This window comes from Clostridium peptidivorans (assembly GCF_900205925.1).
Taxonomy (GTDB): domain Bacteria; phylum Bacillota; class Clostridia; order Clostridiales; family Clostridiaceae; genus Clostridium_AK; species Clostridium_AK peptidivorans.
The window spans coordinates 1-57671 of sequence record NZ_OAOD01000012.1; the positions used below are offsets into that span (position 1 = coordinate 1).

The window sequence follows — 57671 nt, forward strand, 5'->3', positions numbered from 1 at the left end:
AGAAGCTCTTTATTTCTGACTTTAAAACACCGTAAAGAATTTTCTACTGTCTGAGCGACAGCGAGTTTAGAAAATTTAGGTGGCTTAAAGTCAGAAATATTAGAGCTTCTTTGTGCAGTAAACCGCTTTCCTAAATGCAAATCTCATACGGTAGCTTCCACATTAAAAATATCATCTACACATGCTAAAGTAAGAAATTCAGAGAACTGAATTTCTATAATCATTTTAAGAATTAGTACATAAAATCTTTTAGGGCGGCAGCCCTGGAGGTTACAAGAACTTACAAGAAATGGATATAAAAGTTTAGCTTGGTATGCTGAAAGGCTCTTGATAAAAATTTGAATGAATAACATTTCACAACCTGTCGGTCTGCGGGCTTATCAGCCCTTTGATAAGTATCAATTTAAAGGGAACTTTCCCCAAAGCGAAATTCCTTCCTTCAGTCAGTAAATGTAAATTCCATACAGTAGGTTCAACATTAAAAATGTTCCAATTTCCTTTGAGTTTGAAATGATTGTAACACATTTTTAAAGTTTTTCTGAATATATTAGTTGTAGTAATAATTTTTAAAGGAAAAATTATGAGAAATACTAATATTTCAGAAGTTCCATATCAAAGGCCAAATCCCACCGATGAAGAAAGACATACCCAACTTAGGTACACTCTTAATGCTGGAGGAAGACCTGAAGACTATAAAAACATAATTGAACTTTTAAGTCCCCCAAAGGATATAACAACTATAGCTCTTAAAAACAGTGGTAAAGGTGTTAAAGTTGCAGTTATAGGGGCTGGAGAAGCTGGCCTTGCTGCTGCATTTGAACTTAAAAAAATAGGATGTGATATTACTATTTTTGAAGCCTCCAACCGTATTGGGGGAAGAGTATATACTCATTACTTCGATTGTGAAGGGAAATATCCAGTTGAGCTTGGTGCTATGAGAATTCCAGCTTCTCATGAAACTACATGGCATTATATTAACTTGTTTAAACTTAACACAGATATATTTGTCACTAGAAATGTAAATGGACTTTTTTATATTAGAAAGAGATGGGCGAGAAATGACCCTGAAGGCCTTAGTGTTATGCAAAATATATATCCAGCCTTTAACTTAACTCCTGAAGAAAGAAGAACTCCTTGGCAAGAGTTAGTAGGAAGAATATATAAAAAATATGTATTATCACTGCCACCTGAAATTAGAAGAGAAATTATTGAAGTTAAGCAAAATTATTCTGATGCAATTAAAAGAATGGATTGGCTAAGTTATGAAATGGCATATGAAAATTCTGGATTAAGCGAAGATGCTATTGCTATGTTAAGTTATTTATCAACTTTTGATGTATCATTTTTTAATATTGGATTAATAGAGGTAATGCAAGAAGCATATACTGCCGATTTTTCATTTACTTATAGAATTCATGGAGGTATGCAAAATCTTACGGCAGCCTTTTGTAAAGCATTAATGAATAAGAAAAATAGTGCCTATGCAGGAATTAGTTCAACTGAACTGGGAAATGTTAATTTTAAAATGAATACTGTAGTTGATGGAATATATAAGAATCCTGATAAGGAAGGAATACTTTTGGAATGTAGAAAAACTCAAGATGATAGTGTGAAATATGAAAACTTTGATTATATAGTATGTGCTATACCATTTACAAGTCTTAGAAGAGTAAATATTACTCCTTTATTTAGTGTAGACAAAATGCAGGCCATTGCTTCTTTAAATTATGAAGCTGGACAAAAGACATACTTTTTACTTAAAGAGAGATTTTGGGAAAAGGGAAACAAAAATCAAAGAATTGTTGGCGGAAGTACTGGCAGTGATTTGCAAACAATAGCTACTTTTTACCCATCAGATCACTCCATAGCTGTTCCTGGAAAGCTTAATGTTTGGGACTTAAAGCCAGGAGCATCACCCAATGAACCAGGAGCACTACAGGTGTCCTACAATTGGGCAAGAGATGCTGAAAGAGCTGGTAATAAAAAGATAGACCTTCGTATTATGGATTTTATAAAACAAACTGAAGCCATTCATGGACTGCCAAGTGGATATATAGATGAAAATATGATAGATTATGCTTCTATATATTGGCCTAATGTTCAATATATATGGTCTGGAAGCTGTCTTACAAAGCCTAAGGATAAGATTTTATTTTCATATGTTGTAACTCAGCCTGAAATGAATAATAGAGTTTTCTTTGCAGGGGAACATATATCTCAAAAGCATGCTTGGATGCAAGGAGCTCTTCAAACAGGAATGCTTGCTGCCAATGGAATCGCAGAACAGATAAAAAAACGAAAAATTTAATGTTGAATTTTCAGTATGGGGTTTGCATTTAGGAAAGCGTTCACTACGCGAAAAAGCTCTAATATTTCTTAGTTTTAAAGCACCTAAGCCTTCTAAACTCGCTCTGCTCAGACAGTAGAAGGCTTTTAACGGTGTTTTAAACCGAAGAAATAAAGAGCTTTTAGTGCTTGTTCAATGCTTTCTACAATGCAAATCCCATACACATATTCAACATTAAATTTTCTTCATTAAATGCTAACTATTCAGTAGTAACTAAAATATAAACTAAGTTCTTAATAAAAATAACCCCTAAACACTGTCAATAGTGATTAGGGGTTAGAAGTTAGCGATTAGCAACTTTGGTTTCTCTCACAAGGTTCTTGCTCACTGGTAGTACGTGTGGGTTTCCTGTTATAGGATTTTTTATAAGGCACATATCCATATTATATACTTCCTGTAAGTTTCTTTCTGTAAACACATCTTCGACAGATCCATAAGCTTTGATATGTCCATTCTTTAATAATATTAAAGAATCACTATACTCTGCTGCTAGGTTAAGGTCGTGAAGTATAGTTATAACAGTAATGTCTTTGCTTAAGAACTTTACAGTGTCTAGTATTTCAATTTGATGCTGAATATCCAAATTTGATATGGGCTCATCTAGAAGAAGAATATCTGTATCTTGAGCAAGGGCTCTAGCAATTATAACTCTTTGTCTTTCCCCGCCACTTAGTTCATTTATATTTTTATATTTAAGCTCCCAAGTATTTGTCATTTTCATGGAGTCTTCAACTATTTTAAAATCTCTTTCTTGTTCATTTTGAAATCTCTTAAGGTAAGGAGCACGGCCCATCATAACTATATCTAGTGCAGTAAAGTCAAAATCAATATTTGTATTTTGTGGAACAGAAGCTAAATTTTGAGCTAATTCCTTACTAGAAAGTGAATTAATATCATTGTCATCTATATATACTTTTTTATTATCCACAGGAACGGCCCTGGATATATTTTTTAAAAGCGTTGTTTTCCCAGAACCATTTGGTCCTAAGATAGTATAAAATTTTCCTTTAGTAAATTGTAAATTTATATTATTAAGTATATTCTTACTTCCATATCCATAATTCAAGTCTTTTACAATAAGGGAAAAACAATCTTCAGCAGACATTAACTCACCTTCTTTTTATTTGTTATTAATAAATATATAAAGTAAGGAGCTCCAAATACAGAAGTTATAGCTCCCACTGGAATTTCAGCAGGTGGTACCAAAGTTCTAGCTAAAGTATCAGCTATTATCATAAATATAGCACCGCCTATAGTTGAAAATGGAAGAAGGGTTCTATGATCTGGCCCTACAAGCAATCTTATCATATGAGGAATAATAAGACCTACAAAGCCTATTATTCCACTTACAGAAACACAAGCAGCTACAATTATAGAGGATATTACAAGTAATATTTTTTTTACTTTATCAACGTCAACACCAAGGCTTGAAGCTGTTTCATCACCTGTAAGCATTATATTTAAATCACGAGCATATATAATCATTAGTGTGCATCCTAGTACTATAAAAGGCAATAAGGATAATACTTGTTGCCAGTTTGCTGAAGCTATACTTCCCATAGTCCAAAATACTATTTGTTCTACCTGCTCTCTATTAAATATCATTATGAGTGAAATTAGAGAGGATAATAGAAAACTTACAGATACTCCAGCCAGTAGAAGTACATTGGTTGGAATCTTTGTACCTGTTTTAGCTATACTGTATACTATTATAGTAGTGAGTATAGCCCCGAAAAATGCAAATACAGTTACAAGGTTCACTCCTAAAAATGTAAATTGAAGACCCATAACTATTGCAATGGAGGCTCCCAAAGCTGCTCCTGATGAAATTCCAAGGACATATGGATCTGCCATAGGATTTTTAAATATAGCCTGAAATGAAGCTCCTACCACAGATAGTCCTGCACCTATAAGTGCAGCCATAAATATTCTTGGAAGTCTTATGTTTGTTATAATAAGAACTTGAGTATTTGATACATTACTTAAATCTATAAAGGCACCAATGAAGGGGATTTTAGATAAAAGTATTTTCATAGTTTGAATAAATGTTATATTAGCAACACCTAAAGTGCTAGATAGTATTATTAGCACAAATAAAATAGCTATAGTTATTAAAAGTAATGTTCTATAGTAAATTCTTTTTCTGTCAAAAGACATTAAAATCCCCCCATTAGATAATTAAAAACTATTTAAATGCTTCAGGGTGAAGAATTTTCGCCATAGCTTCAAGTCCATCAGCAAGTCTTGGTCCCTGTCTATCAAGCATATTGTTATCTATTTCAAATAGGTTTCCTTTTTTAATAGCATCTAAATCTTTATAGCCTTTAGCTTCTTGAAGTCTTTTCTTGTAATCAAAATATACAGGACATATAACTATATCTGGATTTTTTTCTAATACTTTTTCTACACTGTATTTCCAGTTAACAGCATCTTTAGCTACGTTTTTACCGCCAGCCATAGTTATAATTTTATCTATAAATGTATCCGCTCCAGCAGTAAAATCTCCATATGAACCAAAATCTATAACGTAGTAAACTGATGGAGTTCCTTTTCCTGCAACCTTTTGCTTAACATATTCAACTTTTTTCTTCATATTGCTTATTACTTCAAAGGCTTTATCATTTGCGTTTAAAACTTCACCTAATTTTTCAATAGTATTATAAGCACCTTCGAAATTTTCTTCTCCATAAAGAACTACTACTTTTACTCCTAAAGATTGAAGTTTTTCTAATGTTTCCTTTGGAAAATGAGTTGAACCTATAACTAAATCGGGTTTTAAGTCCACAATTTTTTCTATGTTAGGCTGCTCTAGCGTACCTATGGATTGTATATTCTTTACTTCTTTAGGGAAATCACAAAAATCTGTTCTTCCTATTAATTTATCCATTTTTCCTAGATAGTATATTGTTTCTGTAATGTTTGGTCCTACAGATATTATCCTTTGTGGTTCTTTATCTATAGTTACGTTTCTACCAGATGAATCTTTAATAGTTAAAGGATATTTTGTTTTGTCTTTTTTTTCTACAGTAGCATTTTCTTTATTATCTTTGGTGGCATTTTTGTTATTACCACAGCCAACAAAGGAAAATGCTAAAACAAAAGTTAAAATTATTGCAGATAATTTTTTGAACTTATTGTGCATTTAGAAGTTCCTCCTTATGGTATATATATGTATAAATAAAAAACCATTATCTTATTAAGATAATGGAGTTCTTTTACAGGACTACCATTAGCTTATCCACGTAAGCTAAATGAGCTGTATTTACAGGCAGGTATCCTGGCTTAGATTCATCGCATATTAACGCCTTCCCCCATTGAGTGGCATAATGCTAATATACTCATCTTCACAGTGGCGGGACCGCAGAAGTATTTAACTTCTTTCCCATTTAATCCATTTGGAACCTATAAATTTTATATATTAAATTATATCATAATATTTGACTAAAAGTTATATAAAACTTAAATTTATGACTTTATTATATGTAGTATTTCCATATAATTTTAATTTTATTATAACCAGAGTTGAGTTTAACATTTATAATATTATATGTCAAGATAACAGGATTAAATACATGAATATGTTTTCATAGAAAGTTTTTTGCTAATTATTACTTTAAATTTAAATGTGTACTTGCATTTATTTTTTTACGTTGATAAAATTAACATTAATTAAAAACTCGTGTTTTAAAATTCTGGTAACTTAAAATTGATGACTAATAAAAGGAGTATATATTATGGAAGCAACAACTCTTTATCCAGGTAGTATTGGAGAAATAGTTCAAGGAAAATATAATGGAATAGATGTATTATGTTCATGTCCCATAAATCTTTTTACTGAAGTAAAAGTATGGGAAAGTAAATTTCCACATGTTAAAAATAGGTATAGTAAATCCTCAAAGTTTTTAAGAAATATACTTACAGAATGGGGAGAGAAGCAATATATAGATACTTTGGATATATTTATTAAATCCTCTATAACAAGAGGAAAGGGATTTGCTAGTAGTACAGCTGATTTATGTGCACTTTATCACTCCTTAATTAAATTATTTAATAGACCTTTTAGTAAGCAAGAGCTTGTGAGAAATTGTATAGCCATAGAACCTACAGATAGCATAATATTTAAGGAACTTTGTGTATTTGATTATAAAAACGGAATGTATACTGAAGAGTTAGGTAAGTATTTAGAGTTTGACATATTAGTATTTGAAGGAAACAAAACAATAAATACCATTGAATTTAATAATAAAAAATTACCACCTCTTAGCAATATTGATGATTTAATTCCCATTTTAAAAGATGGAATTAAAACTCAAGATATAAAAAAGATTGCTCATTGTTCTACTGAAAGTATTATAAGAAATGAGAAAAGGCTTTCTTATGAGATACTTCCTACTATATGTAATATATGTGAAGAATTAGAGGGGTATGGCATAATTGGAGCCCATAGTGGAGATGCCCTAGGAATAATATACGAAAAGGACGTAAATTTAAGTATTTTATCAAAATATAAGGATGAGCTTAAAAATTATAAAACATATTCACTTAAAACTATTAAATTATAAAACAAATTTCATTTTTAAGCATTTAAATACATATAAAATTATTGAATGTAAAAGATTACATAGATAAATGAGAATTGTGTAGAAAAAAGAAGAAAAAAGAAGTAAGTTTCACATAAGTAAAGATAAGTTCCTTTTAAGTAAGGTTCTATGTTTGCTTAATAAGTGCTTTTTCTATAAAATAATATAAATTTAGACGGTATAAATTTCATACAAAAAAGTATTGATGGAAATAAGTACCATGGAACGTAAATATACCTTTCGTACATTGTTTGGATGAGAGGTTTTTTTATTTCAAAACAGGGGGGCATTTTATGAGTATTAAAAAGGATAATAAAAATATAATTATCACAGGGTTTGCACTTTTTTCTATGTTTTTTGGAGCAGGTAATTTAATATTTCCACCAACACTTGGTTTTATATCAGGGGACAAATGGATATTTACTATGATAGGTTTTTTGCTTACCTGCATAAGTTTGCCGCTTCTTGGGGTAGTAGCAGTAGCTTTATGTGGAGGAAGTACAGAAAAATTAACGAGTAAAGTAGGAAATAAATTTGGTAAGTTTCTTTGCTCAATAATAATGCTTTCTATAGGACCATTATTTTGTATTCCAAGAACAGGAGCCTCAACCTTTGAATTGGGAGTTCAACCAATGTTCCCAAATGCTAATCCTGTAATAGTATCAGTAATTTATTTTGCGATAACACTAATCTTTGTATTAAATGAAAGTAATGTAGTAGACAGGGTAGGGGCAGTACTTACGCCATTTTTACTTATATCGCTTTTGGTAATAATAGTAAAAGGGATTTTCTTTCCTATGGGTGAAGCAATAAGTACTGATATAGCACTGCCTTTTTCAAGAGGATTTACTGAAGGATATCAAACTATGGATGCCTTAGGATCTATAATAATGGCGCAAATGGTGGTAGGAGATTTAATAGCCAAAGGATATAAAAATAAAAAAGAACAAATTTCTATTACAATAAAATCAGGCATAGTTTCAGCAGTATGTTTAACAATTGTATATGGTGGACTTTTATATATAGGAGCTACTGCAAGTGGTATGTTTGGCAAAGATGTTTCAAGAACAGCTCTTCTTATAGGGATAACATCTAACATACTTGGACCTTCAAGTAAGTTGATTTTTGGAGCGGCAATTTCAATTGCATGCTTAACTACTGCAATAGGACTTACTGCAACAGCTGGAAATTACTTTAGCAATCTTACTCACGGCAAATTAAGTTATAAATTAGTAGTTACTTTAATATGTATATTTAGTGCTGTTATTTCAAATTACGGAGTAGAAACTATAATTAATTTTGCTGTGCCAGTACTAGTTGCTGCATATCCTGTGGTAATAGTTCTAATAGTTATGAACTTACTTAATAAATATATTGAAGATGCATACATTTACAAAGGTGCAGTTTATACAACTTTAGTTATAAGTCTTGTAAATTCACTTAGTACTTTAAATATAAATATACCTTATGTTACCTATTATATAAATAAATTACCGATGTCTGCTCAAGGATTTGGATGGATAATACCATGTATATTAGGAGCTTTACTAGGAAGTTTATATAGTAGAAGTAGAAAAACACCTTCTGTGCTAGAAGAAATCAATCAGAAATCTTGATTTTAGATTTAAATTAAAACCCACGGTAATATCCCGCGGGTTTTAATTTTTAATAATGTTTAAGTAAATTATTATATTCCACCTGCATATTATGTATTAATAAGTAATGGGAGGAATGCTTTTTGAAAAAAACTTATGTGTTGGACACCAATGTAATATTGTATTCTCCTGGAGCAATATTTTCCTTTGGCGAGAATGACGTAGTTATACCAGAAGTGGTGCTTGAAGAGTTAGATGCGTTTAAAAAAGATAAAAATGATTTAGGTGCAAATGCTCGTCATGCTTCTAGAATTTTAGATAAACTTAGAATAGAAGGAAATTTAAATAAAGGAGTAACGCTTCCTGGAGGAGGAACCCTTAGGGTAGAAATGAATCACCAAGATGCTACAATTCCTCCATCTTGGGATAAAGCTAAGCCAGACAATAGAATATTACAGGTATGTAAGGGCTTACAGGAAGCTGGAGAAAATGTATGCTTAATTACAAAAGATATATTTGAAAGAATAAAGGCAGATTCTGCAAATATAGATGTTGAAGATTTCCATGAAAAGGTAGTTCCAGAAAATGATAATCAATACACAGGAAGAATAGAGTTATATGCATCCTCATTGAAAATAGACGATTTTTATGTAAAAAGAATCTTAGATATAAAGGACGTTTTTTATTACGAAAAGGAAACAAATGAGTATGTTGAGCCTTTTCTTTACAATAATCAGTTTATACTCATACATTCACTAGAAAACCCAAGGCAATCTGCTGTGGGGAGATTTAATGGAAAATCTATAGTGCCATTATATTATAAGGATAAAACTCCACTTGGAATAGTTCCAAGAAATTTAGGGCAAAGATTCATGTTAGAAGCACTATATACAGATGCAGATAAGGCTCCACTAGTTATAGTAAAGGGACCTGCAGGTACAGCAAAAACACTATTTTCTTTAGCTGTAGGACTTGATAAGGTAATTGAGGAACAAACAAAGCAATATAGGAGAGTACTGATTTGCAGGCCAAATGTTACCATGGATGAAGAGATCGGCTTCTTACCAGGAACAGAACAGGAAAAGATATCGCCTTTTATGAGACCTATATTTGATAATTTAGAGATATTAGTGGATTCAAATGAAAAAGAAAGATATAAAAATGAAAGTGAGCTTACAGACAAAATAAGAGAATTATTTGATAGAAGAATAATTACAACAGAAGCTGTTGCATATCTGAGAGGTAGATCTATAGTTAAGAATTGGATGATTATTGATGAGGCACAAAACCTAACCCCTAAACAGGTGAAATCTATTATAACTCGTGTGGGGGAAGGAACAAAGCTTATATTAATAGGAGATCCAGAACAAATAGATCAACCATTCTTAGACTCAAGATCTAATGGATTATGTTATGCCTCAGAAAATATGAAGGGAAGCGAACTTTGTTATCAAGTTACTTTAAAACATGATGAGTGCGAAAGATCTCCATTAGCATATGAGGCAGCTAAGAGGCTTTAGCTATAACTAACATCCGATTTATGCTGATTAAAAAGGCTGTAAATTGCAGCCTTTTTAAAATTATATAATTTATATGCCCTATTTAAGTAGCTTGAAGATCACTTTTACCATTAAATAATGAATAAATGCATTAATTTCTATTTAAAAATATCAAAATTTATTGTACAATAAAGAATGTATGTATTTATTAAGAAAGGAACGATAAGCGTATGGGAAAAAAGAAAAAGGTGAGGAAGAAAAAAAAGTTTTCATTTAAAATATTTTTCTTGTTCTTACTTTTTGAATTTGTATTTTCAGCAGCAACAGGACCTTTGATAGTATTTTATGGACCATTTGATAATGTAAGAAAGACTATAGTAGGGGCAGCTATGAGCACTTTAAGTCACCAATATATAGCTACCACTTTTTTATCAGATCAAAAAATTAAGGATATATTAAAAGGTGATGTAATAGAAGAAATAAATCAAAATGAAAATCTACAAGACTTAGAATTTGACAATAAACATGACCCAAATATAGAAAGATATGATGTAGAAGGTAAGAAATTTAAAGGATCTATGCTTGTGATTCACGATCCTACTAGAGTAAAGGTTGGATATAGTAGTAAAATTCCTAAATCAGGGGAGCTGACAAGCCAAATAGCAAAGGCTAACAATGCAGTTGCAGCTGTAAATGGCGGAGGCTTTGTGGATCAAAGTAATGATGGAAATTGGACAGGAACTGGCGGACAACCTGTAGGACTTTTAATGAGCAATGGAAAAGTGATTCGTAATGATATTACGAATCGTGACGCGAAAAATGACACTGTAGCCCTTACTTCTAAGGGAGTGCTATTAGTTGGTAAGTATACTTTAAATGAATTAGAACAATTAAAAGTAACAGAGGCAATGACCTTTGGACCAGCGCTAGTAGTGAATGGACAACCTACTATTAAAAATGGTGATGGAGGATGGGGGATTGCTCCAAGAACAGCAATTGGCCAAAGAAAAGAAGATGGAGCAATACTGCTTTTGGTAATTGATGGAAGACAAGTTTCTAGTATGGGAGCTACTTTGAAAGATGTACAAGATATTATGCTAGAATATGGAGCTTATAATGCCACCAACTTAGATGGAGGTTCTTCTTCTACTATGTATTATGATGAAGAAGTAATAAATAATCCTTGTGACCCACTAGGAGAAAGATCCGTTCCTTCTATCATATATGTTACACCTTAGAAAGGAAGATGTTATGAGCGCTTTAAAGAGAATAATAGGTTGGATGATGATTTCACTCATAATTCAATTTGCAGGATTATATTATATAGATAATGTTTACTTAGCTAACAATACACCTGTAAGAGTAAAAAAGATAGAGGATAAATCAAATAATAAGAAGAAGGATGTAGAGGTAGCTATACCGGAAAATGCCCAAAATATTAATGTGTCCTTCGATGGTAAATACTTAGCTTATTATGATGAAGATATTTTAAAAGTTGTAAGTAATAAAACCGGTGAAAAAAAGGATGTATGTTTCGAAGAAGGAGTTAAGATATCTTATTATAAGTGGCTTTCTGATAGAAACAGAATGCTTATAGCAGAAAAACATTCTACTCAAAATGGAATGGCACTTAGGCTTTCCTACTATGATATAGGTAAGGATACTAAAGAAGAAATAAAAGATCTTACCTGGGCAGATACAGAGTCAGAGGTAGAATCTATTGAAGCATCTACTCTTACTAATGTCATACACATTAAAGTATCAAGGGGTAATGGCAAGAGTAGTATTTACTGGATAAATATAATGAAAGATATGAAGAAATTATATACAAATGACAACTTTATAGGAGAAATACGTACATTAAATCATCAAGATAAGCTTCTATATGAAGGAAAAACATATAATAGTATATATTCTACAAATAAAAATAATTCTATTAAAATTGATGGAGTAAAGGTACCTAAGCTTCTAGGAGTGGATGAAGAAGATAATGTATATATAGGCTCAGAAGAAAATGAAAAGATAACTAAAGTGTATTATGGAAGCATAGAAAAACCTACATCTGAATGGAAAGTTATCGAACTTAATGAACCAATAGATAAAAATGATATATATATTTCTAAAAAAGGACAAATATTTTTAAATGATAATTTAAAGGGTATAATAAAAGAGGCATCCACTGGAAAGCAGACAGCCTATAAAGGTACATTTCTTCAAATATATGATGATGGAGTTGCATCAATCAGTGAAGGTAAGCTTCAAAAAGCTGAGTTGAAATAAAATTTTTACTAGTCATTAATCAATAGCGATTGTCTAACAAATAAATTCCGGAAAGGTCCGGAATTTATTTGTTTATTCACACAGAATTTCTTTATGATATAATATAAAATTAAGAAAATAAATATATAAATTTAATTCAGTTGTGATAATCTATAAGGAGATTATAGATTTTTATAAATTATACAGGAAAGGATGAGGAGTTTGAGAAGAGAGTTAATGGATACAATATTAATGATACCAGCTATACTTATAGCATTTACATTTCATGAATACGCTCATGCATATGTAGCAGATAAACTAGGGGATAAAACTCCTAAGTTTCAAGGAAGACTTACTTTAAATCCAATGGCACATATAGATCCTATAGGATTTATAGCAATACTTATAGCAGGTATTGGTTGGGCAAAACCTGTAGAAGTAAATCCAAGAGCCTTTAAGAATTATTATAAGGATGATTTAAAGGTTTCTATAGCAGGACCTTTAGCAAATATTTTAGCAGCAGTTGTATCTGCAGCTGCAATGTTTTTGATTTATAAGATTGGTAATGTATTTCCCATAAGCAATAGAGATGTACTGTATATATTAATTAGAATATTTAATACATCTGTATATGTAAATTGCATATTGGCAATATTTAATTTAATACCAATACCAGGATTGGATGGCTTCCATGTAGTAAGGGATATTTGGCCATCAGTATTTTACAAGTATTCAGATGTATTATATAGATATCAATTTGTAATATTTTTACTATTTATAATGACACCTATCTCAAGTGTAATAGTTAGAACACCAGCAAATATGATATATGGAACTATAATGAGAATATTTAGCTTGTAAAATATGCTATTAACTATTGACTGATAAAGTTTGGAGGTAACAACATGAGACTTAGAAAGAAGTGGTGGGCACGCCCGGAAATGGAAGCATCATCATTAGTAATAACAAATCCACGTGAATATAAAGGAAAGTGGAATGAAGAATTTAAAAATGATAATCCTGTGCATTTGGAATTAGGCTGCGGTAGAGGTGGATTTATTGCTCAAAAGGCAGTACAAAATCCAGATATAAATTATGTTGCTGTAGATTTAAAAGATGAAGTGCTTATATATGTATTAAAAAAAATCGAAGAACTGGAAATTACAAATGTGAGAGTAGTTCCTTTAAATATAGCGTTTATAAGTGAAATATTTGATAAGGATGAAATTGAAAAGATATATATAAATTTTTGTAATCCATGGCCTAAAGATAGACATAATAAAAGAAGACTTACTCATAGTAGATTTTTAGCTGAATATAAGAAGTTCATTAAAGAAGGAAGTGAAGTTTGGTTTAAAACTGATGATACAGATCTTTTTAATGCTTCACAGGAATATTTTAAGGAAAGTGGATTTACAATAACATACTTAACATATGATTTGCACCAATCTGACTTTGATAAAAATGTAATGACTGAATATGAAAAGAAATTTACTCAGCTTGGCATGAAAACTATGTTTTTAATTGGAAGACTATAGATTTATAATAACAATTAATAAAATGGTAACCCCAGGGCATTGGCCCTGGGGTTTACTTTATACTGTGTATGATAAAAGTTCCTTAAATAAAGCACTAACTACTTTATTCCAATTTTGATTTTCAGCGTACTTTTTATTTATCCAGTAAAAAGCATCTGTGTTTGCTGGCTTATTTTTACATAGGTTTAAAACTGTTCTTGCAGCAATTCTTGAACTATCTTTTATGTCAGTATTATAATGCTGCCAGCTATAAAATACATTGTATGGATTGTTAGCTATTTTATATGCTTGCGTATTACTTTTTGGTACAAAGGATTGCTCTACACCTGTTATGGAAAACAGTATTAATGGATTTAAATTAAATTCTTTTGCAGTAGATATTATGGTAGAAAAATAAGGCTCTTCTGCAAGCAGAGAGTTTCTATCTACTAAGAACTTACGTAGTCTAGCTGTATTTACATCATAATACTCAAAGTATGTAGGAACTCCTGAAGCTTGGTTTTGTTCATTAATATATGAACTTATGGATTGATTTCCTCTTGAAAGTCTTTTTAATGAAGCTTTTTTTGCATTATCCTTTGTTGGAGTTACTACATAATTATAGTCATCAGAAACTCTTTTGTAGGCTCCTAATGATAGCGATGTGGCATTTTCTTCTTTAATATTTAATGATAATTTACTTTTAGTAAAGTATTCATTTAGATTCTCTAAGTTAAGACCTGATGCAAAGAAAATAGATACAATAAGCGCTGAAATAATATAAGCCTTTAAAATGCTCTTAATGTACTTACTCGGTTTACATTTCATATAATCACCTATACCTTATAATAATTTATTTGTATGATTTATAGGAATTTATAACTTTAATGATTTGTAAAAGTATCCTATTTTCATACAAATCACTACACCTCAGTTTATTTGAGGCATTTCCTTATAAATCAACACTAATTAATTTACTTTTAATGGATACAACTAAGATTATATCCACTTTTTATTTTTATAAACATAAAACTTAAAAAAATCCATGGGATTCTGGAAATGCTAGCATTTAAACTATATTTTTAAATAATTTTGAGTAAACAGGAAATACTATAAAAAGGGAGGTGGCAAATTATGAGTAAGGATAATAATTCAGCTAATAGTATAGTAGCAATAGGAAAAGATAGTGATAATGAAATTGTAAGTTATAAGTTAGACAATGGAGAAATTCTTTCAAGAGATCAAGCCATATCACTGGCAAAAGACGGTGGATTGAAAGGAGTGTCTGTTTCAAAGTCAAGAAAGGGAGAAGAATATTTGAGAAGTCTTCCAGATGACGATGAAAGTAACAATCTAAAGAATTTGCCAAATATAGAAGAGTAGTTAATAGATAGTTTAATGGTGAATGTTCCGTACGGGATTTATATAATTAACGAAACATCTCAGCAAACTGAGATGTGCTGATTTATAACGAAATCAGAGATTTCTATAAATCATGCAACCGTTCGTTTCGCTAAAAACGGCTAATATTTATAAATCCCGTACTGCATTCACCATTAAAAATGTCTTTATTTCAAGTTTGCCAAATAAAAATCTTTTAAGGCGGCAGCCTGACAAGTTATAAGGGCTTATAATCAATAAGTAGGAAGTTAGATGGATAATATTTTAAGTGGACTTGCTAGTTCTTTAACAAATATATTTAAAAGGAACTTTCGCCAAAGCGAAATTCCTTCCTTCAGTCAGTAAGTGTGAGTAATATTTTTAATGTTGAACATAAGTATGAGATTTGCATTGTAGAAAGCATTGAACAAGCAACTAGAAGCTCTGTATTTCTGATTTTAAAACACCGTTAAGAATTTTCTACTGTTTGAGCAACAGCGAGTTTAGAAAATTTAGGTGGTTTGAAGTCAGAAATATTAGAGCTTCTTTGCGCAGTGAACGACTTTCCTAAATGCAAATCTCATACGACCGGTTCAACATTAAAAATGTCGTACTATTTTGCGTTCTTAGCAGCTTCTAATACCTTATCGTAATTTGGCTGCTCAGTGATTTCTTCAACATATTCAACATAAACTACTTTGTTATTACTATCGATAACAAAGGCAGCTCTTGTAAGAAGTCCTAATTCTGCAACATAAGTTCCATAATTTTCTCCAACCAATCTATCTTTGTAGTCAGATAATGTAATTACATTTTTTACTCCGTGAGCTGCACACCATCTAGATTGAGCAAAAGGTAAATCCATAGAAACTGTGTATATAGTTACATTAGGAATAGAAGTTGCTTTGTTATTAAATGTTCTTGTTTCAAGGTCACAAGTAGGAGTGTCTATAGATGGTACTGTAAGAACTATTCTTACTCCTTTTGTATCCTTTAATGACACAGGATTTAAGTTATTATCAATGGCTGTAAAATCAGGAGCAGAATCACCAACTTTTACTTCGGCTCCTTTAAGAGTAACTGGTTTATTTTGAAATTTAATATTCATTTAAATACCTCCTGGTTTAATATATATTAAGTAATAATTATTATCTATAAATACATAATAGCATTATAGATAAAATAATTCAAATGTTTATTGATAAATGTCTTAATACATTTGTAAATATAACGTTAATAGTTTATCGCTTTTTTATGAAAGTATTCTCTTAATAAAGGTAACTTATATTAGTTTGACTTTAAAATTGAACTTTCATACTTTATAATAAAAATAAGAAATACATTTTTTTATAATATATAATAAATAGATAATAATTAAGTTTACTGAATTTATTGTTTAAGAAAATCGCATTAAATGAGGTTAATTATTATTTCAAAAGGATTGGTGAACAGGTTGGATTTAAATTTAAGTGGAAAAGTAGTTTTAATTACTGGAGGAACAAGAGGAATTGGGAAGGGAATAGCTTTAGAATTTGCTAAGGCGGGAGCAATTCTTGCTTTGAATTATAGAAGTAATCATAAAGAGGCTGAAGCTACATTAGAAGAAATAAAGGCTTTAGGATGCTATGTAAAGATATTTAATTGGGATGTAGGCTCTTATAAGGATAGTGAAGAAAATATAAATAAAATAATAAATGAATTTGGGAAAATTGATGTACTTATAAACAATGCAGGTATTTCCAAGGTTAATTTATTTATAGATAGCAGTGAAAATGATTGGGATAACATAATGAATACCAATTTAAAGGGAATATTTAATTGTTGCCGCCAAGTAGTGCCTCATATGATTAAAAATCAAACAGGCTCTATTATCAATATATCTTCCATGTGGGGCAATGTAGGAGCATCCTGTGAGGTTATATATTCTGCATCAAAAGGGGGAATTAATGCATTCACAAAAGCACTTGCAAAGGAGCTAGGGCCAAGCGGTGTAAGAGTAAATGCTATATCTCCTGGGGTGATAAATACCTGTATGAATAATTGGCTTTCAGATGAAGAAAAAGAAAGCCTTGTAGAAGAAATACCGCTCTGTAAGTTTGGAGAATGCGAAGACATTGGAAATACCGCTGTATTTTTAGCAAGTGATGCTTCAAAATATATGACAGGACAAATAATTACTGTAGATGGAGGTATGCTGTAACAGCATGTCACATTTATAGATGTGAGTTTTTATTTCAAAAAAAATGTAGTAAAATAAAGGGAAAGTAAAATTGATATATTTAAAGTGTAGGAGTGGTTATATGGATAATATGTGGCTTAACGTAAAAAATGGCACAGACATTAGAGGAGTAGTAATTAAAAATGATGATAGAGCTGTAAATCTTACAGAAGAAATGGCTATGAGCATTGCAAAAGCATTTGCAGTTTTGATATCTAGAAAGAAAAATAAGAATTTAAAAGAATTAAAAATATCCATAGGAATGGACTCTAGAATAACTAGTAAAAAATTAAAAGAAATTTTAATAAAAGAAATTAAAGCTTTAGGATGCTCTGTATATGACTTAGGAATATGTTCAACTCCTGCAATGTTTATGAGTACAGTACTTGAAGGATACAGCTTTGATGGTGCTATAGAAATAACAGCAAGTCATCTTCCATATTATTATAATGGATTTAAGTTCTTCACAGATAAGGGGGGATTTGAAAGCAGCGATGTTACAGAATTACTCGAAATAGCAGATAAGGGTGATTTTGAAGAAGCTTGCTTTAGTGGTGAAACAATTCAGCTTGATTTTATGGATGTTTATAGTGATTTCTTAATGAATAAAATAATTAATGGTATAAATGATACTAGAAATAAATTTAAACCACTTGAAGGTTTTAAAATAGTAGTTGATGCAGGTAATGGGGTAGGAGGATTCTTTGCAGAAAGAATTTTAAAAAAGCTGGGTGCGGACACTTCAGGTAGTCAATTCCTTGAACCTGATGGAACTTTTCCAAATCATATACCAAACCCTGAAAACAAGAAAGCAATGGAAGCGATTAGAGAGGCTACATTAAAAAATGGTGCGGATATTGGAATTATTTTTGATACAGATGTGGATAGAGCGGCCATAGTTGATCATAAGGGTAATGAAATAAATAGAAACTTAATCATCGCTTTATCATCTGCAATTGTGCTTGAAGAACATCCAGGTTCTATAATAGTTACAGATTCTGTTACAAGTAATGGACTTAAAAAATTCATAGAAAGCCATGGTGGAATTCATCATAGATTTAAAAGAGGATATAAAAATGTTATTAATGAGGCTATAAGATTTAATAAAGAAGGCAAAGAGTCTCATCTTGCCATTGAAACCTCTGGGCATGCTGCTTTAAAAGAAAATTACTTCTTAGATGATGGAGCATATTTAGTGGCTAAAATACTTATAAAAATGGCTAAGCTAAGAAATGAAGGCGGGAAAACATTATCAGATTTAATCTATGACCTTGAGGTGCCTTATGAAAGTGTAGAAAATAGAATTAAAATTAACTCTGAGGACTTTAAAAATTATGGTTTATCTATTCTGGAGGATCTAAAGAAACATGCTGAAAATATTTCTGGATGGAATATTGAGCCTAAAAACTTCGAAGGTGTAAGGGTAAATTGTGATAAAGAAAACGGTAATGGATGGTTCTTATTAAGATTATCTCTTCATGAGCCTGTTATGGCATTAAATATAGAGTCAGATGAAGAAGGCGGCGTAGAGTTAATAATGTCAAAGCTTGCTGAGTTTTTAAAGAAATACGACAAACTAAGTTTATAGTATCGAAAGTGCCACCCAAGTGGCAAGTAAGAGTTTAGGCGGTTGATGCATTAAAAAATGACTACCTCAGAATAAAAATTTGAGGTAGTCATTTTTTTAATAAAATTTCCCACTTGTCATGTGGGTGGCACTTTTCTGCTTTTCTGTTATTTTGCTAAGTTAAATATGTTTACTATGTCTTCCTTGTGAAGTTTTACAAAGTTTCCTAGTGGGCCATTTTCTGTTCCCTTTGAGGCCATTTCTTCAAATCTGTCTGAAGGAACATTAGCTTCAGTTAAAGAAACAGGCATTCCTATTTTCTTAAAGTAAGCTTTGGTTCTTTCTATGCCTTCTAAAGCAGTTGCCTCAAGGTTATTAACATCAATTTCTACATCCCATACCCTGTTTGCAAATTGAGCAAATCTATTTACATCTTGTTTATATACATATTTCATCCAAGCAGGGAATAGTATTGCAAGACCTGCACCATGAGTAATGTCATAAATTCCGCTTATTTCATGTTCCATATCATGAGTTCCCCAGTCTTCAACTCTTCCAGTTCCAAGTATTCCGTTGTGTGCTATAGTACCTGCCCACATGATTTCAGCACGAGCTTCATAGTTTTGAGGCCCTTCTAATACCATAGGAACATTCTTAATTATGGTTCTAAGAGTAGATTCACTTAATCTGTCAGTTAAATCTACATTTGGTTCATTTGTAAAGTATCTTTCAAATATGTGTGCCATCATATCAGCAGCACCAGCAGCGGTTTGGTATGGTGGAAGGGTATACGTAAGCTCAGGATTCATTATTGCAAATACTGGTCTCATAAGATCACTTCCAGTTGCTCTTTTATACCAACCACCTTCATTTGTTATAACAGAACCTGTACTAGATTCACTTCCAGCTGCAGGTATGGTTAAAATTACTCCTACAGGAAGAGTAGTATTTACTACAGCTTTTCCTGTATAAAAGTCCCATACATCTCCCTCGTAAGATGCGCCTATTCCAATAGCTTTGGCAGAATCAATTACACTTCCTCCTCCTACAGCTAAAATTAAGTCTATATTATTTTTATGACAAAGCTCTATTCCCTCACGAACTAAGCTTAATCTAGGATTTGGTTTAACTCCGCCAAGCTCAAATATTTCTACTCCAGCATCCTTTAAAGATTTAATTACTCTAGTATAAAGACCAGATTTTTTTATACTTCCACCACCATAGTGAAGTAAAATTCTGATGCCATATTTTTTTGATTCATTACCAACTTCATTTTCTGTATCTTTTCCAAAAATAATTTTCGTAGCATTTTGATAACTAAAATTGATCATATTATGCCTCCTTAGCCATATTTTTTCATACATAATTATTATATGAAAGTGCCACCTAAGTGGCAAGTAAGAGTTTAGGCGGTTGATGCATTAAAAAATGACTACCTCAGAATAAAAATTTGAAGTAATCATTTTTTTAATAAAACTTGCCACTTGCCATGTGGGTGGCACTATATTATAATATTAATATATATAAGTGCATATGTTTTAAGAGTTTTATAGGGTTCCGTAGTTTTAAAGTAAAACTGGCCTGGTCCGAGATAAAACGTACAGTTTAACTGTATACACGGAAGGATAAAAGCCTGGGAGGTATTTCAAATATCTACGTTGGCTTTTTTTGTTTTTCTGATTTTTAAGGTAGCTGACAATGAATTTGAAAATAAAAAGTTTATAAGACATAAGCAAAATATTAAATTACATTTAAGTACTCAATAGTAGAAAGGAGTGAAAGTTATGCAATGGGTTTTTTTATTGGTAGCAGGAGTTTTTGAAGTATGGTGGGCTATAGGTTTAAAGTATTCGCAGGGATTTACAAAGTTGGTACCAAGTTTATTTACGGCAGTTGGAATGGCAGCAAGTTTATATTTTCTGGCATTAGCATTGAAAAACCTTCCATTAGGTACTGCATATGCAATTTGGACTGGAATTGGTACCGTTGGAACCGTAATCTTAGGAGTAATATTATTTAAAGAACCAATGGACATCACTCGATTAGTTTGTATTGGATTTATAGTAGTTGGGATTGTTGGACTAAAATTGGTATCACCTCATTAATTAAAATTTTTAGAAAGCTTTTTTCATTTCCAGAACTATAGTGTTACAACAAAATATAAGACAATAAAGTTTATAATTATGATATACTTTTAAAGTAGTATAAAAGTTTACATGTGTAGGAGTGAAAAAAGTGAAATTTAATAAAAAATATTTTTTAGTTTTAATTGTGGTAATTTTATTTTTTAATGGTTGTAGCAAATTCTCTAATACTACTTTAAAGAAAGAAGTAGCTATGGATACTAAGCTTCAAGAAAGTTTAGATACATTTTTCACTTATTTTTCTGAAGCAGACATAAAGGATTTTAAGGAAAATGAATTAACAGAAGAGGAAATGATAAATTTTTCAGTATATCATAACTTTATACATGACTTTGATAAATTTACTATTTTTAAGGAAAGATGCTGTGCACTTATCGAATCAAAGTATGTCAAAGAAAGTGAAGAATACTTCTTTGGTAAACAAGCCTCAAAGCATGAATCTACAGGTAAGTACGAGCTTTTAGATAATAAGTACAAGGTGTTTTTGGCAAATAAAGGAGAGCTAACTATTTCAAAGACAGACAAGTTATATGATTTAGGTAATGGAGAATATTTAGCTGAGTTAAGTATTTATAATGTTAATGGGTTTGAGGAAGATTTAAAGGGTATTTTTGAAGAACTTAAAAAGGGTAATAGTAAATTTATAAAACTTAAAGTTAAAAAGACAGCTAAGATAAAAAAAGTAAACCAAAATGGAAATGAAAGATTTATTTTATTAGCTTATGAAACACAACAGGAGAAATAAGCAATATAATAAGAAAAACAAAGGAGCATCCTAAATTTTTTTAGGATGCTCCTTTATTTTTAAGAAACTGTTAAGATTTAATATGCTTCAATAAAAAGATTTTTGTGTTAAGCTATAATTTGAGTATAATACTATATTAAATAAAATAAATGTATTAAAATATATATGTTAAATTATTGAGGGAGAGATTAAATATGGAAAAGGAAGTTGTTTTGATAGTAGATGATGATATAGAAATAGCAAATCTCATAGCTATATACCTGCAAAATGAAGGATATGAGGTCATTAAAGCGGAAAATGGATTAAGGGCATTAGAAGTATTAAATAGTACCAATGTTGATCTTATATTGTTGGATATAATGATGCCTAAAATGGATGGAATACAAGCTTGCATGAAAATAAGAGAAGAAAAGAATATGCCAATAATTATGCTATCTGCAAAAACTGAGGATATGGATAAGATATTGGGACTTACTGCAGGAGCAGATGATTATATAGGAAAACCATTTAATCCATTAGAACTTATAGCTAGAGTAAAATCTCAGCTTAGAAGATATAAGAAGTTTAATGGTTCTAATTCTAGTGCAGTTAGTGAAAGCATTATAGAAGTAGATGAACTCAGTATAAATACAGATACACATCAGGTCAAGGTTGGAGAAAGAGAAGTAAAGCTTACTCCAAGAGAATTTGGCATACTAGAGCTTTTAGCAAGAAATAAAGGAATAATTTTTAGTAATGAAAAAATATATGAAAGGGTATGGAAGGAAGAATTTTTTAAATCCGATAACACTGTTATGGTTCATATAAGAAAGCTTAGAGAAAAATTAGAAGATGATTCTAGAAATCCTAAATATATAAAAACTGTATGGGGTGTAGGATATAAAGTAGAAAATATATAGTTTAGAGGTGAGATATGAAACGATTATTTTATGGTTTAGTAAAGTTTTTTACTGCACCCATTAGATTGATGCTGAGACCTTTAAAAAAGCCTTATAAAAAAGTTGAAAGAAGAGTAAATCAAAATTTAAGATGGCAACTTATAGTGGTATTTGCTATATGTCTTTTTTCTTCTGTAATGATGTTTTTCCTGGGGAATTCGTTTTTTCAAAAGAGAAGCTATTATACAGATGTTGATTACTCAAAAAGTATACATGATATGCAAAATCAATCTTATTATATTGTGAGTGAGATTTATAATAAACAGACAAGCTCTAAGGATAAAGAGAATATAGAAAATATAATAAATAAACATAATAGCAGCAATACAAAAATACTTATATCTGACCTACAAGGTAAAATTCTCTATAAATCTTCTAATGCGGAAGAAAGCTATATAGACATATCTATGGCCTTAAAAAATTCTATTAAATTTAATCAATCTATGAATACTGAAGGTTATGAAAATTACAAAGGGGAGTTTATAGCTTTTTATCCACTGCAGTTTAAAGATGGAGAAGTATCTTATGTAATATTAAAGGGTGTACCTATTGGGGATATAACCCGTAAAGAAATAAATAGAGAAAATTCATTTATAGCCCTGCTTTGGGCAGTTATATTCTTTATTGGATTATTTTTTGTAATTACAGGAAAAAAAGTCCAATATCTACAAAGTATAGCCACAACTATAATGAATATGTCTAAAGGAGACTTAAAGCAAAGAGTACCTTTAATAGGAGAAGATGAATTAACAGTACTCGCACAAAATATAAATTTTATGGCTGAGGAACTAAATAATAAGATTGAAGTAGAAAGAGAATTAGAGAAAACTAAAAGCGAACTTATTACTAATGTTTCTCATGATTTAAGAACACCTTTAACATCTATACTTGGATATTTAAATTTAATAAAAGATAAGAAATTTAGTGATGAAAATCAGCTTATGGAGTATTCAGGCATTGCATATAATAAATCTGTAAAATTAAAAAAGTTAATAGATGAACTATTTGAATATACTAAGCTATCTGGAGAAGGGGTAAAGCTAAATATATCTCTGATATCACTAAATGAATTATTGGAGCAGCTCTTAGAAGAATTTGTTCCAGTATTTGAAGAAAATAATTTAGTGATAATAAAGGATATAAAAAAAGATAATATTATGCTCTACGCAGATGGAGAAAAGATAGCGAGAGTTTTTGAAAATTTATTAGGAAATGCTATAAGATATAGCTATAAACCAGGAGAAATAAAAGTAGGTTTGTATCAAGAAGATGAAAAATCAATTTTTTATATAAGTAATAGAGCAAACAATATTCCTAAAGATGAACTTAATAAGGTTTTTGATAGATTTTATAGAGTAGAGAAGTCAAGATCAGAATCCACTGGAGGAAGTGGACTAGGACTCGCCATATGTAAAAATATTATAAAGCTTCATAAAGGATCTATGTGTGCTAGTTCTGAAGGAGATAGTATTACTTTTAAAGTATATCTAAATAATAAAGCTGAATAGTGTATCATAATAGTTAGAAATTAAAGAGATAAACGCATAATTTTGAAAATAAGGCTAAATGTCCTTATTTTTTTTGTAATAAGAATGCACAAAATTGTAAATATTTGATATAATTCTATTTAAGTACATTTCTAAGGGGGACAGGGGAGATATGAAGGACTATTTTGGGGAAAGTGATTTAGAAAGTAAAGATATAGATAAAGTAGATGAGATAAAAAAACAATTAATAGATAAGGAAATTGAAATTCAGCATTTAAGGGAAAAGCTAAAACAAGAGATAGAAAAAAGAGAGCAGACTGAAAAAAAAATAAAAGAAATTAAGAATGCATGGAAGATAATATTAAGTTCCATTCCAGATGGAATAGGATATGTAGATGGTTCAGGAAAATGGATATATGCTAATGATACTATAGTAAAAAATTTAGAGTTAGGTCAAGATTATAGTGGAAAGACAAATCAAGAACTTGGCAACGCAAATGACTTTTTTAAAGAAACTTATAATTATTTTGATGATTGCAATAATCGAGCCTGGGAAAGCAGAAAGATTCTGAGAGAGGAAGACAGTTTACCTCAAAGAGATGGTAGTGTTAAAATATTTGATACAATAAAAGTACCTTTTTTTAATGAAGATAAAAGCAAAAATGGAATATTAATAGTTGCTAGAGATATAACAACTATTAAGGAATCTCAGTTAAAGTTAAAGCAAAGTGAAGAAAGATACAAAAAGCTTATAAATGCTATGCCTGAAGCAGTATATGTATTGGATGTAAATGGGAAATGCATATTTTCTAATAAGGCTGGTGCAAGACTTGCAGGAATAGATAATCCAAAACAACTCAGGGGCATGGATTACAGGAGATTTTTATCTAAGGATTATCATAAAATATCACAAGAAAAATTAAATAAACTTATTAGTAATAAAATAAATAAAACCGTATTGCTTGAAAGAAAATTTGTAACAATAAATGGTGAACTAATAGATGTGGAGTGTAATTCTATTAAGTATAAATTTCAAGATAAAGATGCTGTTTTGATTCTAGTAAGAGATGTAACGGAAAAAAAGAAAAACGAGGAACTTAAAATAAGAGTAGAAGAAAAGACTAAGCAATTAAATGAAATAGTAGAATATGATAAGGCTAAGACGGAGTTTTTCGCTAATATATCCCATGAATTAAAAACTCCTGTAAATGTTATATTTAGTGCTGTTCAGATTGGTGAGATGATTTTAAAGGAGCATAAATGCAAAAGTAAATGTTCTATTGAGAAATATATTTATACTATGAAACAAAATTGTTATAGATTAACAAGGCTAATTAATAATATATTGGATATCAGTAAAATAGATTCTGGATACTGTAAATTAAGTATACAAAATGTTGATATAATAAATGTCATCGAAAGTATAACATTATCTGTAGTTGAATATGCAAAGTCTAAAGAAATTTCAATAATATTTGATACTGATATTGAAGAAAAAATAATGGCAGTGGATGTGGATAAAATTGAAAGAATAATTCTTAATTTACTTTCAAATGCAATTAAGTTTACGGGCAAAGAAGGGAATATATTAGTAAGTATAAAAAATCAGGATAATGATATTGTGATTTCTATAAAGGATGATGGAATAGGCATATCAGAGGAGAAACAAAAAAGCATATTTGAAAGGTTTATTCAAGTTGATAAATCACTTTCAAGAAATAATGAAGGAAGTGGCATAGGGTTATCACTTGTAAAATCTTTAGTAGAAATGCACGGCGGAAATATTAAAGTTAAAAGCAGCTTAGGAAAAGGCAGCGAATTTATTGTTAAAATTCCTGTAGTTAATGTAGATAAAGAAGAACTAGAAGTGAAATATAATGATATTAATATTGAAAAAATAGGTATAGAGTTTTCAGATATATATTTTAATTAAGAAGTTACATTTTTATTAATAAGAGTTTACATTTCTACTAAACTACACATGATATATTATATAGTATAGAGTTTACAATAGAAGGGAGAGCGTTTGTATGAGAATTTTAATAATAGGTGCAGTAGCAGGTGGAACCACCGCAGCAACTCAAGCTATAAGAAATGACAGTAAAGCAGAAATTGTTATATATGAAAAAGATAAAGATATATCTTACTCTGGATGTAGTTTACCTTATTATATAGGTGGGTTAGTAAAAGAAAGAAAGCATATTGCTCCTAGAGATAGTGAACATTTTAAGAAAAAATATAATGTAGATGTGAAGGTAAGGCATGAAGTAATAGATATAGACGTTGAAAATAAAAATATAACAGTAAAAAATTTAGAAACTGGTGAAGAGTTTAAAGATAATTATGATGAGCTTGTTATAGCCACAGGGGCTAGTCCTTTTGTTCCAGTAAAGGAGTGGCTTCATAAAGAAAATGTATTTACTTTAAGAAACGTGATAAGTGCCGATGAAATTAAAGAGTACATTTTAAAAAATAATCCTAAAAAAGCACTGCTTGTTGGAGCTGGAGCTATAAATTTAGAGCTCTGTGAAAACCTGCAGGAATATGGAATAGAAGTAACAGTACTAGAAGCTCAAAATCAAGTTATGGGGCCATTAGATGAGGATATGGCTTTAAAACTTGAGGAATATTTAAAAGAAAAAGGCGTTATTGTATATACAGGAGAAAAGCTTTCAAGTATGGAAGGAGAAAAAACAGCTGCTAAAGTAATAACAGAAAAAAGAGAAATTGACACTGATATGATTATACTAGGCATGGGAGTTAGACCAAATACGGATTTAGCACAAAAGGCTGGAGTAGAACTTGGAAAAACTAGAGCAATTCATGTAAATGATAGAATGCAAACTAATGTACCGCATATATATGCAGCGGGGGATTGTATAGAAGTATATTCACTTCCTCATGAGGATTATGTGTATAGATCCTTAGGTTCTCTTGCAAATAAAACAGGAAGAATAGCAGGAAAAAATGCTACAGGAGAGGATATAACCTTTAAAGGTATATTATCTACAGGCATATTTAAAGTATTTGACATGACTGTTGCTTTAGTAGGAATGAATGAAAGAGAAGCTAAGGGATTAAATGAAAAATGTAAGTCACATATGTTTAAAATGGCAAGTAAGCCTTCCTTTATGCCAGGAGCAGGAGAAATGGTTATAAAAATGATAATAGATGAAGAAACAGATAAGATACTAGGAGTTCAAATCATTGGAGATGATGGAGTAGATAAAATCATAGATATATTTGCTACCTGCATGATGTTTGGTGCAAAGTATAATAAAGATCTATCTGGGCTGGATTTAGCTTATGCACCTCCATACTCTCCGTCTTTAAGCCCTGTTATCCAAGCAGGAATAATAGTAGAAGGAAGCCTTGGGAAATAAGGTAAAGAAGAAAGTAAAAATGATTGAGCTTGGTAAAAGCTTTATAAAAGAAGAAAAAGATAAATAATAAATAACAAATAAAAGTTATGCTAAGTCGTTAAATTAGCATAACTTTTTTGCTAAGATTTTTAAATAAAATAGCTCAAAAATGCATCTTTATTTTCTATTATAAAACTAAGAAATATGCCTAGTAAAACTCCTTTTATATACAAGGGTTTTTCATATATTTTTGTAGTGTAATTAGGATTTGAAAAAGATATTATGCCATCTATCACAAGCAGCAGGAAAAATATTAAAGATTCACTTTTGCTTATTAAACATAATACTAAAGTAAGTACTGTTATACTAATAAAATAAATTTTCTTAAGATGTACTTTTAAAAAGGAATCTTCATTCATAGATATCACCTTCATTTCATAAACAACTGTTTAAATTTTAATCATCATTTCTTAAGTATCATAATTAATATATTCCGTAAGAATGGTAAATATCCTTTTTTATAAAACTAAATGATAGATATGAAGATAAAGCTGCATAAAAAATTCTTAATATTGATAGAAATAAATATCGAATCCAAGAAATTATGGAACGTTTGTAAAAATATTGGAAATTAAACTATAACTCATATATAATAATATGGGGATGTGCTTTGCTTAGAATTATCAACAAAGTCGCAAATGCTTTATCCGATCGCTACCATTGCTAACGCCCCCATCTTCTTCAAAGTGGGGGATAAGCAGTGATACGCGCCTGGATAAGTTCTTCTAAGGTTCAGATGGAGAAAAGGTATTCCTTATAAGCAAACTCCACCTGAACCTAAGAATCACTTGATATAAAATGGGGAGGAAATATTTAATGGATTTATATTTTTGGATTATTTGGAATATAATAGGAAGCTGTGGCTTATTACTTAGTTTATATGAAAGAATTTATGCAGGTAAGTTTATCCTTAAAACAAAACGAAAAAAGATTTCACTTATATATACTATACCAGCAGTGTTATGGGGTTATGCAACAGTAAGGCGTTTTTTTGATTATTTTGGTGGCAGGGAAGTTGATATTTATGCAATTTTTCAGGGTCTTCTTTGGATACAGCTATGTATTTTACTTCTCTTAGGAAGATTATCATTAGGAATAGCGGAAGGCGGTATATATTCTGAAAATCTTAATTTTTCTTGTTTTACTAAATGGGGCAAAGTTAAAAGCTATACATGGATATCTGATAATATAATTCAATTTGAAACCCTCACAAGAAAAGGCAGAATTTCTAATACAGAATTAGAAGTAAGTTTAGAGCAAAAGGAAGAAGTAGATAAATTATTAAAGGACAACCTAAATAAAACAGATAGAGAAGTCAATAAAAAAATAAATTTTAAGCTAAAGGTGTTAATTGCTTTAATTACTGTTGTGCTGGTTATAGGAAATGTAAGTTTGATTAAAATAAGTAAGCCATATATGACGGAAAAAATAAAATTAAAAGAAGATGAAGCTGTAGCCATACTTAAAAAAACATGGAAGCCTTTAGCGGAGCTTAATAAAGAAAATATAAGGTCTAGAGAAGAGTTTGACAAGCTGTTTCAAGAAACTATGACTAAACCAATAATAGATGATTTATATGAAATACTTGTAGATACAAATAAATCTATAGGTGGAGAAATTAGATTTAAAGAAAAGGTACGTATACCAACTATATATGATACAAAGATGTCCATAGAAAAGTCGTATATAAAATCTCCAAAATATAAAGAGGAAAATAAGCGGAGTAATGAAGAAGAACTTATAATTGAAGAATTGGTCAGCTTGGATAAAGATGGTCAAATATCTAGCTTCATAAGAGAAAGTACTTTTATAAGGAATGATAATGGTAATTGGATATTGCACCGTATAACTGGTTTACAAAGTATTGGATCACCATAATGAAGAAAAAAATAAATAATAAATAAAAGTTATACTAAGTTGTTAAATGGGAGGAAGTATTTAGTGATGTTATATATTTACATTATTTTAAATATATTAATTAGTTATTTTTTACTATGTAGATTGTTATATGAAAGAATTTATGCAGGTAAATTTATTATTAAAACAAAGCGAAAGAAGATTCCAAATTTATACACTATATTGGCAGTGCTATGGGGTTATATGGCATTAATACATTTTTTGCATTATTTAAAAGGCGAAGCCGTTGATATTTATGCAATTTTTCAGGGAGTCTTTTGGGTACAGTTGTGTATTTCGCAATTTTTAGAAAGATTATCATTAGGAATAGCTAAAGGTGGTATATATTCCGGTGATTCTACGGTTTCTTATTTCACTAAGTGGAGCAAAGTCAAAAATTATACATGGATATCTGATGATGTAATCCAATTTGAAACCCTTACAAGAAAAGGCAAAATTTTTAATACAGAATTAGAAGTAGATTCAGAACAAAAGGAAGAAGTAGATAAATTATTAAAGGACAACTTAAATAAAACAGATAGAGAAGTCAATGAAAATAATAGTTTTAAGTTTAAGATGTCCATTGCTTTAATGGCTGCTGTGATGATTGTAGTAAATGTAAACTTGATTAAAATAAGTAAACCATACATGACAAAGAAAATAAAATTAAAAGAAGATGAAACTATATTAATACTTAAAAAAACATGGAAGCCTTTAGCGGAGCTTAATAAAGAAAATATAAGGTCTAGAGAAGAGTTTGACAAGCTGTTTCAAGAAACTATGACTAAACCAATGATAGATAATTTATATGGAATACTTGTAGATACAAATAAATCTGCGGATGAGAATATTAGGTTTAAAGAAAAGGTACATATCCCAACCATATATGATACAAAGATGTCCATAGAAAAATCATATATAAAAGTTCCAAAATATAAAGAGGGAAATAAGCAAGTTATTACAGAAGAACTTATAATTAAAGAATTAGGTAGAGGTGAGGACAATGAACCATTAGATCATTTTAGCAGGAAAAGTACTTTTATAAGGAATGATAATGGTAATTGGGTTCTAGATAGTATAACTGGTTTACAAAGTATTGGATCACCATAATGAAGAAAAAAATAAATAATAAATAAAAGTTATACTAAGTTGTTAAATGGGAGGAAGTATTTAATGGGGTTATATTTTTGGATTACTTTAAATTTAATAGCGAGTTATTGTTTAGTATATAGTTTATATGAAAGAATTTATGCAGGTAAAATTACCTTTAAAACAAAACAGAAAAAAATTCCGATAATATACACTATAATGCTAGTATTATGCAGTTGTACAGTAGTGATAGATTTATTATATTATTTTAAAGGTAAGGAAGTTTATATTTCTTTGATGATGCAGGGAGTCTTTTGGATACAGATGGCGATTTCAAATTTATTAGGAAGATTATCATTAGGAATAGCTAAGGGTGGTATATATTCCGGGGATCTTAAATCTTCTTATTTCACTAAGTGGAGCAGAATTAAAAATTATACATGGATATCTGATAATGTAATTGAATTTGAAACCCTTACAAGAAAAGGCAATATTTTTACTACAGAATTAGAAGTAGTTTCAGAGCAAAAGGAAGAAGCAGATAAATTACTAAAGGACAACCTAAATAAAACAGATAGAGAAGTTAATGAAAATAATAGTTTTAAGCTTAAGATGTTTATTGCTTTAATGGCTGCTGTGATGATTGTAGTAAATGTAAGTTTGATTAAAATAAGTAAACCATACATGACAAAGAAAATAAAATTACAAGAAGATGAAGCTATATTAATACTTAAAAAAGCATGGAAACCTTTAGCGGAGCTTAACAAAGAAAATATAAAGTCTAGAGAAGAGTTTGACAAGCTGTTTCAAGAAACTATGACTGAACCAATGATTGATAATTTATATGGAATTCTTGTAGATACTGCTAAATCTAAAGATGAGAATATTAAGTTTAAAGAAAAGGTACATATCTCAACTATATATGATACAAAGATGTCAATAGAAAAGTCATATATAAAAACTTCAAAATATAAAGAACAAAGCAAGCGGGGTAATGCAGAAGAACTTATAATCGAAGAACTAGAAAGATCCGAGGACAATAAACCATTGGATCATTTTAAAAGAAAAAGTACTTTTATAAAGAATGATAACGGTAATTGGGTGCTAGATAGTATAACTGGTTTAGAAAGTACTGTATCACAATAAGGTAATAATATTCTTATATTGTTCATTAATAATTTAATAATTCAAGATAAATAAAGGTGTGCTAAAATAAAATTAGCACACCTTGTTTTAATGATGGCATCCAGAGCACCCAGAATTCTTCGAACTGCATCCTGAACATCCAGAACCACAGCCAGATTTTCCAGAGCAACCTGTGCCTTCTTTCAAAGGTATGGATTTAATCATAAAACCATTATTTCTATAAACTAATTGAACTTCTTTTACCTTTTCTATTAAGGCTTTAGGGTATATTATATTTAAATCCTCTACAGCATCTTTCATATCTTCATTAGATGTTTTATTTAGCGCATCTAAATATATACCTACCTTAGGGTTACAGCAGCTAGATTCCATAGAAAACTTTACACAGTCAAATTCATTATCATTTTTTAATATATTTAAAATTTTATTATAAGCCTGTTCTGATATTTTAATCTTTAATTTATCCATAAAAATCACTCCTTACTTATTAACATTAAAAATATCATTTATTTAGTAATCAGTATTAACTAAGAAAATATTAGTTATTCTTAATAACAGCAACAAATACTAGAGATTAGTTATTAAATATAATACTATTGCAACCTTTATCAGTTGTCAATTGGAAGTGGATGAAAAAACCAGCATTTGGGTGTTATTCATAGAAAATACAGGAATATTTAAAAAATAGACCTGAAAACAATTGGAAATGTTTTTGCACAAATAATTAAATTTGGATATACTGAAGTTAGTTACATGAGTAACTAACTAACTAAGTATTGTTTTTAAAATTTATAAGAAGTATTAAAAATTAAATAAGTTTTAGGAGGAAAGTCTTATGTATAAAGAGGTTTGGAACAAGTATAAAGAAGGTTTCAAATTTTTACTGCCATTTATTTTAGTACAGGTACTGTTTAAAAGTACTAGTTTTAATTTAGAATTTACCAAGTATGATTTTTTTGGAAGAGGAGGAAATTTAACAAAAAATCTTTCACTCTTAAAGGAAATAGTAATAAATGAGTCAATACCGATTTTATTTTATATATTTATAGCATCATTATTTCAATCATTTTTAATGGTAGTTATAAAAGCATTAATAGATAAAAATCATATAAATTACAAGGAAAATTTTAAAGAAAGTCTAGGCCTTTATTTAAGGTATTTAGGATTAAGTATAATTATTTATGCTATGGCAGTAGGGCTAATAGTTTTAGGATTTTGGGGAATATTGATACCATTTATGGTTATTTTATCATTACTTCTTAGCGTGTTAATAATTCCATGTGATGCATATTTAATATACTATAATACAAGTGTAGGAGAAGCTTTGAAAAAAGGAATAGCACTAGGCAAAAAGCATTTTGGAGAAATATTATTATTAAGCATTACGGTATGTATTATGCTAGCTATCATAGGAGGAGTAATGGCATTAGTAAATATAAATCCAAAAACTAATTCCATAGGCTATGCATTTATTAATTTTATAGCATCAAGTGTAGGAATTTATTTATCTATGTTTATCATGACTATTTGTAAAAAAGCAGAAAAAACAGAAGAGAAAATAATAGAATGTTAATTTATTAAAACTATGGGATGGGTAGTGAAGATTTGTAATTTCTATTATAAATTTTATTATCCGTCCCATTAAATATATATAGCAGTAGTTTGTTAGTAGATTATTGGGGGTAACGAAAATTATGAATAAGCTAATATATATGTTTAAAAAGGATTTAGGTATATATGCCGTTATTGTTTTTACATTTATTAAAGATTATTTGCCAATATCAAATATGTTTATACTTGTACCGGCAGTAATACTAATGGTAATACTAATAGTAACTATATTTTCAAGGACATATAGTGAATTTAATATATTATTGGTATTTCAAATCTCTAGAAAAGATTACTATGTAAGCACTGTAATATATAATTTTTTATTCTCAGCTATAATATCATTGATATTGATTTTAATAAAAATAAATGTTAGTGATGTACCTCAAAATGACCATAAAATGTTCTTATTTTACTTCACATTAGCTTTAGTGTTTTTAAGTACTAAATTATTTGATGAACTTTTTAAACAAAGTGATTATACAGCAATAAGGTATATAGTTATTTTTATATATTACTTTATATTTGTTAATAAATACTCTCCTGTTTTTTTTAATGATGATTTAAATGCTTATGAAAATTTTAAATTAAGTCAGTATTATATCATTTCTAGCATAATTATAGGATTTAACTATATAACAAGCTATTTAGTTCATAAAAGTGTTGAACTTAAAATTGTTGGAGAGGCGGAATAGTAAACTATGCAATTAGTTGATAAAGGGATTTCTGCTGAAGAAATAATAATGTGGCTTAATGAGCAGGAGGGCAAGTTTTGATAAATAATTTAATATACATGTTTAAAAAGGACAGAAGATTTTATATTATTTTATTTGTGATATATTTATTAGAAATTTTTGGAGGAAATTTAATATATCAAATGCGAGGATTTTTTGTAGGTACGATAACAGAAATAATGATAGTTATTCCTGTATTGATGAAAGTAGGAAGATTGGACGATTTTTTATTATTAGGAATTACTAGAAAACAGTATTATATACTAATTGTAATATATGATTTTTTATTGTCAGCTTTTTCAGCAGTGGCAATAGGCGTAGCAAAAATACAAGTTGATAGTATACCTAAAAATTACTTTAATTATATATTCTTATTTTATCTTATAGTCACTTTAGTGGTTTTTAGTACCTTTTCATTTAATCAAATCTTTAGGCATAGTGATTATTGGGCAGTAAGGTTTGGAGTTTTATTTTTATATGTATTGATATTTTTTACAAGATATACCATGGGATTTTCTGCTGAAAATTTTACAAACTTTAATGATAATTTAGTGAGTTATGAGGATTTTAAGTTAAAAGAATACTATATAATGTTTCTTATAATTATAGGATTTAACTATATAACAAGCTATTTAGTTCATAAAAGTGTTGAAATTAAAATTGTTGGAGAGGCGGAATAGTAAACTATGCAATTAGTTGATAAAGGCATTTCTGTTGAAGAAATAATAATGTGGCTAAATAAGCAGGAGGGCATAGAGTAAGGAGGGAGAGCTTTGATAAATAAGTTAATATATATATTTAAAAGGGACTTAATACTGTATGTTATTGTTTTTATTATGTTAAGTTCAAATGCATTAATACCAGGATTAATGGGAGGATTAATAGGAGCTTTAATAGGAGGATTATTGGGGAAAAGGTATGGTAAATTTAATATATTTTTATCATTTCAGACCTCTAGAAAAGAGTACTATGTAATTGCAGTAATATATAATCTTTTATCCTCAGCTATAATATCATTGGTATTAGCTCTAGTAAAGGTAAATTCTAATAACATACCTAAAAATTATTTCAAATATGTATTTTTATTTTACTTTACACTAGTTTTAGTATTTTTAAGCGCTAAATTATTTAATGAATTTTTTAAACATAGTGATTATGCAGCAGTAAGGTTTGGAGTCATAGTTATGTATTTAGCACTGTTTGTTGCTAGGTATGGTTTTCTTCTTTTCAATGATAATTTTATAAATTTTAATGAAAATTTATTTAGTTATCAAGAATTTAAGCTAATGGATTATTATATAATGTCATTTTTAATTATAGGATTTAACTATGTAACAAGTTATTTAGTTAATAGAAGTACTGAAATTCAAATTAATGGGGAAGCAGAGTAGTAAGTTATAGAATTTAAGTAACTAATTAACGAGGTGGTGAAAGTATTTGATTATTAATTCTAATGATATAAAGCCTATATATATACAAATTGCAGAAGGAATAGAGGAAGATATTTTAAAAGGAATCACAGAGGAAGAAACACAGGTAATGTCTACAACGGAGTTTTCTCAAGTCTACGGTATAAATCCAGCCACCACAAGAAAGGCGATGAATATATTAGTTGATAAAGGCATTTTATATAAAAGAAGGGGACTTGGGATGTTTGTAACCATTGGAGCTAGAAATAAAATTAAAGTATGGAAAAGGCAGGAATTTTTAAATAATAAGTTGAAAAGTATTATAGAGGAAGGAAAAAGCATAGGGATTTCTATTGAAGAAATAATAATGTGGCTAAATAAGTCTAGGGCATAGAGTAAGGAGGGAGAGCTATAAATAAGTTAATATATATGTTTAAAAGAAGCAGTAGGTTTTATATTGCTTTATTTATAATATCTATATTAGAAATAGATGGATTGATAGGATTTATAATAGGTATATCAGGATGGGTTATTCTCTATAAATTGATATCAAATAGAAATAGAGGATTAAATGTTTTTTTAGGCTTTGGTGGAACTAGAACAGAATTCTATACACTGACTGTAATATATGACTTTTTAATGTCAACTTTCATATCAATAGTAATAGCTTTAGCAAGAGTGAAAATTGAAAACATGGATATAAGTAATTTTATATATTTTTTTTCATTTTATCTTGTGATTCTTTTGGTATTTTTTAGTACTCTAGCATTTAGACAAATTTTTAGCCATACGGATTATTTGATGGTAAAGCTTGGAGTATTGTTTTTCTATATATTTCTGTTTATTACATGGTATTCTTCAAGTATTCTTGCTGACAATTTTATAAGTTTAAACCAGAAAGTGGGTTCTTATTGCAATTTTACATTAAAAGAATTTTATATAATGTTTCCTATAATTATAGGATTTAATTATATAACAAGTTATTTAGTTCATAGAAGTACTGAAATTCAAATTAAGGGGGAAGCAGAGTAGTGAGTTATGCAATTGAAATAACTAATTTAAATAAGAAATTTTGGAACAAAGGAGTTTTTAAGGATTTAAATTTAAATATAGAGGAAAATAAAATATATTGTTTGGCAGGAAGAAATGGTGCTGGGAAAACCACTTTATTAAGATGTATTGCATCACAATATGTAAAAACAGGAGGAAGTATAAAGGCCTTTGGTGAAGAGGTATTTGAAAACAAAAATGCTTTAAGTAAAATATACCTTTGTCAGGAAAATGGATTTTCAGCAGCTATGACAGGCAGGGAAATATTTAACACAGCTAAGGTATTTTTAAAATATTGGGATGAAGAATTTAAAGAAAGACTTATAAAAAAATTTAATGTGGAGCTTGGCAAGAAGTATGGAGATCTTTCTAAAGGAACAAAGTCTTGCTTAAACATAATAGTAGCATTAGCGAGCAGAGCACCTATAACCATATATGATGAAGCATATGCAGGGCTAGACCCATTAAATAGAGAGATGTTTTATGAGGAGCTTTTAAAGGATTATGAAGAAAATCCACGAACAATAATTTTTTCAACTCATCATATAGAAGAAATAGAAGGCTTAGTTGAAGAAATTATATTTATGGACAATGGAAAGATTTTATTAAATGAAAACAAAGATACAATTGATGAAAAAGCTTTTTATATAACTGGAAAAGAAGAAGAATTGTATGATATTTCAAAAAATTTAAGGGTGATATCTAAAGAGAAAGTAGGCGCTCTTATGAGGATAGGGATATGTGACAATGTAAGTTATGAAGAAAAGATAAAGCTTCAAGATAAAGGATTTACCTTAGAAAAAATGACCCTTCAAAAATTGTTTGTAAATATGCTAAGGGAAGGTGGCAGAGTTGAGTGATTTTAAGGAAAGGTTAAAGCTTATTATGGATACGGAAATAATGCTTACTATAATAGTAGGTGTGGCGCTGTCATTCCCTATTATGGCTATTAGCATAAAAATTAAAGAAATATCCATAAGCCCCTACTCTTATATTTATATACCATTAATAGTGTTTCATTTATACTACAATAGATATTCGCACATGATGAACTTCTCAGTAACAAGGGATGAGTACTTTAAAATTGGTCAAGGTTTAAATTTAATTTTATCATTATTAATGTGGCTTATGTATTTATTAGCAGCTTTTGTAATCAATAAAAACATCCAGGTTTCAACTATGATTTTAGTTTTTATTGGAATTATATTTTTTACAAGTTTAAGTAATGTGATAAGTCTTTTGATGATAAATAGTTCATTTATTGCTTTTGTAGGTTTTGGTGCTATATTTGGACTACGTTATGTGTCCAGGAAGGGTTATTTTGATTTGCATAATACAATGATAAATATTATCTTCATAATATTAACTATACTGTGCAGTTTAATTTCCAGATATATACTTAAAAATATAGATTTTAAGCTAAGGGAGGTTAAGTAAAAAATATGGAATTTTTAACTATATAAAAGGGATATTTTCAATTAGATTACAACTTAATTTTCGCCAATATTTTTCGACAATAAATTTAATAAAAATAAAAAAATAAGCCTTAAAGGCTTATTTTTATTTGTCAGTTTTTAATTCTTCAAGACAAGCTTGGCAGATGTTTTTACCTTTGTAGTTTATAACATCTTTAGCATTTCCACAGAATATGCAAGATGGGCTGTACTTCTTAAGTATTATCTGCTCTCCATCAACGAAGATTTCTAAAGAATCCTTGATTTCTATATCTAATGTTCTCCTAAGCTCGATAGGGATAACAATTCTTCCTAATTCATCAACTCTTCTAACAATACCAGTAGATTTCATAACATGGTACCTCCTCAAACAATATTCGACTTTTGCTAATTAAATAATAACAGTAATAACATAAATAGTCAATACATTTTTTACAAGTTTAAATAATATTAATAAAACTCTTTATTCTTTTGTATAGAACTGAGAATAACGCAGTTATTTTAATATTTATCAGTATTTTTTAATTTTTAATTTATAGAACATAATTTTTGTGGCATAATAATTAGTACGAAGTAATATTTGGTAATTTTTATTAAGGAGGAAAGTTATGAATTTAGAATTAAATAAGGAATACAGCGGGTTTAAACTTTTAGAAAAAAATCATGTAGAGGAATTAAACTCAGATGCTTTTATATTTGAACACATAAAAACTGGAGCAAAGCTTTTAAAGATTGTAAATGAGGAAGACAATAAAGTATTTTCAATATCCTTTAGAACTCCTCCAGGAAATAGTACTGGAGTTGCACATATACTTGAGCACTCAGTTCTTTGTGGTTCAAGAAAATTCCCGGTAAAAGAACCTTTTGTAGAGCTTATAAAGGGATCTTTAAATACATTTTTAAATGCTATGACCTTTGCAGATAAAACTATGTATCCTGTAGCTAGCAGAAATGAAAAAGATTTCTTTAATCTTATGGATGTATATTTAGATGCAGTGCTTTATCCAAACATATATAAATATCCAGAAATATTTATGCAAGAAGGATGGCATTATGAGCTTAAAGATAAAGATGAACCTTTAACTTATAAAGGTGTAGTTTACAATGAAATGAAGGGTGCTTTTTCATCCCCTGAATCAGTGCTTGTTAGAAAAATATCTCAATCTCTTTTCCCAGATACAACCTATGGAGTGGAATCTGGAGGAGATCCTGAATTTATACCGGATTTATCCTATGAAGAATTTAAAGATTTTCATAAAAAATATTATCATCCTTCAAATAGCTATATATATTTATATGGTAATGGAGACACACTGAAGGAATTAGCTTTTATTAATGATAATTATTTAAAAGAATTTGATAAAATAAAAATCCACTCTGAAATTAAAGAACAGAAGCCTTTTAATTCTATGAAGGAAATGAAAGTGGAATATCCTATATCAGTAAATGAAAAAGAAGAAGATAAATCCTATATGAGTTTAAATTTTGTTGTAGGAAAAGTTGTAGATAAGGAACTATATTTAGCATTTGATATTTTAGAACATCTTTTATTGGATACTCCTGCAGCGCCTCTTAAAAGGGCTCTTATAGAAGCTAATTTAGGTAAAGACGTATTTGGAGTGTTTGATAGCAGCATACTTCAACCTAGCTTTAGTGTTGTAGTTAAAAACTCCAGCGAAAGTCAAAAGGAAAGATTTAAAGAAGTAGTATTTAACACATTAAGAGATTTAGTTAGTAATGGAATAAGTAAAAAGCTTATAGAGTCTTCTATAAATATTAAAGAATTTAGACTTAGAGAATCAGATTATCATGGATATCCTAAGGGCCTTGTGTATGGAATAAAAGCCATGGACAGCTGGCTTTATGATGAAGATCCATTAATGCATTTAGCTTATGAACCTCAATTAAATAAAGTAAAAGAAGCATTAACTACTAATTACTTTGAAAAGATTATAGAGAAATATATATTAAATAACTCTCATAGCTCTATTTTAATATTAAATCCTAAAAGAGGCATGGGTGAAAGTGTAGAAGAAGAACTAAGGAAAAAACTTAAGGAATATAAAGAAAAACTAAGCGAAAATGAACTAAATAAGATAATAGAACAAACTAAAAAATTAGAGGAAAGACAAACTTCAGAGGATAATCAGGAGGATTTAGAAAAGGTACCACTAATATCTATAGAAGATATAAACAAAAACTCAGAAAAACTTCCACTAGTAGAGGAAACTTATAAGGATATTAAAGTGTTAAAACATCCTTTATTCACCAACAAGATAGCATATATTAATCTTTACTTTAATAGTAAGGGAGTTAAACAAGAACTTATACCTTATATAGGAATTTTATGTGGAGTACTAGGAAAAGTAGGTACAGAAAACTATAGCTATGAAGACTTATCTAATGAAGTAAACATACACACTGGAGGAATAAGCTATAGCGCAATACCTTATTCAGACAATACAAATATAAATAACTTTACTCCTATGCTTAAAGTCCGTTCAAAGGCTCTTGTAAGTAAGCTTCCAGAATTATTTAATCTTTTAAAGGAAGAAATAGTAACTAGTAAATTTGAGGACTATAAGAGACTTAAAGAAATTATACAGGAATATAAATCTAGAATGGAAATGTCTTTATTTGATTCAGGACATATGGTAGCAGCAGGTAGAGTAGCTTCTTACTTTTCTCAAAGTGCGGCTTATTCAGAACTTATTTCTGGAATCAATTTTTATCATTTTGTAGTTGACTTAGATAATAACTTTGAAAGCAAAAAGGAAGAAATAGTAAACACTTTAAAGGAAATAAGTAAAATAGTATTTAATAAAAATAATCTTCTAATAAGTGCAGCTTTAGATGAAGAGGATTATGATAAGTTTACTGAAAGCTTACCAGTATTATATGAAGCATTAAAGGATGATGAAACTCACTATAATGAATATAAATTTGAAATAGAACCTAAAAATGAAGGACTTATGACTTCAGGAAAAGTTCAATATAATTCTAAGGGATTTAACTTTAGAAAACTTGGATATGAGTACACAGGAGTACTTCAAGTATTAAAGACCATAACAAGCTTTGATTATCTTTGGAATAGAGTAAGAGTTCAAGGTGGAGCTTATGGATGTTTTGGAGGCTTTAATAGAAATGGGAACATGTACTTTACATCCTATAGAGATCCTAATCTTAAAAACACATTAGACGTTTATGATAATGTTGCAAATTATGTAAAGAATTTTGAAGCAGATCAAAGGGAAATGACAAAATATATAATAGGAACTATAAGCAATTTAGATAATCCACTTAGTGCTGCTATGAAAGCTGATAAAGCCGTAGCTAATTATTTAAGCAAGGTGACTTTTGAAGATGCACAAAAGGAAAGAGATGAAATATTAAGTGCTTCTGTAGATAAAATAAAGGGTTTATCAAATTTACTTGGAGATTGCATGGAAAAGAACTATATATGTGTCTTTGGAAGTGAAGAAAAAATAAAAGAAAACAAAGAATTGTTTAATAAAATAATAAATGTATTTGAGTAAAGTTAAAGGGAAGTTTGCATGTTCAAACTTCCCTTTTATAGAAAATGTTTCAAGAATATTCACGAATTAATATTTAAAGCTATGATACAATTATAATATAAAATATTATATCTGATAGAGGTGGGTAGATGAGGAGTATTGAATTTAATATTAAAGATGTTGATGGTGTAGAAATTCATGTATACAAATGGAAAACAGAAGGTACTCCAAAGGCAGTAGTGCAAATTGCTCATGGAATGGGAGAGCATTCAGAGAGATATGAATACTTTGCACAAAAACTCATAGAAAATGGGTATGCAGTTTATATAAATAATCATAGAGGCCATGGCAAAACAGTAAAAAATAAAGAAGATTTGGGATATGTAGGAGATACAGATGGTTTCAATTGGATGATAAAAGATATGTATGAAGTAACTTTAATTGCAAAAAAAGATTACAAGGATGTGCCAATATTTCTCTTAGGACATAGTATGGGTTCTTTTTTAACGCAAAAATACATAGCTCTTTATGGAAAGGAGCTTAAAGGAGCCTTACTTTCAGGAACAAATGGAAAGCAAGGACAAAAATTAAAAATTGGTATGACACTTGCAAAATTTGAGGTATCTATGAAGGGGCCGCGAAATAAGGGGAAAAGCTTAAATAATTTAATATTTAAGGGATATAACTCAAAGTTTAAACCAGAAAGAACACTCTTTGATTGGTTAACTTCTGATAAAGATGAAGTAGATAAATACATAAGGGATGAATACTGTGGTCATGCTTTTACATCATCATTTTTTTATTATTTCTTCAAAGGTCTTGATGAACTAAATAAGCCTCATATTTTAAATAATATTCCAAGAGAGCTTCCGATATACATCTTTTCAGGCTCTGAAGATCCTGTAGGAGAAGAGGGAAAGGGCGTAACAAACTTATGTAATACTTATAAAAGAATAGGAATGAAAGATGTAACTTGCAAAATTTATCAAGGTGGAAGACATGAGATGTTAAATGAAGTAAATAAAAATGAAGTAATAAGTGATGTTATAACATGGTTGAATAATGTGATTTAGGTACTGGGAGCTAAAATATATATAAATTCAGCTTCTGCTGAGTTTTTTCCAACAGTAAGGTAAGGGAATGTAAATAATGTTGATTTTTATTATGTGTCCTTGGAGCAATTTTTAGAGTTTCTTAATGAAACAAGTGGTAAAGACTTTAGAACTTATGAACTGTTTGAGCGGTAACGCGAGTTTTCATAAGTTCTTAGTATTTACCACTTGTGAATTTAGAAACTCTTAAATTGTGTGTTAGGACTAAATATAAAAATCAACATTATTTACTTCACAATGTATTTCATTGCAAGTTCCACAGGGTTATATGAAAGTTTAGCCTTTCTAAGACCTTCTATGCCTAAATCCTGCTCTCTATTTACATAGGTCACTTTTGTTAAATATTCTTCAAGGAAGTGTCTATTTACAAAGGCATATAATCCACGCACATCAGCATCAGCTTTTTCTATATGAATTATAGCAGTATTCTCGTTAACTACTTCTCCCATAGTAAAGGCTGAAATTTTATCATCCACATATACCGCCATTCCTACAAAATTTAATTTATCTATGTTTTTAAGAAGATCTTTTATTCCAAAGAGTTCATAAAGTACATATCCTTTGCAGTCATTTTTATTACACCATTCTCTTCCAGCCTTTAAACAGTCATCTATTATTTCCTCGGTAATAGGTACTGCTCTATAGTTATATTTTTTTACAAAAGCATTGTAATGATTTTTTTTCCCATGATACTTCTTACCAGATAAGTTAACTAAATCTTCTCTTAAATATATATAGTCTGCGCCATCTCTATCTTCTTCAATTTCTAAAAGGTCTCCATAGGCCTCTTTTAAATCATTTATAAAGCTTAACTCAGCATCTTTAAATAAGTAATCCATATTATTTTCTTTTTTATATTCTATAAGCGTATCAACTATCTCTTTAAGATCTCTCTTTTTATAGCCTAGTGGCTGCATAAAGTGAGATGAATGATTAAAGTCCACTTTCTTTATAATAAGAACATCATTTATTATACTGTAATGTATTTCACAGCCTTTTCTCCATAAAAACAAGCTTAAAAATGAATATTCAGAAGTAGAAAAATTATAAGGTTTTATATATTTTTCAAATAAATCCTTGTCATCTAAAGTTAATGGCTTAAATTCTAGCATCATAACACTCCTTGTTAATAATTATGTACTATTTTAAAATACTTAATATTTATTGATTATTATATGTTAGTGTTCCCATATTGAATACAAAAAAATAGTAAATGTTAATATGTAATTAATAATCATTATTTATACACATATTAAGTATAGTATAGCTTTAAGAAATGATAAAGTCAAACTCTGTAAATGTTGCCATATAAAAAATACCGTATATTCATTTTTCATTAGCTAATTATTTTAACCAGTGCATTGGTTGAGTAAGAGATATTGGTAACTTTGTTTCAGAATCACCCTTTGCTGTATTAATCTGCCCTTGGGTTAAAAATATACTATTTGTAAGATTGGCTCCTCTAAGGTCAGTATCTCTTAAGTCAGCACCGATTAGATCAGTTCCACTCAAATCCACTCCTCTAAGGTTAGTAGCAATAAGATAGGCTCCACTCAAGTTTTCACCTCTCAGATTAGTTTTTGTGAGATTTTTTCCAATAAAATCTCGTCCTTGACCAAGAGTTTTTTGGCGTTTTGAAGAAGTTTTTTGCTCATCACGGAATTTGTTTCGTACAAGTTCGCTGGTTTGTCTAAGTAGAGTATTAACTTTGAAGCGATGTGCTGTTGTGTCAAGTTTTAAGAGGGAGTCAGCACTTAAAAGAGTAAGTTTTTCTGTCTCAATAAGCATGGAATTAAGTTCATCTTGGATATTACGGGATGGCTTTAGTCTAAGTGCTTCTGTAAGATACCAGAGCATTTCATGAATTTGATGCATAATAAGGAAAACCTCATACATTTGCTGTGCAGTTTCTGGAACTTGTCTCCAGTCATATCCACCATAGGTGACTTGAGCAACCTTTTGTCCCGCACCAAAACAGTCATATGCAATACAGCCTTTAAGTCCAAGAGTTTTTAGGTTTTTGTGAACGCTGCAGCAAAAGTCTGATTGTAGATTAATGCAAGGAGTACCAGCATCTTTGTTCACAGGGAATCCTTCGGAAGCCGAAAAGTACAGTGCAACACAACAAAAACCAAAGCAGTTTTTGCAGTCGGCTCGAAGATTACTTCGACTTATATTAGAAAAAGATAATATTTCATCTTTTTTATTTTCACAGGGATAGTTCATATTTATTTACCTCACATAACAAAATACAAAATTTTTAATTTGATTTTATCATAGATACTGGGATTATTCAATTTTCAAGGGGGCGCTTATGTAGCAGCTAATTACCATTACATTTAAATTACTTTTCTTTGTAATCTCACTTTTACTTGATATATCTAACTTTTATGACTGTATATGATCAATATTACAAATTGTAATAAGTATATAATTCTATTAGGACAAAGAAGAGCTTTGATAAAAATAAAACTAGAGTTTTAATAAAACTCTAGTTTTTTAACCATGTCTTCGATGTCTTCGATTTTTATGATTTTTTATAGATGCGAGATAATTATACCCTTCAATCCAATAAGAAAGTAAATTAGGTTTATATCTTAATACATCTTTTAAAAATTTATCAAAGAGGTGTAATTTTAATAATATTTTAATAATATCTTTTGGATATGGTGTACTCGTAGTAAAAGATTTTCTTGGATCAATAACCATTATTTTTTCACTAGAATCAACAAATATATGAGAATTTCTAGCATTTAGCTTTTTAAAGTTTAGTCTTTTTAAATCTTCAATTAATTCAATAATTTCTATAGAAAGACTATAGGACAATCCATGTTTTTTTAGATACTCGTATAGATTTTCTCCAGCAACATATTCTCTTATTAAAATATTATCAATTCTTAAAATAGTATTTGGGAAAAAAACACTGTCTTTAGTTATGTTAAGTATTTCTTCCTCACGTTTAGCTGCATTTACATCTTTAAACAATTTAATTGCGTATCCTTCTTCTGTTAAATATACACTTCCTTCAGCTCCAGAACCAAGGAACTTACAATTTTTAATTTCTAATATTATGTTCATACCTATCAACTCTATTTATTGCTTTAAAATAGTATATGCAAATAAAATTAATATGATATTAATATAACAATGATAAAACATTATAGATTAAACAGAGAGCAGCTTGCAGAAATTAAAAATCATATATATGAAAAAAACAGGGAATTTAAAAAGGGCGATATTATTTTATAGAGAAAGGATTTCGGAAACTTTTAGCGAAGAATAAAGTTAATGAGCAGGCTACAATGCCTGCCTAATTTTATTATGTTTTTGTAACGTTTCTTCTATAAGCTGGTCTTATTTATGTAAGGAGGTGAAAATGTGGCTGACTTGGCAAACATCTATAAACAATATTTCCGAGATGTTTACTCGTTTGTATTGTTGTTAAGCAGAAATGAAGCGGTTGCTGAAGAAATAACCCAAGAAACTTTTTTTAAGGCTCTAAAAAACATTGATAAGTTCAAGGGGAATTGTAAAATCAGTGTTTGGCTTTGTCAAATAGCAAAAAACACATACTATTCTCATCTTGAAAAGCAAAAACGATTTGAAATGGACAGTACACCAGAAAAGGCAAGTGAAAACAGTATTGAAGAACTGTTAATAGATAAAGAATCGGCTTTACGAATTCATAAGGTTTTACATTGTTTAGACGAGCCTTACAAGGAAGTGTTTACTTTAAGGATATTTGGGGAACTTTCATTTGTTCAGATAAGCCAACTTTTTGAGAAGACCGAAAGTTGGTCAAGAGTCACATTCTATCGGGCTAAGCAAAAAATACAAGACTTGTTGAAGGAGGAATAAGAATGAGTAAAGTGTCATGTGATATTATCAAGGATTTGCTACCATTGTATCATGATAAGGTGTGTAGTAACGATAGTAGTAAAATGGTAGAAGACCATCTTACTGAATGCAGCGATTGTAAAAATGAATTGAATAAGATAGGAACAGAAATTAATCTGTCAAAAGAAACTGTTAAAGAGAATCTCAGTGATAGTAATGTAATAAAAAATATTGCTGTGTTTTGGAGGCGTACTAAAGTAAGAACATTTATTATAGGAGTAATTGGTGCTGCTGTACTGTTTACAATTGTCTTATTAGGATTTACCTATCCAATTGTTAATGTTCCTACTGATGTAATGAAAATAACAGAGGTATCTCAATTATCAGATGGCAGGATTGCATATCATGTTGAACTGACAGATGAATATAGATTGAATAGGCTAGCATTTAATACGGATGAATATGGGAATTTTTATATAACTCCTAAACGCCCAATTTTTAAGACAAAAGAGATGAAAGATGTACCTGGATTTAAAAATACGTATTATACTTTTGGTGATTTTCTTAAAACTGTATATCGTGATAGGTATGGTGATAATGCCGAGATTAAAGCACTGTATTACGGATCTCCAAAAGATAACATACTAATTTGGAAGAAGGGAATGGAGTTACCAAAAGCAAGTAAAGAAGTTGAAGAATTCTTCAATGATGAGTCTAATAATTTTATGCCGTACTAACATTACAGAGTTCCATATGAAAATGTTATAATGGAAAGTGGAAAATATCTTTTCATTAAGAAACATTAACATTTCATAGATAAAGGATTTTTGAAATTTTTAGCGAAGAATAAAGTTAATGATTATTATATAGATTAAGAAGGAGTAGAAGTAATGATTAAACATATTGTAATGTGGAAATTAAAAGAATTTGCTGAAGGCAATGATAAAGCGGAAAATGCTAAGATAATTAAGACAGATTTAGAAAATTTACAAGAGAAAATTAATGAGCTTAAATTTGTAGAGGTTGGTATAAATATTAATAATTCACCACAAGCATATGATGTTGTTTTATATTCACAGTTTGAAAGTGTGGAGGATTTAAATATATATCAAAATCATCCTGAGCATGTAAAACTTGCAGAATTTGCCAAGAAGGTTGTAAATGAAAGAGTAGTAGTAGATTATGAAGTTTAAAGAATATTAGATTAGATATTTATACTTCACAGAGGAGAAATTTTATGGATAATATAGTTGTTTTAAATGTTGATTTTAATTTTGGATATGGTGAAAGTACAATTTATCCTGTGATACTTCAAGATGAAAATGAAATGATTTTAGTGGATTGCGGATATGCTGATTTCTTACTAATGATAGAAGAGGCTGCTTGTAAAAAACATGTGGATTTTTCTAAATTGACAAAAGTAATTGTAACGCATCATGACTACGATCATATGGGGAGTCTTGCTGCGATCAAGCAAAAGTATCCTCATGTTCAAATTATTGCAAGTGCAAAAGATGCCCCTTATGTAGCTGGGAGATTAAAGTCATTACGACTTCAGCAAGCTGAACAAACTCAGTCTATATTGCCGCCAGAAGAGCAAGAAGCAGGAAAGGCATTTCAAAATATTTTAAAATCAATTGAAAATGTAGAAGTAGATATAACTGTAAAAGATGAGGATTATTTTCCTTGGTGTGGAGGAATTGAAATTGTTGAAACTCCAGGGCATATGCCAGGACATATTTCAATTTATTTAAAAAAGTTTAAGGTTTTAATCAGTGGCGATGCTTTAGCAATAGAAAATGGAAATCTTGAAATTGCAGCACCACAATTTACACTAGATATGGCAGAAGCAAAAGAATCTGTTTTAAAACTACTTAATTATGATATACAAAAGATAATTTGTTACCATGGGGGAGAATATCAGGATAATATACCAGCTGCTCTGCGTAATATAGAAAATATATTTTAGAGAATTATAAATATAAAACTTAGCTAAGTAAATTAGTTAGGTTTTATTTTTGCTAAGTGATAGTTGAAATTAGGATATTTTAATATGACATATAGCTGGCATATTTATAGTGTTATCATTAAGTTACTATAAACGAAGGGAGTTTTTCTACATGAAGGATTTAAAGGAGTCAATGGAGATTATAACTTTAAATGAAGAAAATATTGATAACGAACATATTTGCTGTGCTATATCAAATAAGAAATGTGTTGAAGGATATCTAAAGAAAAAGGAATGGTTAAAACAGCAAATCAAAGATGGATATGTATTCAAGAAGTTTAATGTCAATCATAAGGTTTTTATTGAATACTGTCCTTCTGAAATTGGTTGGATACCAATTACTGCACCAAATTACATGGTAATTAACTGTTTTTGGGTTGCGGGTCAATATGCAGGAAGGGGTTATGGAAAAAGGCTTTTAGAGGAATGCATAAAAGATTCTGAGGATAAGGAAGGAATTGTAGTTCTTACCAGTAATAAAAAGAAACCATATATATCAGATAAAAAATTCTTCTTAAAGCAGGGATTTGAAGTCTGTGATACGGCTTCTCCATATTTTGAACTATTAGTTTATAAAAACAATCCTAATGCAGTAAACCCTATATTTAATCAATGTGCAAAAGAAAATATCATCAGCAATAAAAGTGGCTTAACAGTATATTATTCAAATCTTTGTCCTTTTACTGAGTACTACACTAATACAGTTATAAAAGAATTGGCAAAAAGAGAAGGTATTCCATTAGAGATTATTAAAATTGATAATAGAGAACAGGTAGAGAGCCTCCCGTCAGCCTTTAGTATTTACAGCGTGTTTTATAACGGTAAGTTTATTACACATGAAATTTTAAGTGAGACAAAATTTAATAAAATTATAGAGAATATAAAGAAGGGCATATATTAATTATTGGCGATTTGCTGTGAATTATCCTATAAAAAGATATATAGAAGGGAAGTGAGGATTTAGTAGATTTGTGTACTTGTTATACACTTTCTTACTAAAGCAAAATATGAATAGAATAAATTATTATATTATTATAAATATAATAGCAAGTTGTTTCTTATTATTTAACTTATATGAAAAGATTTATTCAGGTGAATTTATTATTAAAACAAAGCGAAAAAAGATTTCAGTATTATATACTGTAACATTAGTGTTATGGGTTTTTATGGGAATAATGAGTTTTTCAGGTTATCTAGGGAACAAGGATATTGATATCTTTGGGATTGTACAGGGGACTTTTTGGACACAGATGTGTATTTCAAATCTTTTAGGTAGATCATCATTGGGAATAACTAAAGGTGGTATATATTCAGGGGATTCTAACATTTCTTATTTCACTAAATGGAGCAAAATTAAAAATTATTCATGGATATCTGATAATATAGTTCAATTTGAAGTTTTTACAAGAAAAAATAGCATTGTCAGCAAAGAATTAGAAGTAAATCCAGAGCAAAGAGAAGAAGTAGATAAATTTTTAAGGGAAAATATAAAGAAGATAGATAAAGCAAGCAATAAAAAGAGAATTTTTAAGTTAAGAATGATAATTTTATTAATTGCTATTATAATGGCTATAGGACACATAAATTTAATTAAAGCAAGTAAGCCATATATGACAAAAGAAATAAAGTTAGAAGAAGATGAAGCTATAGCTATACTACAGAAAACATGGAAGCCTTTGGCGGAACTTAACAAAGAAAATATAAAATCTAGAGAAGATTTTGATAAAGTATTTAAAGAAACTATGAGTAAATCAATGATAGAGGATTTATATAGAATACTTGTAGATACAAGTAAATCTACAGATGAGAAAATTAAGTTTTATGAAAATGTAAGGATTCCTACTATATATGATACAAAGATGTCCATAAAAAGGTCATATATAAAATCTCCAAAGTATAAAGAGTTAAATAAAGAAGTTAACAATGAAGAGCTTACAATTGAAGAATCAGGTAAGCTTGATAAAGACGGACCTATATCTCATTTCAAAAGAACAAGTACTTTTATAAAGAATGATGCTGGCAATTGGATATTGGATAAAATAAGTGGTTTAGAAAGTATTGGATCACAATAAAAATGATAAATAAAAATAATATATTTTAGTAATAGTTTAATAATGAAAATGTATAGGAGCGTAAGTAAATATGTCTAATAAACGTAATAGATTGTTGTATGGATTTATGATAATAATTGTAATTGCTTTAGGGCTACTATCAAGAAGGATGAATAATATTATACCAGACTTTTTGAATACATATTTAGGAGATGCTCTCTGGGCGTTAATGGTTTTCTTTATCTTTGGTTTTATTTTTATAGATGCGGAAACAAAGAAAATTGCATTAATAGGGATATTATTTTGCTATCTTATTGAATTAAGCCAGTTATACCATGCAAATTGGATAGATAATATTAGAAGAACAACACTAGGGGGATTGGTATTAGGATATGGATTTTTGTGGAGTGATTTACTAGCCTATACTATAGGAATTGGAATAGGTGTAATTATTGAACTTTTACCATTAAAATTAAGGGGGAAAAATATAAAATGAAAAATAAAGATGGAAGAATAGGTATTATAACATTTGTAGTTTCTTATGTATTAGTTCACAGTATATTTAAGTTGTTTAATTTTAAGTATGATATTTTTAGTGAGCCATTTAATATATTAAAATTTATTATTGATTTTGGTTCATGGATGATAATTTGGGTGTTAGTATATTCTATATTGGAAAAAATGCAAAAGAGCAAATAGCTGTTAGAATTATGTGCAGCTATAAATTTGAGTAAAAGAAAGGATTTATTACAATGGATAATAATGTTTCATGGTATATAGAAAAACAAGTTGATAGAACAATAGATAATTTAAGAAAGCATAATATGGCAGGGTACTTTGTTAAGGATGATGTAGAACTGATAAAGCTTTTAAAAGAACTTATAGCTGAAAATTCTGTAGTGGGTGTTGGCGATTCTATGACACTATTTGAAACAGGAGTTATAGATTTTCTTCGTCAAGGAAGCTATACTTTTTTAGATAAATATAGAGAAAATATAACAAGTGAAGAAAAGAAGCAAATTTATATACAAAACTTTTCTGCGGATACTTTTATATGTAGTACAAATGCTTTAACTGAAAATGGGGAGCTTTATAATATTGACGGCAATGGAAGCAGAGTTGCACCGATGATTTATGGCCCTAAACAGGTTATTTTAGTAACTGGAATAAATAAAATTGTTAAAAATTTAGAAGAAGCAGAAAAAAGAGTTAGAAATTACTCAGCACCAATTGATGCAAAAAGATTAAATAAAAATACTCCATGTACAACCTTGGGATACTGCGTAGATTGTAAAAGTCCCAATAGAATATGTAATGATTTCACAGTTATCACAGGACAATTTGTTAAAGATAGGATAAAGGTAATTATTGTAGGAAAACAGTTAGGATATTAAATCTAAGCCTTGAAAAGTGTACTGGAATTAAAATAAACCATATTATAAAATCCATAAATACTGGTGCTATATCGGATCTTTTAGATTACTCAAATAATAATAAATCTGTATTAGATGACACTTTAGAAACCATAAATAGAATGGCAGCCACAGGGTGCATATATGAGGGTATACATTATGACATCGCTAAAGCTAATGAAGCGGATGTACTTAGATTAAACTATCTTGCTTTTTATGATAATTTTTTAAAATATTGTAAAGATCACAATTTAAGTCAAGAAGTACTTCCTTTGACTAGTTTTAAAAAGCAATTAAGCAAATCAAGTTATTGTCTATGCTATGACAAACCAACTACATTTCGCACAGGATATGACGACAATTCCAGAAGAAAGACCTTTAGAGTAGCCATTTTGGATATAGAAAAGCTTAAAGAAAAGAACTTGGAAGTTGATTTTTTGATTAATAAATAAGAGTTGGCAATGATTACACAATATGATTAAAGGACTAATTGAAAGAACACTATGTCTTTAATTGTATATTAAACTATTTGGAAATTAAAAGGAAATTGCAGCGCAATTTCCTTTTAATAATTACTCCTTATTAAAGTATTTCTCATATTTTAGTGGCTCACCTTTTTCCCAAGGGGCATAGTCCTTGGCAAATTCCACTCTTTCTAAATAAGGTGGATGGGAATAGTACCACACTTCAAATAGCTTGCCGGGATAAGGCAGAGCAAGGCTTCCTTCATGAAGCTTTATGGTAGAAGTTATAGTAGCTTCTTTATTTTGAGTAAGTTCTAGTTCAAATCTATCTGCTTCAATTTCCATGCGTCTAGAAACGGTATTTGTTATTGGATTACTTAAAAACATATAAAAGTTTAAAACAAGTATTATTAGTGGCAGTGCAGCAATATCAGATATCTTATTAAATCCAAATTTACCTTTAGAAAGATTTATTATATAAAGCACACTTTTATTGGTCAAGTAAAGTATAAATATAATTAAAACTCCCCCAAGAATTATGGATCTCCATACATGGCCCAGTACATAATGACCCATTTCATGAGCAAGTACGCCTAGGGTTTCTTCATCACTAAGGTTATTTATAGTGGTATCCCATAAAACTATTCTCTTGGACTTAGAAACACCGGTCATATAAGCATTCATTTCCTTTGTATCTACACTTTTATTTACCTGATATACACTAGTTCCTTCTAAATTTGCTTTCTTTAACTGAGCTTCTATTTTATGCTTTAAATCTTTATCTTTAATATCTTCGTATTTATTAAAAATAGGATCTATATAAAAAGGAGAAACAAAGGTCATAAAAAATATTATGGGAATAGATAGAAATCCCATGTAAAGCCACCAGAGCTTTTCGGCTTTTCGTATAACATAGTAAGGGAACCATATAAACAGTGCTCCAGCAATAGAAGACAATAAAACACTTTTTAGAGAATCTGTAAGCCATTTTACTAAAGTTTGATTTGAAAGTCCAAAACTATGAGGTTGAATAAAACTACTATAAAAGTCTAAAGGCAGTGTTAAAAGAAAATTTATAAGTGTAAATATAATAAAATATACTGCAGATATTATAAAAAAACTACCAGTTCTTCTTTCTATAAAATTTCTTATGCCTTTTGAAAGTCCAGTTACTAAGAAAAATATTGGAATTAAAAATGTAAGTATAAAGCTTACAGTCCATATGTTTAAATTAGATTGTTTATATGCAATTGCTTTATCGCTTACTTGAGGAAGATTAATGTCTTTGCCATTTACAGAAACGCTGTAGGCTACACCTTTTAAAGTTTCTAAATTTTTATGTTCTGTGTAGCGGGCTAATACTACAAATAGTAAAAGAAAAATCACCGCCAGGATTATTGGTTTATATGAGTATTTTTTCAAAATAACACCTTCTTTTGACAAATTTATATTTGAAAATAGGTACATGAAAAGGTTATAATTATAAAGATTTAATATAAATATAACAAAATTCAAAGTAAAAATTAATATATTATTTTAAGGAGTGATATTACTTGCTGTTAACTAAAGAAAAAACCCATCCACGTATCATAAGTATTATAGAATACTTTAAGTATGATTCGTTATTTTATTTAACAACCATATTTATTTTTATAAAGTCCATACTTTTTTTAGGGGTTATAGCTCATGACAGTGTATCTGGTATAAATATGTTTAAGGCATTTTTTGCACCACCTCCACTTGCAGCATACCTTGCTTTTATAACAATTTTTTTAAGTTTTGCATATTTGTTTAATGGAAGAACTCATGGCTGGGTACTTTTTTTAGTTAATGTGGCTATTACTATATTATTAATAGCTGACTTATGGTATTACAGAGGTTTTGGAAACTTTATCTCTCCATACATTTTTCAGCAAACATCTAACTTAGATAACTTAACGGATTCTATAGCTTCTATGGCAAGACCAATAGATATAATATTTTGGATAGATATATTATATATGCCATATAAGCTTAATAAAAATAAATCAGTATTTAAAAATTATAGGAGAAACATAATGTCTTTTTTATGGATAATGCTTATAAGTATAATATCAATATATTATATCCATTATAATATAGATGTAAAAAAGACAGGAAAAGAAGGGCAGTACTTTTTTTATACTTGCTGGGCTCCTAATCAAACTATGTCCAACCTATCACCTATAGGATATCATATATATGATGCATATAATTACTATCATGAGGTAAGAAACCCTTTTACGTTAAGTGATAAAGAAAATGATAAAATAAAAGCATGGTATAAAGATAATAAGGAGAACTTACCTGATAATCAGTATAAGGGAATTTTTAAAGGCAAAAATGTAATATTTTTACAAGTGGAGTCTTTAGAAAACTTTGTAATTAATAAAAAGATTAATGGTCAAGAAGTAACTCCTAATTTAAATAAAATTTTAAATAACAGCTATTATTTTTCAAACTTTCATGAGCAGGTTTATAATGGTACAAGCGTAGATTCAGACCTTATGGCAAATACTTCAGTGCATCCTGTAAGAAAGGGAGCTACATTTTTTAGATTCCCGCAAAATACTTATAATTCTCTTCCAAAGCTTTTAAAAGAGGAAGGATATTATACTCAAGCAATACATCCAGATAAGGCTTCCTTTTGGAATTGGAAAAATGGATTAACTGCTGTGGGATTTGATAAATGTATAGATTCTTCTTATTTTAATGTAGATGAAACTATAGGACTAGGCATAAGTGATGGAAGCTATTTAAAACAAACTATACCACTTATAAAAAATGCTAAAAAGCCATTTTATACATTTATGGTAACTTTATCAAGTCATGCACCTTTTGATATTCCTGCAGAGTATAGAGAGCTTAAAATTGATAAAAGTCTTGATGAAACAAAACTTGGAGGATATTTTCAAAGCATACATTATACAGATAAACACATAGGAATTTTTATGGATAACTTAAAAAAAGAGGGGCTTTTAGAGGACACAGTAGTTGTTATATATGGAGATCACGGCGGAATTCATAAGTACTATGAAAGTGAACTTCAAGATATAAAACCTCAAGAAGATTGGTGGATGAAAAACAATTGGGAAATTCCTCTTATCATATATAACAAGGATATAAGCCATAAGGAATTTACAGTAAATGGCGGCCAAATAGATACCATGCCAACTGTAGCTTATATGATGGGAATAGACAAAGGAAAATTTGAAAACACTGCAATGGGGAGAATACTTGTAAATACAAATAAGGATTTTACAGTGCTTTCAGATAGAACTTATATAGGAGATAAGAGTAATAAAAGTCAAGTAGATCATAGTATACTAGGTATAGATATTTCAGATATGATGATTAGAAGTAACTACTTTAATAAATAGGGGGAGATGTGAGTATGGAAGAAAAATTATGGGGAAAGCTTGAGGCTTTGGAAAAGAGTGATAAAACTTTAAAAGAAGTGCTTCCACAGGGCTTTGAAAACATGATAAAGGTTTATATATTCAACAACCGTGAAAATATAATGAGCTTTTTAAAAGGCATAGTAAACAGCCCAAATTTTAAAAAGAAAATATCTGAGGAAATAGGAAAATTTACATCAAGCATGAATCCAATGATGGCAAAGTTTATAAATGTGGATAGTATGCAAGTTAAAGTAGTTGAAGGAATAAATGATTACCTTCGAGATGAAAACAATGTATATAAGGTAATGGAACTTATAAATGGAGGAATAGATAAGGTTAAAGATAAAAGGGCAGCGGAAGTACTTATGTATATTCCTTACGAAGGAAAAAAGGAACTTGTAAGATGGATAAGTAAAATAGCAGAATAAATAAAAATAAAGCCTTTATTTTAAGGCTTTATTTTTATTTTGGCAGTCTTATATTTTCCAATAAGGTTTCATCATGGTCATATACTTCAATAATATTCTTTTAATTTTTTTACACTTTTTCAAGACATATTACAACAGATTAATGTGAAATTAGAACAAATATTTTATTTTACAATACTGATTTTAGTATTAAATAATAAAAAAGTGAAGGAAATCAAAGAAAGTGGACAAGTAATAGATGATAACGGGGCATAAAGGTAATTGACAAAATAGTCAGAAGATTATAAAATATAATCATACCACAGGACAATACTAAAACATAAAAATCTAAAGATAGGGGATGATTCCACCACAAAGAATAATTTTATTTAGACCTATTATAAAAAGTTTCAAAGAAATTTTTAAGAGTGATAGGTAGGTGATGGTGGTATTAAAAGCTCCAATTCCTATAAATGATTTCTCTTAAACCAATAAATTAAAATTGAATCAGGATTTTAATAAAAGATTTAAGCTTTAATAGATATAAGGGTTCGGCACAAATAGATAGTTCTAGCTGAACAACCTAATCTACAGTACTATTATTTAAGGAAAAATCTTAGGAAAGGAATGATAAAATTTCAAATAGCTATTGATGGGTGTGGTCAGGAATTGGAAGCTCAAAAATAACCGGTTTGTATATAGTGAGAGAGTATACAAACCGGTTATTTTTTTATTTATAGATAATTAGAAAAATGTTATCTTTATAAAATATATAACTAGTAAATGTACTGGATAAAAGGCATAAAAGGCATATTTATATTTTTTAAATCCTTGTTTTTCATTATAGTATTTTATTATTATCAAAGAAAATAATGAAAATACTTGAATTATTCCTCCGAGTTCAAAAGAAGCTCCTCCCAGTACTACCGAAATAATATAAAGTGATATTAAAGCTACATTTAAAATCACTTGAGACTTAATGAGCTTTTTAAAATCTTCCCTATAATAATAAAATAAAAATATAGTGGCAATTCCATAAGCAAAATAATCAGTATTAAGTACTGTAGCAATAATGCTTGGAAGTATTATACTTAATTGTTTGCTCCGTTCATTTTGCTCTTTTTGATATTTATCATAGAAATAAATTGCGATTAGTCCAAGAAGTAAAGTGAAAAATATATTTAAGCTTTGTGCTTCAAGTGCAAGATTAAATGGAATTTGAGATATAAGAGCAAAAATACCTAGTCTTTTCATATATCTTATAGGATCTTTAGTATGTATATACCCTAAAGCTATCATCCAAGCAAATAAAGGAAAAGCTAGTCTACCAATTATCCTTAAAAATATATATTCGGGAAATAA

The 57671-nt window shown here is 29.4% G+C and carries 56 protein-coding genes and 2 riboswitches (1 of these 58 running past the window's edge); of the genes, 42 read left to right on the top strand and 14 right to left on the bottom strand.

Annotated features, from left to right (window positions below):
* Positions 1-580 precede the first annotated feature (580 nt).
* Complete coding sequence (locus CRN98_RS10790) at positions 581-2308, top strand: flavin monoamine oxidase family protein (RefSeq protein ID WP_097027436.1); 1728 nt, start codon at positions 581-583, stop codon at positions 2306-2308.
* A 322-nt stretch (positions 2309-2630) separates the two neighbouring features.
* On the opposite strand, the gene CRN98_RS10795 is transcribed toward CRN98_RS10790, so the two are convergent.
* The 3 genes from CRN98_RS10795 to CRN98_RS10805 are packed head-to-tail and all read right to left on the bottom strand — an operon-like array spanning position 2631 to position 5489.
* Positions 2631-3452, bottom strand: a complete 822-nt coding sequence (locus CRN98_RS10795; protein ID WP_097027437.1) for an ABC transporter ATP-binding protein — start codon at positions 3450-3452, stop codon at positions 2631-2633.
* Positions 3452-4504, bottom strand: a complete 1053-nt coding sequence (locus tag CRN98_RS10800) for a FecCD family ABC transporter permease (RefSeq protein WP_097027438.1) — start codon at positions 4502-4504, stop codon at positions 3452-3454. The genes CRN98_RS10795 and CRN98_RS10800 overlap by 1 nt, the downstream gene beginning before the upstream one ends.
* 28 nt (positions 4505-4532) lie before the next feature.
* Positions 4533-5489: an ABC transporter substrate-binding protein gene (locus CRN98_RS10805; protein ID WP_097027439.1), complete on the bottom strand. Its 957-nt coding sequence runs from the start codon at positions 5487-5489 to the stop codon at positions 4533-4535.
* A 108-nt stretch (positions 5490-5597) separates the two neighbouring features.
* Positions 5598-5768: riboswitch (cobalamin riboswitch) on the bottom strand.
* 313 nt (positions 5769-6081) lie between these two features.
* Here CRN98_RS10805 and CRN98_RS10810 point away from each other — a divergent pair.
* From CRN98_RS10810 to trmB, 7 genes are all read left to right on the top strand, one after another.
* Positions 6082-6909: a GHMP family kinase ATP-binding protein gene (locus CRN98_RS10810; RefSeq protein WP_097027440.1), complete on the top strand. Its 828-nt coding sequence runs from the start codon at positions 6082-6084 to the stop codon at positions 6907-6909.
* 311 nt (positions 6910-7220) lie between these two features.
* The gene (brnQ, locus tag CRN98_RS10815) at positions 7221-8543 is read left to right on the top strand and encodes a branched-chain amino acid transport system II carrier protein (RefSeq protein WP_242960903.1); all 1323 of its coding nucleotides are present in this window, start codon (positions 7221-7223) and stop codon (positions 8541-8543) included.
* 122 nt (positions 8544-8665) lie between these two features.
* A complete protein-coding gene (locus CRN98_RS10820; RefSeq protein ID WP_097027441.1) occupies positions 8666-10042 on the top strand; it encodes a PhoH family protein in 1377 nt (458 codons plus the stop codon).
* Positions 10043-10251: 209 nt separating this feature from the next.
* Positions 10252-11259: a phosphodiester glycosidase family protein gene (locus CRN98_RS10825; RefSeq protein ID WP_097027442.1), complete on the top strand. Its 1008-nt coding sequence runs from the start codon at positions 10252-10254 to the stop codon at positions 11257-11259.
* Positions 11260-11272: 13 nt separating this feature from the next.
* A complete protein-coding gene (locus tag CRN98_RS10830) occupies positions 11273-12301 on the top strand; it encodes a hypothetical protein (RefSeq protein ID WP_097027533.1) in 1029 nt (342 codons plus the stop codon).
* Between the two features lie 216 nt (positions 12302-12517).
* A complete protein-coding gene (locus tag CRN98_RS10835) occupies positions 12518-13141 on the top strand; it encodes a site-2 protease family protein (RefSeq protein ID WP_242960905.1) in 624 nt (207 codons plus the stop codon).
* Between the two features lie 44 nt (positions 13142-13185).
* Entirely contained in the window at positions 13186-13818 is a 633-nt protein-coding gene (gene trmB / locus CRN98_RS10840; RefSeq protein WP_097027444.1) for a tRNA (guanosine(46)-N7)-methyltransferase TrmB, read from the top strand.
* A 57-nt stretch (positions 13819-13875) separates the two neighbouring features.
* Here trmB and CRN98_RS18135 read toward each other — a convergent pair whose 3' ends face one another.
* Positions 13876-14625 (bottom strand): hypothetical protein, encoded by a 750-nt coding sequence (locus tag CRN98_RS18135; protein ID WP_097027445.1) that lies wholly within the window; start codon positions 14623-14625, stop codon positions 13876-13878.
* A gap of 306 nt (positions 14626-14931) precedes the next feature.
* On the opposite strand from CRN98_RS18135, the gene CRN98_RS10850 reads away from it, so the two are divergent.
* Positions 14932-15180, top strand: coding sequence for a DUF3892 domain-containing protein (locus tag CRN98_RS10850; protein ID WP_097027446.1), 249 nt, complete (start codon positions 14932-14934; stop codon positions 15178-15180).
* A 610-nt stretch (positions 15181-15790) separates the two neighbouring features.
* Here the strand turns inward: CRN98_RS10850 and tpx are convergent.
* Positions 15791-16285 carry a thiol peroxidase gene (gene tpx, locus CRN98_RS10855; protein ID WP_097027447.1) on the bottom strand — a complete coding sequence of 165 codons (495 nt, stop codon included), beginning with the start codon at positions 16283-16285 and terminating at the stop codon, positions 15791-15793.
* A gap of 345 nt (positions 16286-16630) precedes the next feature.
* Here tpx and ymfI point away from each other — a divergent pair, with 345 nt between their 5' ends.
* Positions 16631-17377, top strand: a complete 747-nt coding sequence (gene ymfI, locus CRN98_RS10860; RefSeq protein ID WP_242960907.1) for an elongation factor P 5-aminopentanone reductase — start codon at positions 16631-16633, stop codon at positions 17375-17377.
* A gap of 100 nt (positions 17378-17477) precedes the next feature.
* On the top strand, positions 17478-18983 hold the full coding sequence (locus CRN98_RS10865) for a phosphohexomutase domain-containing protein (protein ID WP_097027449.1): 1506 nt from the start codon (positions 17478-17480) through the stop codon (positions 18981-18983).
* A 146-nt stretch (positions 18984-19129) separates the two neighbouring features.
* Here CRN98_RS10865 and CRN98_RS10870 read toward each other — a convergent pair whose 3' ends face one another.
* Complete coding sequence (locus tag CRN98_RS10870) at positions 19130-20293, bottom strand: iron-containing alcohol dehydrogenase (RefSeq protein ID WP_097027450.1); 1164 nt, start codon at positions 20291-20293, stop codon at positions 19130-19132.
* Between the two features lie 207 nt (positions 20294-20500).
* Positions 20501-20604, top strand: a riboswitch (guanidine-I (ykkC/yxkD leader).
* A gap of 142 nt (positions 20605-20746) precedes the next feature.
* On the opposite strand from CRN98_RS10870, the gene sugE reads away from it, so the two are divergent.
* From sugE to CRN98_RS10900, 6 genes are all read left to right on the top strand, one after another.
* On the top strand, positions 20747-21067 hold the full coding sequence (gene sugE / locus CRN98_RS10875) for a quaternary ammonium compound efflux SMR transporter SugE (protein WP_097027451.1): 321 nt from the start codon (positions 20747-20749) through the stop codon (positions 21065-21067).
* A gap of 130 nt (positions 21068-21197) precedes the next feature.
* Positions 21198-21851 carry a hypothetical protein gene (locus CRN98_RS10880; RefSeq protein ID WP_097027452.1) on the top strand — a complete coding sequence of 218 codons (654 nt, stop codon included), beginning with the start codon at positions 21198-21200 and terminating at the stop codon, positions 21849-21851.
* 194 nt (positions 21852-22045) lie between these two features.
* On the top strand, positions 22046-22750 hold the full coding sequence (locus CRN98_RS10885; RefSeq protein WP_097027453.1) for a response regulator transcription factor: 705 nt from the start codon (positions 22046-22048) through the stop codon (positions 22748-22750).
* 14 nt (positions 22751-22764) lie between these two features.
* The gene (locus CRN98_RS10890) at positions 22765-24297 is read left to right on the top strand and encodes a sensor histidine kinase (protein ID WP_097027454.1); all 1533 of its coding nucleotides are present in this window, start codon (positions 22765-22767) and stop codon (positions 24295-24297) included.
* A gap of 151 nt (positions 24298-24448) precedes the next feature.
* Complete coding sequence (locus CRN98_RS10895) at positions 24449-26209, top strand: PAS domain-containing sensor histidine kinase (protein WP_097027455.1); 1761 nt, start codon at positions 24449-24451, stop codon at positions 26207-26209.
* 97 nt (positions 26210-26306) lie between these two features.
* Complete coding sequence (locus tag CRN98_RS10900; protein WP_097027456.1) at positions 26307-27659, top strand: FAD-dependent oxidoreductase; 1353 nt, start codon at positions 26307-26309, stop codon at positions 27657-27659.
* A gap of 128 nt (positions 27660-27787) precedes the next feature.
* Here CRN98_RS10900 and CRN98_RS10905 read toward each other — a convergent pair whose 3' ends face one another.
* Positions 27788-28072, bottom strand: a complete 285-nt coding sequence (locus tag CRN98_RS10905) for a hypothetical protein (protein WP_179632105.1) — start codon at positions 28070-28072, stop codon at positions 27788-27790.
* A 442-nt stretch (positions 28073-28514) separates the two neighbouring features.
* Here CRN98_RS10905 and CRN98_RS10910 point away from each other — a divergent pair, with 442 nt between their 5' ends.
* The 3 genes from CRN98_RS10910 to CRN98_RS10920 all read left to right on the top strand — a co-directional run bounded on the left by CRN98_RS10910 (position 28515) and on the right by CRN98_RS10920 (position 31829).
* Positions 28515-29576 (top strand): DUF5673 domain-containing protein, encoded by a 1062-nt coding sequence (locus CRN98_RS10910; RefSeq protein ID WP_097027458.1) that lies wholly within the window; start codon positions 28515-28517, stop codon positions 29574-29576.
* Between the two features lie 240 nt (positions 29577-29816).
* The gene (locus tag CRN98_RS10915; RefSeq protein ID WP_179632106.1) at positions 29817-30704 is read left to right on the top strand and encodes a DUF5673 domain-containing protein; all 888 of its coding nucleotides are present in this window, start codon (positions 29817-29819) and stop codon (positions 30702-30704) included.
* Positions 30705-30767: 63 nt separating this feature from the next.
* Positions 30768-31829, top strand: a complete 1062-nt coding sequence (locus CRN98_RS10920; protein ID WP_097027460.1) for a hypothetical protein — start codon at positions 30768-30770, stop codon at positions 31827-31829.
* Positions 31830-31916: 87 nt separating this feature from the next.
* Here the strand turns inward: CRN98_RS10920 and CRN98_RS10925 are convergent, their stop codons facing one another.
* A complete protein-coding gene (locus CRN98_RS10925) occupies positions 31917-32297 on the bottom strand; it encodes a hypothetical protein (RefSeq protein WP_097027461.1) in 381 nt (126 codons plus the stop codon).
* 367 nt (positions 32298-32664) lie between these two features.
* On the opposite strand from CRN98_RS10925, the gene CRN98_RS10930 reads away from it, so the two are divergent.
* The 8 genes from CRN98_RS10930 to CRN98_RS10965 all read left to right on the top strand — a co-directional run bounded on the left by CRN98_RS10930 (position 32665) and on the right by CRN98_RS10965 (position 38067).
* Complete coding sequence (locus CRN98_RS10930) at positions 32665-33402, top strand: hypothetical protein (RefSeq protein ID WP_097027462.1); 738 nt, start codon at positions 32665-32667, stop codon at positions 33400-33402.
* A 121-nt stretch (positions 33403-33523) separates the two neighbouring features.
* Positions 33524-34132 (top strand): hypothetical protein, encoded by a 609-nt coding sequence (locus CRN98_RS10935; protein WP_097027463.1) that lies wholly within the window; start codon positions 33524-33526, stop codon positions 34130-34132.
* Between the two features lie 77 nt (positions 34133-34209).
* A complete protein-coding gene (locus CRN98_RS10940; RefSeq protein ID WP_097027464.1) occupies positions 34210-34851 on the top strand; it encodes a hypothetical protein in 642 nt (213 codons plus the stop codon).
* 93 nt (positions 34852-34944) lie between these two features.
* Positions 34945-35562, top strand: a complete 618-nt coding sequence (locus CRN98_RS10945) for a hypothetical protein (RefSeq protein WP_097027465.1) — start codon at positions 34945-34947, stop codon at positions 35560-35562.
* Positions 35563-35608: 46 nt separating this feature from the next.
* Positions 35609-35974, top strand: coding sequence for a GntR family transcriptional regulator (locus CRN98_RS10950; protein ID WP_097027466.1), 366 nt, complete (start codon positions 35609-35611; stop codon positions 35972-35974).
* Between the two features lie 35 nt (positions 35975-36009).
* On the top strand, positions 36010-36612 hold the full coding sequence (locus tag CRN98_RS10955; protein ID WP_097027467.1) for a hypothetical protein: 603 nt from the start codon (positions 36010-36012) through the stop codon (positions 36610-36612).
* Entirely contained in the window at positions 36612-37490 is an 879-nt protein-coding gene (locus CRN98_RS10960) for an ATP-binding cassette domain-containing protein (protein WP_097027468.1), read from the top strand. The genes CRN98_RS10955 and CRN98_RS10960 overlap by 1 nt, the downstream gene beginning before the upstream one ends.
* Positions 37483-38067, top strand: a complete 585-nt coding sequence (locus tag CRN98_RS10965; protein WP_097027469.1) for a hypothetical protein — start codon at positions 37483-37485, stop codon at positions 38065-38067. The genes CRN98_RS10960 and CRN98_RS10965 overlap by 8 nt, the downstream gene beginning before the upstream one ends.
* Positions 38068-38190: 123 nt before the next feature.
* Here the strand turns inward: CRN98_RS10965 and CRN98_RS10970 are convergent, their stop codons facing one another.
* Positions 38191-38436, bottom strand: a complete 246-nt coding sequence (locus CRN98_RS10970; protein WP_097027470.1) for an AbrB/MazE/SpoVT family DNA-binding domain-containing protein — start codon at positions 38434-38436, stop codon at positions 38191-38193.
* A 256-nt stretch (positions 38437-38692) separates the two neighbouring features.
* Between CRN98_RS10970 and CRN98_RS10975 the strand changes: the two genes are divergently transcribed.
* Both CRN98_RS10975 and CRN98_RS10980 read left to right on the top strand, forming a co-directional pair.
* Entirely contained in the window at positions 38693-41620 is a 2928-nt protein-coding gene (locus CRN98_RS10975; RefSeq protein WP_097027471.1) for an insulinase family protein, read from the top strand.
* A gap of 128 nt (positions 41621-41748) precedes the next feature.
* Positions 41749-42672 carry an alpha/beta fold hydrolase gene (locus CRN98_RS10980; protein ID WP_097027472.1) on the top strand — a complete coding sequence of 308 codons (924 nt, stop codon included), beginning with the start codon at positions 41749-41751 and terminating at the stop codon, positions 42670-42672.
* A gap of 266 nt (positions 42673-42938) precedes the next feature.
* Here CRN98_RS10980 and CRN98_RS10985 read toward each other — a convergent pair whose 3' ends face one another.
* From CRN98_RS10985 to CRN98_RS10995, 3 genes are all read right to left on the bottom strand, one after another.
* On the bottom strand, positions 42939-43823 hold the full coding sequence (locus CRN98_RS10985; RefSeq protein WP_097027473.1) for a DUF2156 domain-containing protein: 885 nt from the start codon (positions 43821-43823) through the stop codon (positions 42939-42941).
* A 232-nt stretch (positions 43824-44055) separates the two neighbouring features.
* Complete coding sequence (locus CRN98_RS10990; RefSeq protein WP_097027474.1) at positions 44056-44937, bottom strand: pentapeptide repeat-containing protein; 882 nt, start codon at positions 44935-44937, stop codon at positions 44056-44058.
* 273 nt (positions 44938-45210) lie between these two features.
* Positions 45211-45789 carry an RIO2 family protein gene (locus tag CRN98_RS10995; protein WP_097027475.1) on the bottom strand — a complete coding sequence of 193 codons (579 nt, stop codon included), beginning with the start codon at positions 45787-45789 and terminating at the stop codon, positions 45211-45213.
* 300 nt (positions 45790-46089) lie between these two features.
* Here CRN98_RS10995 and CRN98_RS11000 point away from each other — a divergent pair, with 300 nt between their 5' ends.
* From CRN98_RS11000 to CRN98_RS11045, 10 genes are all read left to right on the top strand, one after another.
* Positions 46090-46569 (top strand): RNA polymerase sigma factor, encoded by a 480-nt coding sequence (locus CRN98_RS11000; protein WP_097027476.1) that lies wholly within the window; start codon positions 46090-46092, stop codon positions 46567-46569.
* Between the two features lie 2 nt (positions 46570-46571).
* Positions 46572-47285: a zf-HC2 domain-containing protein gene (locus tag CRN98_RS11005; protein WP_097027477.1), complete on the top strand. Its 714-nt coding sequence runs from the start codon at positions 46572-46574 to the stop codon at positions 47283-47285.
* Positions 47286-47438: 153 nt separating this feature from the next.
* Positions 47439-47741, top strand: coding sequence for a Dabb family protein (locus CRN98_RS11010; RefSeq protein WP_097027478.1), 303 nt, complete (start codon positions 47439-47441; stop codon positions 47739-47741).
* Between the two features lie 44 nt (positions 47742-47785).
* The gene (locus CRN98_RS11015) at positions 47786-48517 is read left to right on the top strand and encodes an MBL fold metallo-hydrolase (protein ID WP_097027479.1); all 732 of its coding nucleotides are present in this window, start codon (positions 47786-47788) and stop codon (positions 48515-48517) included.
* A gap of 151 nt (positions 48518-48668) precedes the next feature.
* Positions 48669-49457: a GNAT family N-acetyltransferase gene (locus CRN98_RS11020; RefSeq protein ID WP_242960909.1), complete on the top strand. Its 789-nt coding sequence runs from the start codon at positions 48669-48671 to the stop codon at positions 49455-49457.
* Positions 49458-49563: 106 nt separating this feature from the next.
* The gene (locus tag CRN98_RS11025; RefSeq protein WP_143331296.1) at positions 49564-50628 is read left to right on the top strand and encodes a DUF5673 domain-containing protein; all 1065 of its coding nucleotides are present in this window, start codon (positions 49564-49566) and stop codon (positions 50626-50628) included.
* Positions 50629-50698: 70 nt separating this feature from the next.
* Positions 50699-51103 carry a ribosomal maturation YjgA family protein gene (locus tag CRN98_RS11030; protein ID WP_097027481.1) on the top strand — a complete coding sequence of 135 codons (405 nt, stop codon included), beginning with the start codon at positions 50699-50701 and terminating at the stop codon, positions 51101-51103.
* Positions 51100-51306: a hypothetical protein gene (locus tag CRN98_RS11035; RefSeq protein WP_207653587.1), complete on the top strand. Its 207-nt coding sequence runs from the start codon at positions 51100-51102 to the stop codon at positions 51304-51306. Before CRN98_RS11030 ends, CRN98_RS11035 begins: the two co-directional genes overlap by 4 nt.
* A gap of 53 nt (positions 51307-51359) precedes the next feature.
* Positions 51360-52001: a lactate utilization protein gene (locus tag CRN98_RS11040; RefSeq protein WP_097027482.1), complete on the top strand. Its 642-nt coding sequence runs from the start codon at positions 51360-51362 to the stop codon at positions 51999-52001.
* Positions 52002-52141: 140 nt separating this feature from the next.
* A complete protein-coding gene (locus CRN98_RS11045; RefSeq protein WP_097027483.1) occupies positions 52142-52471 on the top strand; it encodes a hypothetical protein in 330 nt (109 codons plus the stop codon).
* Positions 52472-52591: 120 nt separating this feature from the next.
* Here the strand turns inward: CRN98_RS11045 and CRN98_RS11050 are convergent, their stop codons facing one another.
* Positions 52592-53905, bottom strand: coding sequence for a M48 family metallopeptidase (locus tag CRN98_RS11050; protein WP_242960911.1), 1314 nt, complete (start codon positions 53903-53905; stop codon positions 52592-52594).
* A 131-nt stretch (positions 53906-54036) separates the two neighbouring features.
* Here CRN98_RS11050 and CRN98_RS11055 point away from each other — a divergent pair, with 131 nt between their 5' ends.
* Together CRN98_RS11055 and CRN98_RS11060 are read left to right on the top strand one after the other, a co-directional pair.
* The gene (locus tag CRN98_RS11055) at positions 54037-55881 is read left to right on the top strand and encodes an LTA synthase family protein (RefSeq protein WP_242960914.1); all 1845 of its coding nucleotides are present in this window, start codon (positions 54037-54039) and stop codon (positions 55879-55881) included.
* Between the two features lie 14 nt (positions 55882-55895).
* The gene (locus CRN98_RS11060; RefSeq protein WP_097027485.1) at positions 55896-56330 is read left to right on the top strand and encodes a hypothetical protein; all 435 of its coding nucleotides are present in this window, start codon (positions 55896-55898) and stop codon (positions 56328-56330) included.
* A gap of 723 nt (positions 56331-57053) precedes the next feature.
* Here the strand turns inward: CRN98_RS11060 and CRN98_RS11065 are convergent.
* Positions 57054-57671, bottom strand: the 3' portion of a protein-coding gene (locus CRN98_RS11065) for a TraX family protein (RefSeq protein ID WP_097027486.1). Its footprint extends 66 nt past the window's final position; only the last 618 of its 684 coding nucleotides appear in the window; the start codon falls outside the window, past its right edge; the stop codon is at positions 57054-57056.

Coding starts and splice junctions, on each gene's coding strand:
- CRN98_RS10790 (WP_097027436.1), top strand. CDS start 581: ATGAGAAATACTAATATTTCAGAAGTTCCATATCAAAGGCCAAATCCC.
- CRN98_RS10795 (WP_097027437.1), bottom strand. CDS start 3,452: ATGTCTGCTGAAGATTGTTTTTCCCTTATTGTAAAAGACTTGAATTAT.
- CRN98_RS10800 (WP_097027438.1), bottom strand. CDS start 4,504: ATGTCTTTTGACAGAAAAAGAATTTACTATAGAACATTACTTTTAATA.
- CRN98_RS10805 (WP_097027439.1), bottom strand. CDS start 5,489: ATGCACAATAAGTTCAAAAAATTATCTGCAATAATTTTAACTTTTGTT.
- CRN98_RS10810 (WP_097027440.1), top strand. CDS start 6,082: ATGGAAGCAACAACTCTTTATCCAGGTAGTATTGGAGAAATAGTTCAA.
- brnQ (WP_242960903.1), top strand. CDS start 7,221: ATGAGTATTAAAAAGGATAATAAAAATATAATTATCACAGGGTTTGCA.
- CRN98_RS10825 (WP_097027442.1), top strand. CDS start 10,252: ATGGGAAAAAAGAAAAAGGTGAGGAAGAAAAAAAAGTTTTCATTTAAA.
- CRN98_RS10830 (WP_097027533.1), top strand. CDS start 11,273: ATGAGCGCTTTAAAGAGAATAATAGGTTGGATGATGATTTCACTCATA.
- CRN98_RS10835 (WP_242960905.1), top strand. CDS start 12,518: ATGGATACAATATTAATGATACCAGCTATACTTATAGCATTTACATTT.
- trmB (WP_097027444.1), top strand. CDS start 13,186: ATGAGACTTAGAAAGAAGTGGTGGGCACGCCCGGAAATGGAAGCATCA.
- CRN98_RS18135 (WP_097027445.1), bottom strand. CDS start 14,625: ATGAAATGTAAACCGAGTAAGTACATTAAGAGCATTTTAAAGGCTTAT.
- CRN98_RS10850 (WP_097027446.1), top strand. CDS start 14,932: ATGAGTAAGGATAATAATTCAGCTAATAGTATAGTAGCAATAGGAAAA.
- tpx (WP_097027447.1), bottom strand. CDS start 16,285: ATGAATATTAAATTTCAAAATAAACCAGTTACTCTTAAAGGAGCCGAA.
- CRN98_RS10865 (WP_097027449.1), top strand. CDS start 17,478: ATGGATAATATGTGGCTTAACGTAAAAAATGGCACAGACATTAGAGGA.
- CRN98_RS10870 (WP_097027450.1), bottom strand. CDS start 20,293: ATGATCAATTTTAGTTATCAAAATGCTACGAAAATTATTTTTGGAAAA.
- sugE (WP_097027451.1), top strand. CDS start 20,747: ATGCAATGGGTTTTTTTATTGGTAGCAGGAGTTTTTGAAGTATGGTGG.
- CRN98_RS10885 (WP_097027453.1), top strand. CDS start 22,046: ATGGAAAAGGAAGTTGTTTTGATAGTAGATGATGATATAGAAATAGCA.
- CRN98_RS10890 (WP_097027454.1), top strand. CDS start 22,765: ATGAAACGATTATTTTATGGTTTAGTAAAGTTTTTTACTGCACCCATT.
- CRN98_RS10895 (WP_097027455.1), top strand. CDS start 24,449: ATGAAGGACTATTTTGGGGAAAGTGATTTAGAAAGTAAAGATATAGAT.
- CRN98_RS10900 (WP_097027456.1), top strand. CDS start 26,307: ATGAGAATTTTAATAATAGGTGCAGTAGCAGGTGGAACCACCGCAGCA.
- CRN98_RS10905 (WP_179632105.1), bottom strand. CDS start 28,072: ATGAAGGTGATATCTATGAATGAAGATTCCTTTTTAAAAGTACATCTT.
- CRN98_RS10910 (WP_097027458.1), top strand. CDS start 28,515: ATGGATTTATATTTTTGGATTATTTGGAATATAATAGGAAGCTGTGGC.
- CRN98_RS10920 (WP_097027460.1), top strand. CDS start 30,768: ATGGGGTTATATTTTTGGATTACTTTAAATTTAATAGCGAGTTATTGT.
- CRN98_RS10925 (WP_097027461.1), bottom strand. CDS start 32,297: ATGGATAAATTAAAGATTAAAATATCAGAACAGGCTTATAATAAAATT.
- CRN98_RS10930 (WP_097027462.1), top strand. CDS start 32,665: ATGTATAAAGAGGTTTGGAACAAGTATAAAGAAGGTTTCAAATTTTTA.
- CRN98_RS10935 (WP_097027463.1), top strand. CDS start 33,524: ATGAATAAGCTAATATATATGTTTAAAAAGGATTTAGGTATATATGCC.
- CRN98_RS10955 (WP_097027467.1), top strand. CDS start 36,010: ATGTTTAAAAGAAGCAGTAGGTTTTATATTGCTTTATTTATAATATCT.
- CRN98_RS10970 (WP_097027470.1), bottom strand. CDS start 38,436: ATGAAATCTACTGGTATTGTTAGAAGAGTTGATGAATTAGGAAGAATT.
- CRN98_RS10975 (WP_097027471.1), top strand. CDS start 38,693: ATGAATTTAGAATTAAATAAGGAATACAGCGGGTTTAAACTTTTAGAA.
- CRN98_RS10980 (WP_097027472.1), top strand. CDS start 41,749: ATGAGGAGTATTGAATTTAATATTAAAGATGTTGATGGTGTAGAAATT.
- CRN98_RS10985 (WP_097027473.1), bottom strand. CDS start 43,823: ATGCTAGAATTTAAGCCATTAACTTTAGATGACAAGGATTTATTTGAA.
- CRN98_RS10990 (WP_097027474.1), bottom strand. CDS start 44,937: ATGAACTATCCCTGTGAAAATAAAAAAGATGAAATATTATCTTTTTCT.
- CRN98_RS10995 (WP_097027475.1), bottom strand. CDS start 45,789: ATGAACATAATATTAGAAATTAAAAATTGTAAGTTCCTTGGTTCTGGA.
- CRN98_RS11005 (WP_097027477.1), top strand. CDS start 46,572: ATGAGTAAAGTGTCATGTGATATTATCAAGGATTTGCTACCATTGTAT.
- CRN98_RS11010 (WP_097027478.1), top strand. CDS start 47,439: ATGATTAAACATATTGTAATGTGGAAATTAAAAGAATTTGCTGAAGGC.
- CRN98_RS11015 (WP_097027479.1), top strand. CDS start 47,786: ATGGATAATATAGTTGTTTTAAATGTTGATTTTAATTTTGGATATGGT.
- CRN98_RS11020 (WP_242960909.1), top strand. CDS start 48,669: ATGAAGGATTTAAAGGAGTCAATGGAGATTATAACTTTAAATGAAGAA.
- CRN98_RS11025 (WP_143331296.1), top strand. CDS start 49,564: ATGAATAGAATAAATTATTATATTATTATAAATATAATAGCAAGTTGT.
- CRN98_RS11030 (WP_097027481.1), top strand. CDS start 50,699: ATGTCTAATAAACGTAATAGATTGTTGTATGGATTTATGATAATAATT.
- CRN98_RS11035 (WP_207653587.1), top strand. CDS start 51,100: ATGAAAAATAAAGATGGAAGAATAGGTATTATAACATTTGTAGTTTCT.
- CRN98_RS11040 (WP_097027482.1), top strand. CDS start 51,360: ATGGATAATAATGTTTCATGGTATATAGAAAAACAAGTTGATAGAACA.
- CRN98_RS11045 (WP_097027483.1), top strand. CDS start 52,142: ATGGCAGCCACAGGGTGCATATATGAGGGTATACATTATGACATCGCT.
- CRN98_RS11060 (WP_097027485.1), top strand. CDS start 55,896: ATGGAAGAAAAATTATGGGGAAAGCTTGAGGCTTTGGAAAAGAGTGAT.